56 protein-coding genes are annotated in these 56,468 nt (G+C 65.0%); 37 read left to right on the plus strand and 19 right to left on the minus strand.

All coding sequences use genetic code 11. The features are described from left to right. Positions 1–153: 153 nt before the first annotated feature. The 5 genes from BI347_RS08175 to BI347_RS08195 all read right to left on the minus strand — a co-directional run bounded on the left by BI347_RS08175 (position 154) and on the right by BI347_RS08195 (position 6,065). Complete coding sequence (locus BI347_RS08175; RefSeq protein WP_071115694.1) at positions 154–453, minus strand: GIY-YIG nuclease family protein; 300 nt, start codon at positions 451–453, stop codon at positions 154–156. Beyond that, positions 440–2,020: a TerC family protein gene (locus tag BI347_RS08180; RefSeq protein WP_071111897.1), complete on the minus strand. Its 1,581-nt coding sequence runs from the start codon at positions 2,018–2,020 to the stop codon at positions 440–442. Before BI347_RS08180 ends, BI347_RS08175 begins: the two co-directional genes overlap by 14 nt. Positions 2,021–2,153: 133 nt before the next feature. Then, positions 2,154–3,299 (minus strand): c-type cytochrome biogenesis protein CcsB, encoded by a 1,146-nt coding sequence (gene ccsB / locus BI347_RS08185; RefSeq protein WP_071116374.1) that lies wholly within the window; start codon positions 3,297–3,299, stop codon positions 2,154–2,156. Continuing rightward, complete coding sequence (locus BI347_RS08190) at positions 3,299–5,317, minus strand: cytochrome c biogenesis protein ResB (protein WP_071115695.1); 2,019 nt, start codon at positions 5,315–5,317, stop codon at positions 3,299–3,301. The genes ccsB and BI347_RS08190 overlap by 1 nt, the downstream gene beginning before the upstream one ends. 133 nt (positions 5,318–5,450) lie before the next feature. Next, on the minus strand, positions 5,451–6,065 hold the full coding sequence (locus BI347_RS08195; RefSeq protein ID WP_071111900.1) for a c-type cytochrome: 615 nt from the start codon (positions 6,063–6,065) through the stop codon (positions 5,451–5,453). A gap of 92 nt (positions 6,066–6,157) precedes the next feature. Here BI347_RS08195 and yihA point away from each other — a divergent pair, with 92 nt between their 5' ends. Continuing rightward, positions 6,158–6,790 (plus strand): ribosome biogenesis GTP-binding protein YihA/YsxC, encoded by a 633-nt coding sequence (gene yihA, locus BI347_RS08200; protein ID WP_071111901.1) that lies wholly within the window; start codon positions 6,158–6,160, stop codon positions 6,788–6,790. A gap of 194 nt (positions 6,791–6,984) precedes the next feature. Here the strand turns inward: yihA and BI347_RS08205 are convergent, their stop codons facing one another. The 3 genes from BI347_RS08205 to BI347_RS08215 form a co-directional block, all read right to left on the minus strand. Then, positions 6,985–7,797 carry a septal ring lytic transglycosylase RlpA family protein gene (locus tag BI347_RS08205; protein WP_239690845.1) on the minus strand — a complete coding sequence of 271 codons (813 nt, stop codon included), beginning with the start codon at positions 7,795–7,797 and terminating at the stop codon, positions 6,985–6,987. Positions 7,798–7,901: 104 nt separating this feature from the next. Continuing rightward, positions 7,902–8,366 (minus strand): tRNA (uridine(34)/cytosine(34)/5-carboxymethylaminomethyluridine(34)-2'-O)-methyltransferase TrmL, encoded by a 465-nt coding sequence (gene trmL, locus BI347_RS08210; RefSeq protein ID WP_071115696.1) that lies wholly within the window; start codon positions 8,364–8,366, stop codon positions 7,902–7,904. A 40-nt stretch (positions 8,367–8,406) separates the two neighbouring features. Next, positions 8,407–9,213, minus strand: coding sequence for a ComF family protein (locus tag BI347_RS08215; RefSeq protein ID WP_239690846.1), 807 nt, complete (start codon positions 9,211–9,213; stop codon positions 8,407–8,409). Between the two features lie 3 nt (positions 9,214–9,216). Between BI347_RS08215 and bioB the strand changes: the two genes are divergently transcribed. The 10 genes from bioB (at position 9,217) to BI347_RS08265 (ending at position 20,037) form a co-directional block, all read left to right on the plus strand. Then, complete coding sequence (bioB, locus tag BI347_RS08220; protein ID WP_083338767.1) at positions 9,217–10,200, plus strand: biotin synthase BioB; 984 nt, start codon at positions 9,217–9,219, stop codon at positions 10,198–10,200. Positions 10,201–10,315: 115 nt separating this feature from the next. Then, a complete protein-coding gene (gene bioF / locus BI347_RS08225; protein WP_071111905.1) occupies positions 10,316–11,470 on the plus strand; it encodes an 8-amino-7-oxononanoate synthase in 1,155 nt (384 codons plus the stop codon). Between the two features lie 183 nt (positions 11,471–11,653). Continuing rightward, a complete protein-coding gene (locus BI347_RS08230; protein WP_071115697.1) occupies positions 11,654–14,497 on the plus strand; it encodes a bifunctional diguanylate cyclase/phosphodiesterase in 2,844 nt (947 codons plus the stop codon). Further along, the gene (locus BI347_RS08235; RefSeq protein ID WP_071111907.1) at positions 14,487–15,104 is read left to right on the plus strand and encodes a class I SAM-dependent methyltransferase; all 618 of its coding nucleotides are present in this window, start codon (positions 14,487–14,489) and stop codon (positions 15,102–15,104) included. Before BI347_RS08230 ends, BI347_RS08235 begins: the two co-directional genes overlap by 11 nt. A 24-nt stretch (positions 15,105–15,128) precedes the next feature. Further along, positions 15,129–15,893, plus strand: a complete 765-nt coding sequence (bioH, locus tag BI347_RS08240) for a pimeloyl-ACP methyl ester esterase BioH (protein ID WP_071115698.1) — start codon at positions 15,129–15,131, stop codon at positions 15,891–15,893. Then, the gene (bioC, locus tag BI347_RS08245) at positions 15,890–16,798 is read left to right on the plus strand and encodes a malonyl-ACP O-methyltransferase BioC (protein ID WP_071115699.1); all 909 of its coding nucleotides are present in this window, start codon (positions 15,890–15,892) and stop codon (positions 16,796–16,798) included. The genes bioH and bioC overlap by 4 nt, the downstream gene beginning before the upstream one ends. Before the next feature lie 34 nt (positions 16,799–16,832). Then, complete coding sequence (locus BI347_RS08250; protein WP_071111910.1) at positions 16,833–17,381, plus strand: GNAT family N-acetyltransferase; 549 nt, start codon at positions 16,833–16,835, stop codon at positions 17,379–17,381. A gap of 15 nt (positions 17,382–17,396) precedes the next feature. Beyond that, positions 17,397–18,290 (plus strand): patatin-like phospholipase family protein, encoded by an 894-nt coding sequence (locus BI347_RS08255; RefSeq protein WP_095210779.1) that lies wholly within the window; start codon positions 17,397–17,399, stop codon positions 18,288–18,290. Between the two features lie 83 nt (positions 18,291–18,373). Further along, complete coding sequence (locus tag BI347_RS08260) at positions 18,374–19,024, plus strand: glutathione S-transferase family protein (protein ID WP_071111912.1); 651 nt, start codon at positions 18,374–18,376, stop codon at positions 19,022–19,024. 131 nt (positions 19,025–19,155) lie between these two features. After that, on the plus strand, positions 19,156–20,037 hold the full coding sequence (locus BI347_RS08265) for a sterol desaturase family protein (protein ID WP_071111913.1): 882 nt from the start codon (positions 19,156–19,158) through the stop codon (positions 20,035–20,037). Positions 20,038–20,140: 103 nt separating this feature from the next. On the opposite strand, the gene BI347_RS08270 is transcribed toward BI347_RS08265, so the two are convergent. Next, positions 20,141–20,845, minus strand: coding sequence for a glycine zipper 2TM domain-containing protein (locus BI347_RS08270; RefSeq protein ID WP_071111914.1), 705 nt, complete (start codon positions 20,843–20,845; stop codon positions 20,141–20,143). Between the two features lie 350 nt (positions 20,846–21,195). Between BI347_RS08270 and BI347_RS08275 the strand changes: the two genes are divergently transcribed. Then, positions 21,196–22,566 (plus strand): amino acid permease, encoded by a 1,371-nt coding sequence (locus BI347_RS08275; protein ID WP_204378020.1) that lies wholly within the window; start codon positions 21,196–21,198, stop codon positions 22,564–22,566. Positions 22,567–22,638: 72 nt separating this feature from the next. On the opposite strand, the gene BI347_RS08280 is transcribed toward BI347_RS08275, so the two are convergent. The 3 genes from BI347_RS08280 to BI347_RS08290 all read right to left on the minus strand — a co-directional run bounded on the left by BI347_RS08280 (position 22,639) and on the right by BI347_RS08290 (position 24,383). Beyond that, a complete protein-coding gene (locus BI347_RS08280; protein ID WP_071115700.1) occupies positions 22,639–22,959 on the minus strand; it encodes an AzlD domain-containing protein in 321 nt (106 codons plus the stop codon). After that, on the minus strand, positions 22,956–23,660 hold the full coding sequence (locus tag BI347_RS08285; protein WP_071115701.1) for an AzlC family ABC transporter permease: 705 nt from the start codon (positions 23,658–23,660) through the stop codon (positions 22,956–22,958). Before BI347_RS08285 ends, BI347_RS08280 begins: the two co-directional genes overlap by 4 nt. 75 nt (positions 23,661–23,735) lie before the next feature. Further along, the gene (locus BI347_RS08290) at positions 23,736–24,383 is read right to left on the minus strand and encodes a MarC family NAAT transporter (protein ID WP_071111918.1); all 648 of its coding nucleotides are present in this window, start codon (positions 24,381–24,383) and stop codon (positions 23,736–23,738) included. A 194-nt stretch (positions 24,384–24,577) separates the two neighbouring features. On the opposite strand from BI347_RS08290, the gene BI347_RS08295 reads away from it, so the two are divergent. The 3 genes from BI347_RS08295 (at position 24,578) to dinB (ending at position 26,845) form a co-directional block, all read left to right on the plus strand. Beyond that, positions 24,578–25,039 carry a copper chaperone PCu(A)C gene (locus BI347_RS08295; RefSeq protein WP_071111919.1) on the plus strand — a complete coding sequence of 154 codons (462 nt, stop codon included), beginning with the start codon at positions 24,578–24,580 and terminating at the stop codon, positions 25,037–25,039. 352 nt (positions 25,040–25,391) lie between these two features. Then, a complete protein-coding gene (locus BI347_RS08300) occupies positions 25,392–25,694 on the plus strand; it encodes an Rdx family protein (protein WP_071111920.1) in 303 nt (100 codons plus the stop codon). A gap of 8 nt (positions 25,695–25,702) precedes the next feature. Further along, positions 25,703–26,845 (plus strand): DNA polymerase IV, encoded by a 1,143-nt coding sequence (gene dinB / locus BI347_RS08305; RefSeq protein ID WP_071111921.1) that lies wholly within the window; start codon positions 25,703–25,705, stop codon positions 26,843–26,845. Here the strand turns inward: dinB and rodA are convergent. The 5 genes from rodA to BI347_RS08330 form a co-directional block, all read right to left on the minus strand. After that, complete coding sequence (gene rodA, locus BI347_RS08310; protein WP_071111922.1) at positions 26,823–27,920, minus strand: rod shape-determining protein RodA; 1,098 nt, start codon at positions 27,918–27,920, stop codon at positions 26,823–26,825. The two genes, dinB and rodA, sit on opposite strands and share 23 nt — an antisense overlap. Continuing rightward, a complete protein-coding gene (gene mrdA / locus BI347_RS08315) occupies positions 27,901–29,841 on the minus strand; it encodes a penicillin-binding protein 2 (RefSeq protein WP_071111923.1) in 1,941 nt (646 codons plus the stop codon). Before mrdA ends, rodA begins: the two co-directional genes overlap by 20 nt. Before the next feature lie 14 nt (positions 29,842–29,855). Further along, entirely contained in the window at positions 29,856–30,359 is a 504-nt protein-coding gene (mreD, locus tag BI347_RS08320) for a rod shape-determining protein MreD (protein WP_071111924.1), read from the minus strand. A gap of 6 nt (positions 30,360–30,365) precedes the next feature. Further along, complete coding sequence (gene mreC / locus BI347_RS08325; protein ID WP_071111925.1) at positions 30,366–31,274, minus strand: rod shape-determining protein MreC; 909 nt, start codon at positions 31,272–31,274, stop codon at positions 30,366–30,368. Between the two features lie 65 nt (positions 31,275–31,339). Beyond that, positions 31,340–32,383 (minus strand): rod shape-determining protein, encoded by a 1,044-nt coding sequence (locus BI347_RS08330; protein ID WP_071111926.1) that lies wholly within the window; start codon positions 32,381–32,383, stop codon positions 31,340–31,342. Positions 32,384–32,726: 343 nt separating this feature from the next. Between BI347_RS08330 and gatC the strand changes: the two genes are divergently transcribed. The 21 genes from gatC (at position 32,727) to moaC (ending at position 54,750) form a co-directional block, all read left to right on the plus strand. After that, positions 32,727–33,014 (plus strand): Asp-tRNA(Asn)/Glu-tRNA(Gln) amidotransferase subunit GatC, encoded by a 288-nt coding sequence (gene gatC, locus BI347_RS08335; RefSeq protein WP_071111927.1) that lies wholly within the window; start codon positions 32,727–32,729, stop codon positions 33,012–33,014. A gap of 81 nt (positions 33,015–33,095) precedes the next feature. Then, entirely contained in the window at positions 33,096–34,547 is a 1,452-nt protein-coding gene (gene gatA / locus BI347_RS08340) for an Asp-tRNA(Asn)/Glu-tRNA(Gln) amidotransferase subunit GatA (protein WP_071111928.1), read from the plus strand. A gap of 21 nt (positions 34,548–34,568) precedes the next feature. Continuing rightward, positions 34,569–35,996 (plus strand): Asp-tRNA(Asn)/Glu-tRNA(Gln) amidotransferase subunit GatB, encoded by a 1,428-nt coding sequence (gene gatB, locus BI347_RS08345; protein ID WP_071111929.1) that lies wholly within the window; start codon positions 34,569–34,571, stop codon positions 35,994–35,996. Between the two features lie 393 nt (positions 35,997–36,389). Then, on the plus strand, positions 36,390–36,836 hold the full coding sequence (gene mraZ, locus BI347_RS08350) for a division/cell wall cluster transcriptional repressor MraZ (protein ID WP_071111930.1): 447 nt from the start codon (positions 36,390–36,392) through the stop codon (positions 36,834–36,836). Next, on the plus strand, positions 36,833–37,795 hold the full coding sequence (rsmH, locus tag BI347_RS08355) for a 16S rRNA (cytosine(1402)-N(4))-methyltransferase RsmH (RefSeq protein ID WP_071115702.1): 963 nt from the start codon (positions 36,833–36,835) through the stop codon (positions 37,793–37,795). Before mraZ ends, rsmH begins: the two co-directional genes overlap by 4 nt. Then, positions 37,792–38,064: a cell division protein FtsL gene (gene ftsL / locus BI347_RS08360; protein ID WP_071111932.1), complete on the plus strand. Its 273-nt coding sequence runs from the start codon at positions 37,792–37,794 to the stop codon at positions 38,062–38,064. The genes rsmH and ftsL overlap by 4 nt, the downstream gene beginning before the upstream one ends. Further along, complete coding sequence (locus tag BI347_RS08365) at positions 38,064–39,815, plus strand: peptidoglycan D,D-transpeptidase FtsI family protein (RefSeq protein WP_071111933.1); 1,752 nt, start codon at positions 38,064–38,066, stop codon at positions 39,813–39,815. Before ftsL ends, BI347_RS08365 begins: the two co-directional genes overlap by 1 nt. Positions 39,816–39,819: 4 nt before the next feature. Then, a complete protein-coding gene (locus BI347_RS08370) occupies positions 39,820–41,298 on the plus strand; it encodes a UDP-N-acetylmuramoyl-L-alanyl-D-glutamate--2,6-diaminopimelate ligase (protein ID WP_071115703.1) in 1,479 nt (492 codons plus the stop codon). Beyond that, entirely contained in the window at positions 41,295–42,656 is a 1,362-nt protein-coding gene (locus tag BI347_RS08375; protein ID WP_071111935.1) for a UDP-N-acetylmuramoyl-tripeptide--D-alanyl-D-alanine ligase, read from the plus strand. Before BI347_RS08370 ends, BI347_RS08375 begins: the two co-directional genes overlap by 4 nt. Position 42,657: 1 nt before the next feature. Next, the gene (gene mraY / locus BI347_RS08380; RefSeq protein WP_071111936.1) at positions 42,658–43,743 is read left to right on the plus strand and encodes a phospho-N-acetylmuramoyl-pentapeptide-transferase; all 1,086 of its coding nucleotides are present in this window, start codon (positions 42,658–42,660) and stop codon (positions 43,741–43,743) included. An 11-nt stretch (positions 43,744–43,754) separates the two neighbouring features. After that, positions 43,755–45,116, plus strand: a complete 1,362-nt coding sequence (gene murD, locus BI347_RS08385) for a UDP-N-acetylmuramoyl-L-alanine--D-glutamate ligase (RefSeq protein WP_071111937.1) — start codon at positions 43,755–43,757, stop codon at positions 45,114–45,116. Continuing rightward, entirely contained in the window at positions 45,113–46,270 is a 1,158-nt protein-coding gene (gene ftsW / locus BI347_RS08390; protein WP_071111938.1) for a putative lipid II flippase FtsW, read from the plus strand. Before murD ends, ftsW begins: the two co-directional genes overlap by 4 nt. A gap of 5 nt (positions 46,271–46,275) precedes the next feature. Next, on the plus strand, positions 46,276–47,358 hold the full coding sequence (gene murG, locus BI347_RS08395; protein ID WP_071116376.1) for an undecaprenyldiphospho-muramoylpentapeptide beta-N-acetylglucosaminyltransferase: 1,083 nt from the start codon (positions 46,276–46,278) through the stop codon (positions 47,356–47,358). Positions 47,359–47,398: 40 nt separating this feature from the next. Next, positions 47,399–48,790, plus strand: a complete 1,392-nt coding sequence (murC, locus tag BI347_RS08400) for a UDP-N-acetylmuramate--L-alanine ligase (protein ID WP_071115704.1) — start codon at positions 47,399–47,401, stop codon at positions 48,788–48,790. A gap of 51 nt (positions 48,791–48,841) precedes the next feature. After that, a complete protein-coding gene (locus tag BI347_RS08405; protein ID WP_071115705.1) occupies positions 48,842–49,753 on the plus strand; it encodes a D-alanine--D-alanine ligase in 912 nt (303 codons plus the stop codon). Beyond that, positions 49,743–50,468 carry a cell division protein FtsQ/DivIB gene (locus tag BI347_RS08410; protein WP_071111941.1) on the plus strand — a complete coding sequence of 242 codons (726 nt, stop codon included), beginning with the start codon at positions 49,743–49,745 and terminating at the stop codon, positions 50,466–50,468. Before BI347_RS08405 ends, BI347_RS08410 begins: the two co-directional genes overlap by 11 nt. A gap of 19 nt (positions 50,469–50,487) precedes the next feature. Continuing rightward, complete coding sequence (gene ftsA, locus BI347_RS08415) at positions 50,488–51,732, plus strand: cell division protein FtsA (RefSeq protein ID WP_071111942.1); 1,245 nt, start codon at positions 50,488–50,490, stop codon at positions 51,730–51,732. Positions 51,733–51,826: 94 nt separating this feature from the next. Further along, positions 51,827–53,017, plus strand: a complete 1,191-nt coding sequence (gene ftsZ / locus BI347_RS08420; protein ID WP_071111943.1) for a cell division protein FtsZ — start codon at positions 51,827–51,829, stop codon at positions 53,015–53,017. Between the two features lie 109 nt (positions 53,018–53,126). Then, a complete protein-coding gene (lpxC, locus tag BI347_RS08425; protein WP_071112087.1) occupies positions 53,127–54,041 on the plus strand; it encodes a UDP-3-O-acyl-N-acetylglucosamine deacetylase in 915 nt (304 codons plus the stop codon). A gap of 4 nt (positions 54,042–54,045) precedes the next feature. Next, the gene (locus tag BI347_RS08430) at positions 54,046–54,228 is read left to right on the plus strand and encodes a hypothetical protein (protein ID WP_071111944.1); all 183 of its coding nucleotides are present in this window, start codon (positions 54,046–54,048) and stop codon (positions 54,226–54,228) included. A gap of 48 nt (positions 54,229–54,276) precedes the next feature. Further along, on the plus strand, positions 54,277–54,750 hold the full coding sequence (gene moaC, locus BI347_RS08435; protein WP_071111945.1) for a cyclic pyranopterin monophosphate synthase MoaC: 474 nt from the start codon (positions 54,277–54,279) through the stop codon (positions 54,748–54,750). Positions 54,751–54,789: 39 nt separating this feature from the next. On the opposite strand, the gene BI347_RS08440 is transcribed toward moaC, so the two are convergent. Both BI347_RS08440 and BI347_RS08445 read right to left on the minus strand, forming a co-directional pair. Beyond that, a complete protein-coding gene (locus BI347_RS08440) occupies positions 54,790–55,302 on the minus strand; it encodes a CNP1-like family protein (RefSeq protein WP_071111946.1) in 513 nt (170 codons plus the stop codon). A gap of 15 nt (positions 55,303–55,317) precedes the next feature. After that, on the minus strand, positions 55,318–56,082 hold the full coding sequence (locus BI347_RS08445; protein WP_071111947.1) for an NRDE family protein: 765 nt from the start codon (positions 56,080–56,082) through the stop codon (positions 55,318–55,320). A 123-nt stretch (positions 56,083–56,205) separates the two neighbouring features. On the opposite strand from BI347_RS08445, the gene BI347_RS08450 reads away from it, so the two are divergent. After that, positions 56,206–56,436, plus strand: a complete 231-nt coding sequence (locus BI347_RS08450; protein WP_071111948.1) for a sulfurtransferase TusA family protein — start codon at positions 56,206–56,208, stop codon at positions 56,434–56,436. Positions 56,437–56,468: the final 32 nt, after the last annotated feature.

The raw sequence follows: 56,468 nt of genomic DNA on the forward strand, positions 1-56,468 counted from the left end.
GTGCGGAGGGGAAATAATGCAATCGATGGAAGCCGCTGTTCAGGCTTGAACAGTGTTTCGCAGTGCGTATCCGGCGCGGATTTGAGAGTGGCGGCGATTGCCGGTTGGCATCGAGTGGGAGGGCCGTCGATTACAGCCCTTCACCAAGCGGGTTCAGCCAAAACCGGCGGCATCGCCATGGCGGCGGAGAAAATCCCGTTTGGCTGCGGCGGAGAGCTTCTTGAACGCGTATTCCGCCTGCAGCGCGGCGGAGCGGTCCGGGTATTCGATCACCAGCGCGATGGCGGCGGGGGGATTGAGCCGGGTGTAGCGCGCGCCCTTGCCTGTCTGGTGCTGCGCGTAGCGGCGCGCCACATCGGTGCTGACGCCGGTGTAGAGCGCGCCGTTCCCACAGCGCAGCACATAGAGGAACCAGGGCCGGGACCGGCCCTGGGGAACATCAGATGCTGGCATCGAAGCCTTCGGCCAGCGGGCTGATCAGCACCCGCTCGGTGCGGTTGCCCTTCTGCGCGGTGACGCGCAGCTTCCAGTCGCCGACGGTCACCTCGTCGCCCTCGCGCGGGATGCGTTCCAGGCAGTCCATCAACAGGCCGGCCACGGTGTGGAAGTCTTCGTCCTCGAAGTCGCCCAGCGTCAGGTACTGCTCCAGCGTCATCAACTCCAGGCTGCCTTCCACGTCGTAGCTGCCGTCGGTGTTGACCACGATGGCCGGCAGCTCGTGTTTTTCATGCTCTTCCGGGAATTCGCCGGCGATCGCCTCCATCAGATCCTTCTGGGTGACGATGCCTTCCAGGCTGCCGAATTCGTTGACCACGAAGGCCATGTCGGCGGCGTTCTGGCGGAAGCTCTCCAGCGCCTTCAGCACGGTCACGGTTTCCGGCAGCACCAGCGGTTGGCGCAGCGCGGCGTCGATGTCGAGCTGGCCGCCGTCCAAGAGCTGGGCCAGCAGGTCCTTGCGGGCGACGATGCCCAGCGGCTCGTCTATGCTGCCGTCGCGAATCACCACCAGCCGCGAATAGGGGCTGTCGCGCAGCGCCTTGCGGCGGGCGGCTTCCGGCTGGCTCAGGTCCAGCCGGTGGATGTCGGCGCGCGGAGTGGCGATCACGCGGATCGGCCGTTCTGCCAGGGTCAGCACGCTGTGTATCATCGCGCGCTCGTTGTGGCCGAAGGCGGTGTCTTCCACCGGCTGCGGGCCGACTTCCGGCTTGGCCTCGGGCTTGGCTTCCGACAGGCGGGTGCCCATCAGGCTGAGCACCGCGTTGGCGGTGCGCTCGCGGAAGCTCTGGTTGCGGTTGAGGTAGCGGACGCGGTTGGCCTGCGACACCTGGTTGAACGATTCGATCAACACCGAGAAGCCGATGGCGGCGTACAGATAGCCCTTGGGAATGTGGAAGCCGAAGCCGTCGGCCACCAGACTGAAGCCTATCATCAGCAAAAAACCCAGGCACAGCATCACGACGGTGGGGTGGGCGTTGACGAAGGCGGTCAGCGGCTTGCTGGCGGCGATCATCAGGACCATGGCGATGACCACGGCCAGCATCATCACCGGCAGGTGCTCGGACATGCCGATGGCGGTCACCACCGAGTCTATCGAGAACACCGCGTCCAGCACCAGGATCTGCGCGACGACGGTGGCGAAGGCGGCGTAGGCGCGCTGGCCGCTGCCCTTCACCTCGTCCACGCCTTCCAGCCGCTCATGCAGCTCGGTGGTGGCCTTGAACAGCAGGAACACGCCGCCGCCCAGCATGATCAGATCGCGGCCGGCGAAGCCCTGGCCCCAGATCGAGAACAGCGGGGTGGTGAGGGTGACCAGCCAGGAGATGCTGGCCAGCAGTGCCAGGCGCATGATCAGCGCCAGCGACAGGCCGGTGATGCGGGCGCGGTCGCGTTGTTCCGGCGGGAGCTTTTCGGCCAGGATGGCCACGAAAATCAGGTTGTCGATGCCGAGCACGATCTCGAGAATGATCAGCGTCAAGAGGCCCAGCCAGGCGGCGGGGTCGGACAGCCACGATAAGTCCATGATGGTGTAGAACGTTCCTTAAGGGATAAAAAAGGGATAAAAGCGCTACAAGGATACCAAATGCCACTGCGGTAGGCGGGGAAAATGCAAAACGCCCCGCTTGCGGCGGGGCGTTGATGATGGCAGGGAAAGATTACAGCCCGCCGTAGGAGTGCAGCCCGGACAGGAACATGTTGACGCCGAGGAAGGCGAAGGTGGTGACCAGGAGGCCGCCGACCGACCACCAGGCCAGCGGCGCGCCGCGCCAGCCCTTCACCAGCCGGATGTGCAGCCAGGCGGCGTAGTTGAGCCAGACGATCAGCGCCCAGGTTTCCTTCGGGTCCCAGCTCCAGTAGCCGCCCCAGGCGTCGGCCGCCCACATCGCGCCCAGGATGGTGGCGATGGTGAAGAACAGGAAGCCGACCGAGATGGCCTTGTACATCATCTCGTCCAGTACCTCGGCCGAGGGCAGGCGGTCCTTCAGCCAGCCCTTCAGTACCAGCAGCTCGCCTACGCCCAGCATCGCCGCCAGCGCGAAGGAGCCGTAGCCGACGAAGTTGGCCGGCACGTGTATCTTCATCCACCACGACTGCAGCGCCGGGATCAGCGGCTGGATCTCATGCGCCTGGCGGTCCAGGCTGTACCACAGGATGAAGCAGACGGTGGCGCTGATCACCGGCAGCACCAGCGCGCCGGCCTGGCGGGCGGCGAACTGCGCTTCGTAGTACAGGTACATCAGCGCGGTGATCAGACAGAACAGCACCATCACTTCGTAGAGATTGGACACCGGGATATGGCCGACGTCCGGCGCGATCAGGTAGCTCTCGTACCAGCGCACGAACAGGCCGGCGAAGCCCATGACGGCGGCGGACCAGGTCAGGCCGCGGCCCATGCGCAGCAGCAGCTCGGAGCGCCGCGCCACCGCCAGCCAGTAGACGGCGGTGGCCAGGAAGAACAACGTGCACATCCACATGATGGCCGATTGACTGGACAACGCGAACTTCAGCCAGAACGCGGTCTGGCCGCGCGCCAGGTCGTGGTTGTAATCGGCGATGGCCAGCAGTGCCAAGGCGCCCGCCAGCGGGAAGAACCAGCGCCAGGATTTCCAGAACCAGCCCAGCGCGACCAGGCCCAGCGCCGCGCCGGCCAGGATGCCCTGTTCGTAGACGTCCATGCCCTGGTGGTAGAGCTGGAAGGCGCGACCGGCGGCCAGCGCGATCAACAGCGCGTAGCCCCAGTCCCAGAGGCTCAGCCGCTTCCATAGCGGCGTCCGTGCAAAAGAATTCGTAGCCAGTTCCATCATGATCCCCGTGTCAGCTGTTGGATGGCGTCGAGATGACGCTGGAAGTCGCGGTCGAGATCGCGGTTGTGCCGGTTGGATGTCATCGCCACCCGCAGCTGTTTGCCGTTGATGCGTATCCACAGACGGAATTCACGCACATAGAACATTAGCACGATGCCCAGCACCAGCAAGATCGAACCGAGATAAACCAGGTTCTTGCCCGGCGAGCGCGTCATCTGCAGGCCGGACGACTGCACCTGGTCGAAGCCGTCCAGCTGCAGGAACACCGGCGCGTTGTAGTCGTGCAGGCCGCTGCTGGCCACCAGGCCGTCCAGCAGGAAGCGGTAATGCTGAGCGTCGGCGGCCAGCGGGCTGGCATGGGCCTTTTCGTCGGCCACCGCCATCACGTCCACCACCGCGCCCTGCAGGATCTTGATATAGGTCTGCGCCACCGCCTGGCGCTTGTCGGCCGGCACCCGCTCATCGAGGAATTTCTCCAGTCCGGCGAAGCCGCCGTCGGCGAAGCGCTGCAGCACGCCCTTGACGCTGTCGCCGAAGTTCTGCGCCAACTGCTGGTCTATCACGCCGCCCGCCATCGCCTTGCGGGTGGCGCGACGCGCCACTTCGTCATACAGCGCCGGGTTGCGCAAGGCGGCGTGCAGCCGCATGAAGCGGTCTATGCCCATCTCGTCGTCCAGCGGCAGGCGCAGGTACTGGAAGGGCTCGGCCGGGGTCCGGCGCAGGCCGGCCATCAGATAACTGGCGCCGTCCTGCTGGATCGGGGCCATATAGTGCAGGTATTCCACCGCCTGGCCCAGGCTGTCGCGCAGCTTGAAGCTGATCGACGGGCCGAAGTTCTTCAGCTCCTTGGTTTGCTTCACCTCGCGCGCGTCGTGCATGCGTTGCAGCAGCGTGGGATCGGCCGCGCCGGGCTTGCCGACGTTCTCAATGTTGAACACCCTGAGTTCGCCGAACTCCAGCGCATAGTCCTTGCCGTTGGCGCGCAACGGCTGGTTGGCCATCGACACCCCTTGCAGCGGCACCGGCGCGACCGCGGTATCGGCCAGATTCCAGGCTTTGAAGCGCAGCGGCGAGCCGCCGTCGCCGAACGACGACTGATAGATGGCGATGCCGTCGACGATCAACGGGTGGTTGACCTTGACCGTGGCTTCGGTGCGCTTGCCGCTGGCCTTGTCGGTCACCACGATATCGCTGGCGAACAGCTTGGGCATGCCGCTGCTGTAGTAGTCGACGTGGAATTTCTTCAGCGTGACGATGAAGGGCAACTCCTGCACCAGATAGCCGTTGCCGGAATCGATGAAAGTGACGTCGGCACTCTTGTTTTCCACGATGCGGGTGGTGCCGCGGAACGACAGGTTCGAGGCCGACAGCCGGCTGGCCGCCGGCACTTGGCTTTGCGGGATGTCGCGGGTCTCCGGCGTCACGCGGCCTATCAGCTGCCCCAGCTTCAGCGGCAGGTTGCCGTCCATCAGGCCGCCGACGCAGATCACGATCAGCGCGATGTGGGCGAAGAAGTAGCCCAGTTTGCCGGCGGAGCCCTTCTTGGCGGCGATCAGCAGGCTGCCGTCGGGATTGTCGCGCAGGCGCAGACGGTAGCCCTGGGCCTGCAGGTAGGCGGCGAGCGGTTCCGGCGCGGCGTTTGCGACGGCGAGGGCCTGGCTGTGCGACATGGCCGCCAGCGAGCTCTCGCCGGCCTTGTCGCGGTAGGAGCGCATCTGTTTGACGAAGCCCGGCCCGTTGCGCAGCACGCACAGGGTGAGCGACAGCACCAGGAAGGCCAGGATGGTCAGGAACCAGGCCGAGTGGTAGACGTCAAACAGCCCGAGCTGTTCAAAAGCCTGGAACCAGAACTGGCCGAATTCAAACGCATAGTTTGGGTAGGGCTCGTTCTGCTTGAGCACGGTGCCGATGATCGAGGCGATCGCCAGGATGGTCAGCAGGCCGATGGCGAAACGCATTGAGCTGAACAATTCGTACAGCGCGTGGCGAGTGGTGTTGCGGCGATGGTTTGTCATGGTAGGTAACACAAAAAGGGAAGCCGGTCCGGAGCTTCCCTTTCGAACGCGCCTGGTCGGCAAAGTTGCGTCGGCATGCCGGGCCGCATGACGGGCATGCGGCCTGCGGCTTGCCGACCGCAGGCGTCACGGCTCAGCGCAGGCCGGAAATGTATTCGGACACCGCCTTCATCTCGGCATCGGTCATGCGGCTGGCGATGTCGGCCATGATGGGGTTCTTGCGGTCGGCGCCGGCCTTGAAGTCGGCCAACTGCTTGGCGACGTAGCCGGCGTGCTGGCTGCCCAGGCGCGGGAACTGGTCGGGCAGGCCCTTGCCGGCCGGACCGTGGCAAGCCATACAGGCCGGCACGTGGCTGGCGGCGTTGCCGACGCGGTAGATCTTGGCGCCCAGCGGCAGCTGCTGCTTGTCGGAGGCTTCGCGCTCTTTCGGCTTCTGCTCGCTGAAGTAGGCGGCCAGGTTGTGCATGTCGCCATCGGACAGGCCGGCGGTCATGCCGAACATGGTGGGGTTCTTGCGTTCGCCGCTCTTGAACGCCTTCAACTGGCTATACAGATACTGCTGGCTCTGGCCGGCAAGAGTGGGATTGGCCGCCGCGACGCTGTTGCCGTCCGCGCCGTGACAGGCCGCGCAGACGGTATCCACGATCTGCTTGCCTTTTGCCGGGTCCCCCTTTGCCACCGGAGCGGCTGCCAGCACGGAGCCGGCCAGGGTTAGGGTTGCCATCGCCAACAGCATTTTACGTCTCATGGTCGCTCCTTTAGGGGCTTGCCCTAAAATATCTGTAAAAATAGCAATTCCAAACCTGTTATTCTATACCAACTGATTTCAACCTTACTACCATGTCGATTTTTCAGAACGCCAGATTTTATACCACCGTCAACCACATGAAGGACCTGCCGGCCACCCGCGCCGAGGTCGCTTTCGTCGGTCGCTCCAACGCGGGCAAGTCCAGCGCCATCAACACGCTGGCCAATCGCACCCGTTTGGCTTATGTGTCCAAGACGCCGGGCCGAACCCAGCATATCAACTTCTTCGAGCTGGGAGACGAGTGTTTTCTGGTGGATTTGCCCGGCTACGGCTACGCCGAAGTGCCGGAAGCGGTGCGCGCCCACTGGGTGGAACTGCTGGGCCGCTACCTGCAGACGCGCCAGAGCCTGATCGGCCTTCTGTTGATTATGGACGCTCGCCACCCATTGAAAGACCTGGATCGCAGAATGCTGGAATTTTTCCGTGTCGCCGGCCGTCCGGTGCACATTCTGTTGTCCAAGGCCGACAAGATGTCGCGCCAGGAACAGAGCAAGGTGTTGACGCTGGTCAAGCGCGAGTTGGCCGATTATCCGTCGGTCAGCGTGCAGATGTTCTCCAGCCTGAAGAAGACCGGAGTGGACGAGGTGGAGCAGGTGGTCAAGGGCTGGTTCGACGCGCTGCCGCAGCAGGAGCCGCCGCTGCTGCCTCCGGCGGAGGAACTTTAACAGCGGCCCATCGCCTAAACAGCAGGTGTTCACACCTCCCGCTTGGCTCCCTGAGCGGGGCCTGAGTCGTTGATGTCCAGGCATTGCCCCGGCCCGAGAAGGTCGGGGCTTTTTATTGCCCGGCGGGCATGAAAAAAGGCGAAGGATGCATCCTTCGCCTTTCGCCCTATGCCATACGGTTCAGCTGACAGCCGTTACAGGCTGGTGATCACGGTTTCCACGTGCAGGTTCTCGGCCGCGCTGCGCACGGCGTCGTCAGACGGGAACGGTCCCAGGCGTACCTTGTACACCCCCTGCTGATTGACGATGCCGAGCTTGGAGTCGTAATGATCGTCCAGCTCGCCCAGTGTCTTCTGCAACAGCGCTTCGGCGTTGGCCAGCGTGGCGAACGAGCCCAGTTGCAGGTACTTCGGATTGTCGCCTGCGCGCAACTCGCGGCTGACCGGCTGGGTGGCCGGTTGCGCGGACGCGGAGAAGGTGTTGTCGGCTGCGGGCCAGACGCGGTCTATCGCGATCTTGGCGCTGCCCTGCTGGATAAAGCCCAGCTTGTACGCCGCGGCGTACGACAGGTCCATCAGACGGCTCTTGTGGAACGGTCCGCGGTCATTGACGCGAACCACCACCGACTTGCCGTTGGTCAAGTTGGTCACCCGGGCATAGCTCGGGATCGGCAGCGTTGGATGCGCTGCGGTCATGGCGAACATGTCGTAACGTTCGCCCGAGGACGTCTTGCGTCCATGGAACTGCTTGCCGTACCAAGAGGCACGGCCTGTGGCGTGGTAAGGCTTTTCTCGCACATCGGGACGGAAGCTCATGCCCAGCGCCGAGTAGGGCAGATTGGCCGACTTGATCAGCGGCTCATCCTGCGGCACGGCGTCGGGCACCAGGTTCAGGTTGACCGGGATATGATCGGCCGGACCGTCGTTCTGGAAATAAGCTCCGTTCTTGGCGACGGTCTTCTTGTTTGTCGGCGAAGCCGACTGGTTTGTGGCACTGGCCGTCTTCACAGTGGAACAGGCCACAAGCACGAGACTGACGAATACAAGCCACAGCCATCGGAGTACAGGTTGCATAAACCTCCCTATGCTGTTGGGCCAACCTTGCGAACCGCTTACCCTCCCCCTGTGAAATCGAGCTGGCGCCATGCCTCGTACACTGTCACCGCGACAGCGTTGGAGAGGTTGAGGCTTCTCGACTCGGGACGCATCGGCAAACGAATCCTTTGTTGCGCCGGCAGGGCAGCCAGCACATCTTGCGGCAAGCCGCGGGATTCGGGACCGAACAGAAAAACGTCCCCGGGTTGGTAGGAAATCCGGTCATGGCGCGTAGCGCCCTTGGTCGTCGCGGCGAAAATCCGTCGTCCTTGAAGCGCCTGCAAACAGGCAGGCCAGTCTTCGTGGACCACAACGCGGGCATACTCGTGATAGTCGAGTCCTGCGCGCCGCAACTTGGCATCCTCGAGCGGAAAGCCCAGGGGTTTGACCAGATGCAGTTCACAGCCGGTGTTGGCACATAAACGAATCACATTGCCCGTGTTGGGCGGGATTTCCGGCTGAAATAGAACAACAGTGAACATCGTTGGCAGGCTGGATTGTTCCAAGGAATCAAAATCTTGGTCAAGTATTTGGGGAAAACGCCCGGGCAAGCACCCATGCATCGACCCGTTCCGCACCCTGTTTTTTGAGCACTTTGGCTAGGGCGGAGAGGGTGGCGCCGCTAGTGGCGACGTCGTCGATGATGGCAATGGAAAGCCCGTCGCAGCGGCGTTTTACGCCGAATGCATGACGCACGTTTTGCAGTCTTGCGGCGCGACCGAGCGAGGCTTGCGGCAATGTGTTGCATTTTCGCCAACACAGGTCGTCCGAAAAACGGCTGTTTATTGTAACAGCGAACGCTTTGGCAAGCTCGGAACTCTGATTGAAGCCTCTTTCCGCAAGTCGTTCATTTGCCAATGGAACGGGGATGACAAGGTCGTATTCGTGGGCTTGACAACCGGCGAAATCGGTGAGCAAGTCCGCCAGCGCCCCGGCCAATTGTAAGCGTTTTCCGTATTTGAACGCATGGATCAGGCCATTCAGGGGGTAGCCAAACAGATAAGGAACGTGTAGCGCGTCGAAGGCCGGCGGATGGCGCTGGCAATGGCCACACAGCATGCTGTCCGGCGTCGGTTCCGCGCAGCGCGGACAGCGGGACGCAGGCAGGGGCGGCAGCATTGCGCGGCAGCCGGGGCAGAGCGCGCCCTGGCTGTCGGCGCGGCCGCAGAGCGCGCATTTTTGCCTAATAAATGAGCAGTTGTTAATTAATTCTATTATGTGGTTTGACAGCATCGCATCCACGCTCCAAGATTTTGCAGCTCTGCCCATGCGGGCAGGGTGACGAACGGCCTGATTTTTCGTCAAAATGACAAACACATGTTGGAGCATACGATGCATTCAGTAACGATGGAGTTCAAGCGCCCGGCTGCGCCGCATCCGGAAAAGGCTAATTGGAGCGTCGACGAGGTAGAGGCGCTGCTGGGGCTGCCTTTCATGGAGCTGGTGTTCCGCGCGGCGGAAATCCATCGGCAGTTTTTCGACCCTACCCGCGTGCAGCTGTCCACGCTGGTTTCGATCAAGACCGGCGGCTGTCCGGAGGATTGCGGCTATTGTCCGCAGTCGGTGCATCATGACACACCGGTGGCCAATGAGCCGATGATGACGGTGGACGAGGTGGTGGCGGCGGCGCGGCAGGCCAAGGCCAACGGCGCCGGCCGCTTCTGCATGGGCGCCGCCTGGCGCGGTCCCAAGGATGCCGATCTGGCCAAGACGCTGGACATGGTGAGCCGGGTGAAGGCGCTGGGATTGGAAACCTGCGCCACCTTCGGCTTGCTGCGCGATGGCCAGGCCGAGCAACTGAAACAGGCGGGGCTGGATTACTACAATCACAATCTGGATACCGCGCCGGACAAGTACGCCGACATCATCCAGACCCGCGAGTATGAGGACCGGCTGGACACGCTGGGCAAGGTGCGCTCGGCGGGGCTGTCGGTATGCTGCGGCGGCATCGTCGGCATGAATGAAACCCGGCGCGACCGCGCCGGCCTGATCACCCAGCTGGCCAATCTCGATCCGCAGCCCGAGTCGGTGCCGGTCAACAATCTGGTGAAAGTGGTGGGCACTCCGCTGGAGGGGGCGGAAAAGCTGGACTGGACCGAATTCGTCCGCACCATCGCGGTGGCGCGCATCGCCATGCCCCGTAGTTATGTGCGCCTGTCGGCTGGCCGGCGCGAGATGGACGAAGCCACCCAGGCGCTGTGTTTCCTGGCAGGGGCCAATTCCATCTTTTATGGCGACAAGCTGCTTACAACGGGCAATCCCGACGTCCTGGCCGATCAGGCGCTGATGCGCAAGCTGGATCTGCAGGCGCTATAAATAAATCTTCGCAATTTCCCGCTGTCGGCTTAAATGCAAACATATATATAGTGTGTCGTGCCGGGGTGGCTTGGCTGCCGCGGTTTGGTCAACAACGTAAAAGAGTGCAAGCCATATGCGCCTACAAGACCTGTCCGCAGCCTTGCTGGAGCTGGACGCCAGCCACCGCCGCCGTCAGCGGGTGAGCCTCGAGTCGCCGCAAGGCGTCGAGATCATCATCGACGGCAACGAATACCTGTCTTTCGCCAGCAACGATTACCTTGGCCTGGCCGATCACCCCTCGCTGGTGCGCGCGGTGCAGCAGGGCGTGGAGCGCTGGGGCGTCGGCAGCGGCGCCGCGCATCTGCTCACCGGCCACAGCCAGGCCCACCAGCAGGCCGAGGAGGCGCTGGCGCGCTTTGTCGGCCGCGAGGCGGCGCTGCTGTTCGGCTCCGGTTACGCCGCCAATCTGGCGGTGATCACCAGCTTGGTCGGCCGCGGCGACGCGGTGTTCGCCGACAGGCTTAACCACGCTTCGCTCAACGACGGCTGTCTATTGTCGCGCGCCGATTTCCAGCGCTTCCGCCATAACGACCTCGACCATCTGGAGCAGTTGCTGGCGGGGAGCAGCGCCCGCACCAGGCTGATCGCGGTGGACGCGGTATACAGCATGGATGGTGACGAAGCGCCGCTGCCGGAATTGCTGGCGCTGGCCGAGCGCTACGATGCCTGGTTGTACATCGACGACGCTCACGGCTTCGGTGTGCTGGGGCAGGGACGCGGTTCTCAGGCTGAGCGCGACCTCTCCAGCGAGCGGCTGATCTATATGGCCACGCTGGGCAAGGCCGCAGGCCTGGCCGGCGCTTTCGTCGCCGGCAGCAGCCTGCTGGTCGATTGGCTGGTCAATCGCGGCCGCACCTATATTTTCAGCACCGCCCAGCCGCCGGCCCTGGCAGCCGCGGTGAGCACCAGCCTGAGGCTGATCGCCGAGGCCGACGACCGGCGCGAACGCCTGGCGCAGCTGGTGGCGTGCTGCCGCCGGCGCCTGGCCGGCACGGCTTATTCGACGGGGACTTCCCGCACACCGATCCAACCATTTATCATAGGCGGCGATGCGCATGCCATGAAACTAGCCCAAGGCTTGCAGCAGCAGGGTTACTGGGTGCCCGCCATCCGCCCGCCGACGGTGCCCGACAATGGCGCCAGGCTGCGGATTTCCTTGTCGGCGCTGCATGATGTGCAGCAGCTGGACACCTTGCTTGACCGCATGCTGTTGCTGGCCGAAAGCTGACTTCCCGCTAAGGCGGGAACCGCCGCGGCATGTCGTCGCCGCTCTGACGACGCAAGCCCGGAGCCTTGGCTCCGGGCTTGCGCTTATCCGGTCTTCGGGGAGGAGGCCGGCGGTGCCGGCCCTGGGGAAGGGGCTTGGGCGTCGCATGCGGACTTTCCAGCTAACTCATACTACGATAACGACATGAAGAGCACGGCTGAATACCTGGAAACTCCCGAACAGGCTGCCGAGCAGGCCTTGGCGCTGCTGCGGCAGGCTGGTGGTTTGACTGCGGCCGCGGTGTGGGGGCGGATTGGCATGGCGTGGCAACGCCTCGCCTGCCTGGGCGCGGCGGATACGCTGCCGGAGGCCGACGCGCTCGGCAATGGCCGCCTGCCCGGACCGGATGGCGGCGCGCTCGCCTTGCGCGCGGCCGACAAGACGCTGGGCTGGCTGGTCTGGCGCGGCCAAGCCCCGGCCTGGACGGCCGGCGTCGCGTCCCTGCTTGCCGGCCACCTGCACTGCGCGATGCTGCGCGCCGAACAGGCGGCCGCCCGCGTCGCCAATGAAACCATGCTGGAGATCAGCTTGCTGGCCGGAGAAAGCGCCACGCCGGAACGGATGCTGCCGCGGCTGCACCGGCTGATGTCGCGGCTGATGGACGCCAGCAATTTCTACATCGCGTTGTACGACGAGGACAGCGCCACCCTGCGGTTTCCTTTCTATCTCGACACCCGTGATCCGGCGCCGCCGGACGCCGACAGCGTGTTTCCGCTCAACGGCGCCAACGCCTCCCTGGCCGCCTGGTTGATCCGCGGCGGCAAGCCTATGGTGCTGAGCGCCGAGCGCATTCTGGAAGTGTGCCGGCAGCAGGGGTTGGCGCATCCGGCGCAGCTGCCGGCGTTCTGGATGGGCGCGCCGATGGTCAATGTCGGCGGCGCGCTGATCGGCGCGGTGGTGTTGCAGTTGTATGAGGACCAGACGCCGTTTACTTCGGCCGAGCAGCTGCTGTTCATGTTCGCCGCGCGCCATGTCGGCTTTGCGCTGGACCGGGTGCTGTACCGCGGCCAGCTGGAGCGGCAGGTGTGGCTGCGCACCAGCGAGCTGGAAGGCGCCAACGCCCGGCTGCGGGCCGAGGTTTCCAGCCGCAAGCGGGCGGAAAAATTCCAGGACGTGTTGTTCCGCATCGCCGAACTGTCGAATACCAGCCTGTCGCTGGAGGCCTTTCTCAGCGGCCTGCACCGGCTGCTGAACGAGATGGTGGCGGCGCGCAATTGCCTGGTGGCCTTGTACGATACGGTCAACGATCGCATCAGCTTCCCCTATTGTTCCGACGAGTACTCTCCGCCGCTGCAGCCCCGCAAGCCCGGCAAGGGCTTCATCGAGCAGGTGCTGCACAGCGGGCGGCCGCTGCTGGTGGACCCCAGTAGCGCGCTGCCGGGGCAGATGGGCGACGACGGGGGCGTGAACCCGAAAAGCTGGCTGGGGGTGCCGCTGTATTGCGGCCACGAACTGCTGGGCGTGCTGGCGGTGCAAAGCTACGAGAGCGACGTGACGTACAACTTCCGCGATCAGGAGGTGCTGGAGTTCGTCGCCAACAATATTGGCGCCGCGCTGGCGCGGGTGCGCGCGCTGGAGGGGCTGCAGCAGGCTTATGCCGAACTGGAACAGAGGGTGCGCGAGCGCACCGGCGAGCTGGACGCGGTCAACGCCCAGCTGGAGTTCGACAGTCTGCACGATCCTCTGACCAAGTTGCCGAACCGCACCTATTTCGCCAAGGCGCTGCGCCGGGCCTGGGATGAGTATACCGATGGCGGCGACCGCTTCGCGGTGGTATTCATCGACCTGGACCGCTTCAAGCTGGTCAACGACACCCTGGGCCATCTGGCCGGCGACCACCTGCTGTTCGAGGCCGGTGCCCGCATCCGCTCCTGCCTGCGCCATTACGATTTCCTGGCGCGGCTGGGCGGCGACGAGTTCGCGGTGCTGATGTTCGGCATGGATTCGGTGGACGAGTGCGAGGTCATCGCCCGCCGCATCGTCAGCGAGTTCGAGCGGCCGGTGATCCTGGCCGGGCGCGAAGTGTTTTCCACCTCCAGTGTCGGAGTGGTGCTGGCCGACCGCGAGCATTACCACAAGGCCGACGATCTGCTGCGCGACGCCGACCACGCGATGTACTGCACCAAGCAGCAGGGCCGCCAGGGCTACACCCTGTTCAGCCACCAGCTGCGCATCGACCAGGCCGACCAGCTGGCGCTGGAGTCCGAGCTGCGGCGCGCGCTGGAGGAGGAAGGCCAGCTGGTTCCCTACTACCAGCCCTTCATCGAGGCCAAGACCGGCAAGCTGGTGGGCTTCGAGACCCTGGTGCGCTGGCTGCATCCGCAGCGCGGCCTGATCTCGCCCGGCATCTTCCTGCCGATGGCGGAGGAAAGCGGGCTGATCACCCGGCTGGACCGCTACATGATCAATGCCGCTTGCGCCCAGTTGCAGGCCTGGCGCAGCCAGGGCCAGGTGGGCGAGGAGATCGCGCTGCACATCAACCTGTCGTCGGCCAATTTCCACGATCCCGACCTGGTGCGCTGGATAGGCGAGCGCATCGCCCACTACCAGCTGCCGCCGGCCATGCTGCATCTGGAAATCACCGAGAGCGCGCTGATAGACCAGCCGGAAACCGCCGCCACCGTGATGCAGGCTCTGCACGGCCTGGGGGTGAAGCTGGCGCTGGACGACTTCGGCACCGGCTATTCCGCGCTGTCCTACCTGCACCGCTACCGTTTCGACGTGCTGAAGATAGACCAGTCCTTCGTGTTCGACCTGGACCACAAAGAGGAGTCGGCCGCCATCGTCCGCGCCATCCTGGCGCTGGCGCGCGCGCTGGATCTGGATGTGGTGGCCGAGGGGGTCGAAACGGCTTCCCAGCTGGCGATGCTGCAGGAGATGGGTTGCGGCAAGCTGCAGGGTTTCTACTTCGCCGCGCCCGCGCCGGAATGGGGCATAGACTGGGCGCGGCTGGCGCGCTTCGAACAGGAAATCCGCTGTGCGGCGTGAATGGTCCACCCGCTTCAACCGCTGGCGCTACGATCTGTACGCGCCGCTGTACGACACGCTGGCGCAGGGTTTCGCCGCCAGCCGCCGCCGTTCGCTGGGCCTGCTCAATCCGCAGCCGGGCGAGCAGCTGCTGCTGGTGGGCGCCGGCACCGGGCTGGATCTGGACTTCCTGGTGCGCTGCCGCCATCTCACCGCGATAGACATCGCGCCAGCGATGCTGGAACAGCTGCGCGCGCGTGCCGCCGCGCTGGGGTTGGAGGTGCGCGCGGAGCAGATGGACGCCCAGCGGCTGGCTTTCGCCGACGCCAGCTTCGACGCGGTGGTATTGCACCTGGTGCTGGCGGTGGTGCCCGATCCACAGGCCTGCCTGCGCGAAGTGGAGCGGGTGCTGAAGCCCGGCGGCCGGGCGGTGGTGTTCGACAAGTTCTTGGCCGACGGCGCGCGCGCGTCCTTGTGGCGCCGCGCCGGCAATCTGCTGGCCCGGATGCTGGCCAGCGATGTCAACCGGCGGCTGGGGGATATCGTCGCTGTTACCAAACTGCAACCGATTCACGACGAAGAAGCCGGCTTTGGAGGTTTCTTTCGCATCGTACTCTTGCGAAAATAGCGTCTTTCCCCCATTTGTGTGTCCATGAATCTGTTTGTTGAAACGCTGGGCCAGGGGCCGGACGTGGTCATGCTGCATGGCTGGGGTTTGCACGGCGGCGTGTTTGCCCGTGTGGCCGAGCAACTGGCGACGGGTTTCTGCGTCCACCTGGTGGATCTGCCCGGCCATGGCGCCTCGCCGGCGCTGGAGATGTTTGACGCCGACGCGGTGGCCGACCTGATCGCATCCCATTTCCCCTTGCCCGTCCACGTGGTCGGCTGGTCGCTGGGCGGTCTGATCGCCCAGCATTGGGCCGCGCGCCATCCCGCGCGGGTGAAGAGCCTGGCATTGGTGGCCACCAGCCCGCGCTTCGTGCGCGACGACAGCTGGCCGCACGCGCAGGAGCGCAAGTCCATCGAAGCGGTGGCGGCCAGCTTGGACGGCGCGTTCGAACAGACGCTGGAGCGCTTCCTTGCGCTGCAGATGATGGGGGCGCCCGCTGCCCGCGACACTTTGAAGGCGCTGCGCGGCGAACTGTTTTCGCACGGCCGGCCGCAAGGCCTGCTGCCGGCGCTGCAATTGCTGCTGGAGGCCGACGCGCGCGCGCTGGCCGGCGGCATCCGTTGCCCGGCGGCGCTGTTCTACGGCGCGCGCGACGCCATCACCCCGCTAGGCGCCGGCCGCTGGCTGGCCGACGCGCTGGCCGACGCCATCCTTTACGAATTCCCGCAAGCCTCGCACGCGCCCTTCCTGTCGCATGAACAGGATTTCGTGCGCGCGCTTGCCCAGCATCTGGAAGCCCAGGCATGAGTGAAGCGTTTTATACCGACAAGGCGCGGGTGCGCGCCTCGTTCGAAAAGGCCGCGGCCAGCTATGATTCCGCAGCGGTGTTGCAGCGCGAAGTGTCCGACCGTATGGCGGAACGGCTGGAGTACATCAAGCACCAGCCGGCGGTGATTCTGGATGCCGGCGCCGGCACCGGCTACGGCGCGGCCCAGCTGCGCGGCCAGTATCCGCAGGCGCGGGTGCTGGAGCTGGACTTGGCGCATGCGATGCTGATGGCTTCGCGCCAGCGTCAGCGCGAAGGCGACGGCCTGCTGAAGAAGCTGTTCAAGCCCAGCCTGCCGTGGCAGGTGGTGGCGGACGTCGAGCGTCTGCCGCTGGCCGACGACAGCGTGGACATGATCTGGTCCAACCTCACCATCCAGTGGATAAACGAGCCGGACCGGATGTTCGCCGAGCTGCGCCGGGTGCTGAAGCCGGACGGCCTGCTGATGTTCTCCACGCTGGGGCCGGATACGCTGTTCGAATTGCGCGGCGCCTTCGCCGGCGTCGACGCCGCCACCCATGTCAACCAGTTCATCGACATGCACGACATCGGCGACGCGCTGATGCGCGCCGGTTTCGCCGAGCCGGTGATGGACATGGAAAAGATCGTTCTCACCTACGACGACGCGCGCGGCGTGATGCGCGACCTGAAGGCGATAGGCGCGCACAACGCTACCGCCGGCCGCGGCCGCGGCCTGATGGGCAAACAGGCCTGGCGCAAGGTGGAGGCGGCCTACGAGCGCTACCGCCACGACGGTAAGCTGCCGGCCAGCTACGAGGTGGTGTACGGCCATGCTTGGAAAGGCAGCGGCAAGAAGGTGGCCAAGATGAGCGACGACGGCCGCCAGGTGATCGAATTCGTCAAGAAAGCGCCGCGGGCCGACTGAGCGGGAACCGGCGGAGCCAACAGGAATCTGCTTAATGAGTGTGGAAATCCGCAAAGCGCGCCGCGATGACGCGGCTTGTCTGGCTGCGCTGTCGATTCAGGTGTGGTTGAGCACCTATCTCACCGATGGCATCCGCCCGAGCTTGGCCGACTATGTGCTGACAGAATTCACCCCTGCGAATTTCGAGGCGTTGATCGCCGATCGTTCGCACCACTTGCTGGTGTTGGAGCGCAGCGGCCATCTGTTGGGCTATGCGCAGCTGAGCCTGGATAGCGCTTGCGAGGGGTGCGATGGCCCGGCGCTGGAGCTGGAGCGGCTTTATCTGGTGGAGAACCATACCGGACAAGGCCTGGGCCGGCGGCTGATGATGGCTGCGCGGCAATGGGCGCAGGTTCAGTCTGGCCAGCCGCGGCTGTGGCTGAGGGTGTGGCACGGCAATGAGCGCGCGATCGCCTTTTACCGTCGGCTGGGCATGGCGCTGCACGGCGAAACCCATTTCGAATTGGAGGGCGCGCGGCATCTCAATTATGTGATGCTCGATCCCGCGCCCGTTGGGGCGGCCGTTGCGGTCGCCAATGTCTGAAAGACTGATGAAATCATGTTGAGCAAAACCACTTTTCGTTGCTGGCTGCTGGCCGGCGTCGCCGCCATGGTGGCCGCTTGCGGCACCACCACGCCGCCGGTTCAAGCCCCCAAGCCGCAATCCAAGGCTAAGATCGGCCTGGCGCTGGGCGGCGGCGCGGTCAAGGGCTTTGCCCATATCGGCGTGATCAAGGTGCTGGAGGCCGCCGGCATCGTGCCGGATGTCATCACCGGCACCAGCGCCGGCAGCGTGGTGGGCAGCCTGTACGCGTCCGGCTTGAACGGCATGCAGCTGCAGCAACGCGCGATCGCGCTGGACCAGGCCGACCTGACCGACTGGACGCTGTCCAGCAAGGGTGTGATCAAGGGCGAGAAACTGCAAGACTGGATCAACACCCAGGTGGGCAATCGCCCGCTGGAGAAGCTGGCCCGTCCGTTTGGCGCGGTGGCCACCGAACTGGACTCCGGACGTCGGGTGGTGTTCCGCACCGGCAATACCGGCCAGGCGGTGCGCGCCTCCGCCAGCATCCCCAATGTGTTCTTGCCGGTGAAGATCGGCGGCAAGAGTTATGTCGACGGCGGCCTGGTCAGTCCGGTGCCGGTCAGCGCGGCGCGCGAGATGGGCGCGCAGTTCGTGATCGCGGTGGACATCACCGCGCGGCCTAAGGTCGGCAAGGCCACCGGTTTCCTGTCGATGCTTGACCAGAGCCTCAACATCATGAACGGACCGGTGCTGGCGCAGGAACTGAAGCAGGCCGACGTGGTGATCCACCCCAATGTGCTGAACATCGGCTCGGCTGATTTCGACGCCCGCAACCAGGCCATTCTGGAGGGCGAGAAGGCCGCGCAGCAGATGTTGCCGCAAATCCGCAAATTGTTGCAGCAGAAAAGCCAGATGATGGCTAAATAACTGAATATGCGGCAAGCTGCCACTGCGGGCCGGCCGATGCGAGTATTCCCCGGGCTGTTTTCGCAACCTATTTTGGAGATGGAATGATCAAACTTCATGGTACTCCGTTATCGCCCTACTACAACAAGGTGAAAGTCGGCCTGCTGGAAAAGGGAGTGAACTTCCAGGAGGTGTTGACCTCGCCATCGCAGGAAGACTGGTTGCTGGAAAAAAGCCCGATGGGTAAGGTGCCCTTCGTTGAGATCAACGGCCATCCGGTGGCGGAGTCGACGGTGATCCTGGAATGGTTGGAAGATGCCTATCCTACCGCCTCGCTATTGCCGCCCACGCCCAACGGCCGCGCGCTGGCGCGCGAACTGATGACCATGCTGGAGTTGTACGTGATGGCGCCCAGCGGGCCGTTGGTGCGGCATATGGTCAAGGGCAGCAGGCCGGAGCCGGCGCAGTGCGACGAGATTCGCCAGGGCATCGCCCGCGGCATCAGCGCGGTGGCGCAGCTGGCGCAGCAAAGGCCATGGCTGGCGGGCGAGGATTTCAGCTTCGCCGACATCAGCGCCGCCAGCATCCTGCCGCTGGTGGCCAAGTTGAGCCAAGGCTTTCTGGGCGAGGACATGACGCTGCGGCTGTCCGGTTGCGGCGAGTATCTGCAGCGCCTGGGCGGTCGGCACAGCGTAGCCCGCGTCTGGGCCGACCGCGACGCCTCCCTGGCGGCGCTGATGGCGCGGCGCGACTAGCGGCTATGGCTTTCTCGCCACATGGCGGCGACGAAGCCGTGGTGGGCGTAGAGGCGCAGTTGACAGCCATGGCGTGGTAGAGTCTAAACTCCAATCGAGTGTTTGCTCGTTGCCCGTCGAGGTGCTTGTCGATGAAGTTTCCGGTTGAATTGATCCTGCTGGCGCTGGTGCCGGTATTCCTGCTGTTCGTCGCCGGAGAGCTGTGGTTTCTGCGGCGGCGCGGCAATCTGTATGATCTGCGCGATTCCTTGTGTAGCGCGGGTCTGGGGCTGCTACATCAGGGCGCCGACAAGCTGGCCTGGCTGCTGGTGTTGCCGCTGTACGGCTGGATCTACCAGCAGCACCGGCTGTTCAGTTTTCCCGACAGCGCGCTGAGCTTCTTCCTGCTGTTTCTGGGGCAGGACTTCCTTTACTACTGGTTCCACCGCGTCAGTCACCGCGTGCGCTGGCTGTGGGCGGCGCACAGCGTCCACCACAGCTCCACCCGGATGAATTTCACCACCGCCTTCCGCCAGAGCCTGATGTATCCGCTGGCCGGCATGTGGGCGTTCTGGCTGCCGCTGGCCTGGCTGGGCTTTCCGCCGCAGCAGGTGGTGGCGGTGGTGCTGCTCAACCTGGCTTTCCAGTTTTTCGTCCATACTCAGGCGGTGCCCAAGCTGGGCTGGCTGGAGTATGTGTTCAACACCCCGTCGATACACCGCAGCCACCACGCCAGGAATCCGCGTTACATAGACCACAATTACGCCGGCGTGCTGGTGGTTTGGGACCGGCTGTTCGGCACCTTCGTTGAAGAGCTGGACAGCGAGCCCTGCGACTATGGCACGGTGAAGCCGGTGAACAGCTTCAATCCGCTGTGGGTCAGCGTGGTGGAGTGGCGCGACATGTTGCTGGAGGCATGGCGGGCGGAGAACTGGCGCGACCGCCTGATCGCGTTGTTTGGTGCGCCGGAGGCGGCGGAACGGGTGGCAAGCAAGCAGCGGCGGGTGCCACCCGCCAAGGGCGTGTCGGCCTGATCCGCCGGGGCCGCGCTGGGCGGAATGCGAAAATGCCGTTCCCCGCGTTGGCGGAACGGCATTTTCATGCGCATGGGGCGTCTGGAGGCCCGGCGCGCCGCGCTTACATCAGCAGCTTGCCGTCGCGGGCCGGCAACGTCTTGCCTTGCGGCCTTTCGTCCATGCGCACGGTGGCGGTCTTGCCGTCCAGCGAGTAGCGGACGTTGTAGCCCACCACCTTTTCGCTGTCGACGTTCTCGGTGTTGCAAATGGTCTGGGTGCTGGTGACCTGGTCGCGCTGCTGGATGCCTTCCTGCACCTTGTTGCCTGCGAAACCGCCGGCCAGCGCTCCGAGCACGGTGGCGGCCTTCTTGCCGTTGCCGCCGCCCACCTGATTGCCCAGCAGGCCGCCGACCACGCCGCCCAGCACCGAGCCGGCGATGCGGTTGTTGTCCTGCACCGGCGCCTGGTGGGTCACCTGTTCCTGATGGCACACCTGCTTGGGTTCGCTGACGGTCTGCTTGATCGGCGACACGCCCAGGATCTTGGCGTAGCTTGAATGCACGGGTTTGGGCTTGACTGTGGGGGCCGGCGCAGGCGCCACAACAACGGGCGCAACCGGCTGCGGCGTGGCTTGCGCCACGACAGTGGAGGCGGCGGCGGGCGCCAGAATTTGCGCCGCCGGGGCCGAGGCAAGCGCTTGCGGCGCGCTGGCTGTGGCCACCACGGCCGGAGTCGCCGGTTTCAAAGCCTGGATGCCCGCCACGCCGATGGCGCCCAGTGCGATGCCGCCACCCAATACGCTGGCGATCAATACCGATTGTTTCATTGTTATCTCCCTGATGCGACGCGCTATCCGTCGCTTGCTGCTCTGACACTGCATATTGGCAGACAGTTGCAAACGCTTTGTTCGGCATTTGTCACCGCAGGTAACCGAACGTTCGCGCCGCCGGCTATGGAACTAGGGTGGAAATTCGCAGTTTGATGGGCATTGATGAGCAATTTATGGTTTGAAATTGCAAACATAAGGAAATTATATTTTTAAAACGCAGTCATAAGGCATATTTTGGGCATTTATATTGTGCCCAGTAGTTTGACGGCGAGGCGCGCGGGTGGTTAGATGGCTGGGCACCTGTCAGGGCGGCTAGCTTGCCGCCCGCCCAATAAGGAGAATTGACCGTGAGCGAGACCCATACCGGTTTGAAGCGCGAGCTGAAAAACCGACACATACAGTTGATCGCGCTGGGCGGCGCAGTCGGCACCGGCCTGTTCCTCGGCTCGGCCAGCGTACTGAAGGCTGCCGGCCCCTCGATGATACTTGGCTACGCCATCGCCGGTTTCATCGCCTTCCTGATCATGCGCCAGCTGGGTGAAATGGTGGCCGAGGAGCCGGTGGCGGGTTCGTTCAGCCATTTCGCCTATCGCTACTGGGGCAGGTTCGCCGGCTTCCTGTCCGGCTGGAACTACTGGGTGCTGTATGTGTTGGTGGGCATGGCCGAGCTGACTGCGGTCGGCGAATACGTGCAGTACTGGTGGCCGCACGTGCCCACTTGGGCGACCGCGCTGGTCTGTTTCGTCGCCATCAACGGCATCAATCTCGCCAACGTCAAATCCTACGGCGAGTCGGAATTCTGGTTCGCGCTGATCAAGGTGGCGGCGGTGATCGCGATGATCGTGTTCGGGGCCTACCTGCTGCTGTCCGGCCATGGCGGCCCGCAAGCTTCGGTCAGCAATCTGTGGAACGACGGCGGCTTCTTCCCGCACGGCGCCGGCGGCTTGTTCATGATGATGGCGGTGATCATGTTCTCCTTCGGCGGCCTGGAGCTGATCGGCATGACGGCGGCCGAGGCGGCCGATCCGCAGAAGACCATCCCCAAAGCGGTGAACCAGGTGATCTACCGCATCCTGATCTTCTACATCGGTTCCTTGGTGGTGCTGCTGTCGCTGTACCCGTGGAGCAAGGTGGCCGCCGGCGGCAGCCCCTTCGTGATGATCTTCCAGCAGATCGGCGCCGGCTTCACCGCGCACGCGCTGAACTTCGTGGTGCTGACCGCCGCGCTGTCGGTGTACAACAGCGGGGTCTACGCCACCAGCCGCATGCTGTACGGCCTGGCCGAACAAGGCAACGCGCCGCAGGCGCTGAAGCAGCTGGACAAGCGCGGCGTGCCGGTCAACGCCACGCTGCTGTCGGCGGCTGCCACTTTCGCCTGCGTGATCCTCAACTACCTGTTGCCGGGCCAGGCTTTCGGCATCCTGATGTCGCTGGTGGTGGCGGCGCTGGTGACCAACTGGGCGATGATCAGCCTGACCCACCTGAAGTTCCGCCAGGCCAAGGCCGGCCAGAAGCTGGTGTTTCCGTCGATCTGGTTCCCGCTGGCCAACTGGGTGTGCCTGGCTTTCATGCTGATGATCCTGGGCATCCTGCTGTTCACGCCGGGCATGGCGGTGTCGGTGTACGTGCTGCCGGCGTGGCTGGCGCTGCTGTGGGTGGGGTTCCGCTTAAAAAAGCCGCAGCCGGCGAAAGCCGGGCTGGCGGGTGAGAACGCCTGACCCGCAGTGTGAGCGTTGTTGAGTGACGAGGCCGCCTTCCGGGCGGCCTTGTTCATTTGGCGGTAGCCGGCGCTACAGCAGCCAGCGCATCAGGCCGTAGACGGCGAAGCTGACCAGTATCGCCAGCAGCGTCTTGCCGCTTTTCCAGGCGACGATGATGGCGACGATGGTGCCGGCCAGATAGGGGTTGGTCGGCGAGGCGTCGATATGGCCGGCCGGCGCCAGCGCCAGCGGCACCACCAGCGCGCTCAGCACCGCCGCCGGCACGTAATGCAGCGCGCGGTTCAGCCAGGCGGGGAAGGCCAGCTTGTGGCCGAACACCAGGAAGCTGGCGCGGATGGCCAGGGTGGCGGCCAGCATGCCGGCGATGATCAGCCCGTGTTGCGCGTTCATGGCCGGATCCTGTGCTGGCGGTATTCCAATGTCAGGCCAGCCGCCACGCCCAGCAGCGCCGCCAGCATCAGGTCCAGCTTGTAGGGCAGGCCGCGCGCCAGCAGCGCGGTGAGGCCGGCGACGGCGGCGGCTACCAGCGTGGGCCGTTTCTTCAACTGCGGCGCGACGATGGCGGCGAAGGTGGCCACCATGGCGAAGTCCAGCCCCAGCTTGGCCAGCCCGGGCACCGAGCGCCCCAGCCAGACGCCGGCCAGCGTCCAGGCCAGCCAGTTGCCGTACATCGCCAGCGACGAGCCCAGCCAGTACCACTGCCCGCCGGCGGCGCCCTGGCTGCGGAAGCGGTGCTCCACCACCGCGAAGGTTTCGTCGGTGAGCCAGAACGCCAACGGCCAGCGCCAGGCCAGCGGCCATTGCCGGGCGTAAGGCAGCAGGGTGGCGCTGTACAGCGCATGGCGTAGATTGACGACGAAGGTGGTCAGCCAGATCACCGGCAGCGCGGCGCCGGCCGAAATCAGGCTGACCGCGATGAATTGCGAGGAGCCGGCGAAGACCAGCAGCGACATGGCGAAGGCTGTGGCGGGCGACAGGCCGGCGGCGACGGCCAGCGTGCCGAAGATCACGCCGAACGGGGCGGCGCCGACCACCATTGGAATGGTGTCGCGCGCGCCGTCCAGCGCCAGTTGCGGAGGGGTGCGGCTCATGCCTGCGGATCCTGCCTGAGAGGGAGAATCAATATAGCATGCTGCCGTGCGGCTACGGATGGTCGCGGTACGGACTCAGGAGCCGGCCATGAAGGTGCGGATGCCGGAGCCGACGAACTGCACGCCGATGCAGATCAGCAGGAAGCCCATCAGCCGGGTCATCACTTCGCGGCCGCCGCGTCCCAGCCGTTCCGAGATCAGCAGCGACGACTTCAGCGTCAGCCACATGCCGACGCAGGTCAGGCCGATCGCGGAGAAGGTCATGGCGAAGGCCAGCGCCTTGGCCGGCAGCGTGGCCAGTTCGGCGATTTCGGTGGAGATGCCTATCACCACCGCGATGGTTCCTGGGCCGCTGATGCCGGGCATGGCCAACGGGAAGAACGCGTAGTCCTCGCGTTCGCCCGACTGCTTGGGCGTCTGGCCCGGGTCTTGCGACAGGAACAGCATGCGATAGCCCAGCACCGCCACCACGAAGCCGCCGGCGATGCGCAGCGCGCCGTAGGAGATGCCGAAGGCCGCCATGATCAGGTTGCCGGCCAGCAGGCTCACCACCATGATGGCGGCGGCGAACACGCAGGCGCGGCGCGCCTGGCTGTCGCGGCCGCTGACGCTCATTTCGCGCGTCAGCGTGATGAACAGCGGAATCTTCGACAGCGGGTTGGTGATGGTGATCAGGCTAAGCAGACCGCCAAACAGGAATTGCAGCGACAACGTTTTGAACATGATGCAGGGCCGATTGAATAGCCTTGCGATTGTAGAGGGTTCCGCCTGGGCCGGATAGCAGGCGCTTGCGCTTTAAACCAGCGGCATGCGGAGGTGTTGTGCCGGACCGACGGCTGCGACATTTTGCCGCGGCGCGCGCGCATTCCGCCATGTTAAAGTTGCGCCATTTCCCTTTGCAATCGATGGAGTCCGCGATGAAACGTCTTGCCGCCGCCCTGCTCGGCCTGTGCCTGTCCGGCCTGGTTGCCGCCCATTCTTTCCAGCTGGGCGCCATCCATATCGGCCACCCGTGGAGCCGCGCGATGCCGGCCGCCAGCCCCACCGGCGGCGTTTACCTGTCGCTGCAGAACCAGGGCAAGACCGAAGACCGCCTGTTGTCGGCCAGCACCCCGCGCGCCGAAAGCGCCGAGCTGCACACCCATATCAACGACAACGGCGTGATGCGCATGCGCAAGGTGGAGGGCGGCGTGGCGCTGGCGCCGGGCCAGACCGTCAAGTTTGCGCCGGGCAGCTATCATGTGATGTTGATGGGCTTGAAGCAGCCGTTGAACAAGGGCGATCATTTTCCGCTGACGCTTAAGTTCGACAAGGCCGGCAGCGTCACGGTGGACGTGGTGGTGCAGGACGGCGGCGAGGCCGACAGCCACAGCCACTGAGCGTTTTCGCCTGCAACAACAGCAGCCGGCCCCGCAGGGCAAGCTGCTGTTTTTATTTGCGTTGGTCCGACGTTGCGCCGAAGTTACATGGTGCTTTGCAGCAACTGCCGGCGCGGCGGCCATTCGCTTTACAGCCGGATGGCGGCTGGGCACACTGGGCCCGGGTAATGAGTTTTGAACAAGACGTCATCACTGGCCGCCGGCTCCCGAAACTGGTTTTGCGCCAAGTCTGCCTATAAAAGAGAAATGATGGAGGAGCGGGTGTTCCACACCCGACAACAAGCTACAAGACAGGGAGCCGGCGACGTTTTTTGCGGTATGCTGTGCTTTTGTTCCGCCATCGCCTTTTGTCATGACTTCCCCTGATTCCCCCACTGCCCTTCCCAAAGTCGCCATCCACTACTGTACCGGTTGCCGCTGGCTGCTGCGCGCCGGCTGGCTGGCGCAGGAACTGCTCACCACTTTTGAGAAAGAGCTGTCCGAAGTGGCGCTGCGGCCCGGGAGCGGCGGCGTGTTCCGCATCGAGGTGGACGGCGAGTTGCTGTGGGACCGCAGCCGCGACGGCGGCTTCCCCGAGTTGAAGATTCTCAAGCAGCTTGTGCGCGACCGCATCGCGCCGGACAAGCCGCTGGGCCATAGCGACCGCCCCGGCTGAGACCGCTGATGTCCGCCCCGCTGCGCAAGATCATCCATGTCGACTGCGACTGCTTCTATGCGGCCATCGAGATGCGCGATGACCCCAGCCTGCGCCCGTTGCCGCTGGCGGTGGGTGGACGGCCGGAAACGCGCGGGGTGATCGCCACCTGCAACTACATCGCCCGCCGCTACGGCGTGCATTCGGCGATGTCGTCGGCGCGCGCGCTCAGGCTGTGTCCGGAGCTGGTGATCCTGCCGCCCGACATGGCGCGTTATCGGCTGGCGAGCCAGCAGATCATGGCCATCTATCAGCGCTACACCGAGGTGATCGAACCCTTGTCGCTGGACGAGGCGTATCTGGACGTCACCGGCCAGCCGCACGAGCAGGGCAGCGCTACGCTGATGGCGGAGGCGATCCGCCGCCAGATTCGCGACGAGGTGGGCATCACCGCCTCGGCCGGCATCGCGCCCAACAAGTTCCTGGCCAAGGTGGCCAGCGACTGGAATAAGCCGGACGGCCAGTTTCTGGTGCGCCCGCGCGACATCGACGCCTTCGTCGTCACCTTGCCGGTGGAGAAGATACACGGCGTCGGCCGCGTCACCGCCGAGAGGCTGCACCGCTTGGGCATACGCAACTGCGGCGATCTCAGGCGCTGGTCGCCATCCGACCTGTTCCGCCATTTCGGCAGCTTCGGCGAGCGGCTGCTGGCGCTGGCGCAGGGCCGCGACGAGCGGCCGGTGTCCACCGATCGCAGCCGCAAGACGATCAGCGTCGAAGAGACCTACGCCCAGGACCTGCCCGACCTCGCCAGCTGCCTGTCCAAGCTGCCGGAACTGGTGGACCGCCTGCAGGCGCGGCTGGCGCGCAGCGGCAGCCCGGAATTCAAGGGCCTGTCGGTGAAGCTGAAATTCGACGACTTTACCCAGACCACGGTGGAGCAAGCCGGCCACGCCCTATCCATGGCGGCCTTCGGCCAGTTGCTGCGCACCGGCTTCGCCCGCGGGGCGCGGCCGGTGCGCTTGCTGGGCGTGGGGGTGAAGCTGGCGGATGAGCACGATCTGCCGCGCCAGCTGAGACTGTTCGGCCGCGACGGCCGGCCGCTGCCGGACAGCCAGCCCGGTGACCCGGCCGTCGGCGGCGCGGAGCCTACAGCCGGCGCAGATTGCTGATGCCCATCAGCATGCCCATGCCGATGAACAGGGTGACGGTGGCGGTGCCGCCGTAGGACATGAAGGGCAGCGGCACGCCGACCACCGGCAGGATGCCGGACACCATGCCCATGTTGACGAAGGCGTAGACGAAGAAGGACATGGTGATGGAGGCGGCCATCAGCCGGCCGTACAGGGTCTGGGCGCTAGCGGTGATCATTATCGCCCGGCTGAGGATCAGCAGGTACAGCGCCAGCAGCAGCACGTTGCCGGCCAGGCCGAACTCCTCGGAATACACCGCGAAGATGAAGTCGGTAGTACGTTCTGGAATATAGTCGAGGTGGGTCTGGGTGCCGTTGAGCCAGCCCTTGCCCCAGGGGCCGCCGGAGCCGATGGCTATCATCGATTGGATGATGTGGTAGCCGGTGCCCAGCGGGTCGGTGGTGGGGTCGATCAGCGTCAGCACCCGCTTGCGCTGGTAGTCGTGCAGGTGGTTCCATACCAGCGGCAGGCTGGCGGCGAACAGCACCACGCCGGCCAGGATCACCTTCCACGGCAGGCCGGCGAAGAACAGCACGAACAGGCCGGCGGCGGCGATCAGCAAGGTGGTCCCCAGGTCCGGCTGCTTGAGCACCAGCGCGCTGGGAATGGCGATCAGCAGCGCGGCGATCAGATAGTGCCACCAGCGCAATGACAACTCGTATTTCTGGAAGAACCAGGCCAGCATCATCGGCAGCGCGATCTTGAGGATCTCCGACGGCTGGATGCGGGTGATGCCCAGGTTCAGCCAGCGGGTGGAGCCATTGACGGTGATGCCCTTGAAATGCACCGCCACCAACAGCAGCACGCCCAGCACGTAGATGGGCGGCGCGAAATTCATCACGCTCTGCGGCCGCATGCGCGCGATCAGCCACATCACCAGCAGCGACAGCACGGTGTAGGCCAGCTTGTTGTCTATCTTGTCGAAGGACTGGTTGTTGGCGGAGTAGAGCAGCACCATGCTGACCAGGAAGATCAGCCCCAGGAACAGCATCATCCAGCCGTCCAGCGGTTCCTTGATCTGTTGCCAGACGCGGTTAATCAGGGGTGTCTTCATGCGTGTCCCCATTTTCCATCGGTACGGTCTTGAGCAGGCCGGCCAAATCGTTCGGCACCTTGCCCAGCAGGTAGAAATCGAATAGGCCGCGCGCCACCGGAGCGGCGGCGGCGGCGCCGAAGCCGGCGTTCTCGACGATGATGGCCACTGCGATCTTCGGTTTTTCCACCGGAGCGAAAGCGATGAACCAGCTGTGGTCGCGGTACTGCTCGGCCAGCGCGGCGGCGTTGTACTTGGCGCCCTGTTTGATCGCCACCACCTGGGCGGTGCCGGTCTTGCCGGCCATCGAGTATTTCAGGCCTACGCCGACGCGGGCGCCGGTGCCGGAGATCATCACATTGTGCATGCCCTCCTTGATGTAGTCGAAATACTCCTGCGGATAGGGCAGTTGCTTGATCGGTGCCGGTTCTATCAGGCGGGTCTGGCCGGTTTTCGAGTCCACCACCTGCTGCACCAGGTGCGGTTTGAACACCTGGCCGCTGTTGGCCATGATGGCGGTGGCGTTGGCCATTTGCAGCGGGGTATAGGCGTTGAAGCCTTGGCCGATGCCGATGCTGACCGCGTCGGCCGGGTACCAGCGCCGCACTTCCGGCTTGTAGCGGGCGAAGCGCTTGGCTTTCCACTCCTTGGACGGCAGCACGCCGCTGGCTTCGCCGTCGAGGTCGATGCCGGTCTTGCTGCCCAGGCCGAAGGAGCCGACCACCGGGTGGATCTTGTCTATCCCCATGTCCCAGGCCAGCTTGTAGAAGAAGGTATCGCTGGAGACGGTGATGGCGCGCTGCAGGTTGACCATGCCGTTGCCGCCCTTCTTGCTGTCGCGGAACTGGTGGCTGGAGCCGGGCAGGGTGAAGTAGCCGGGCGCCGGGCGGATGTCGTGTTCGCCTATGCTGTGGGTGACCAGCGCCGCCATCGACATGAAGGGTTTGAAGGTGGAGCCGGGCGGATAGGTGCCGCGCAGCGCGCGGTTGACCAGCGGTTTCTGCCAGTCGGTGTTGAGCGCGGCCCAGGTCTGGCTGTCGATGCCGTCGATGAACAGGCTGGGGTCGAAGCCGGGCTTGGACAGGAAGGCCAACACGCCGCCGGTGGCCGGGTCGATTGCCACCAGCGCGCCGCGGCGGTCGCCGAACAGCTTGTCGGCCATCTCCTGCAGCCGGATGTCCAGCGCCAGCTTCAGCGTGTTGCCGTTGACCGGCGGCGTGCGGCGCAAGGAGCGGACCGCGCGGCCGCCGGAGTCGGTTTCCATTTCCTCGAAGCCGACCTGGCCGTGCAGGTCTTCCTCGTACACCGCTTCCAGGCCGGTCTTGCCGATGTAGTTGGTGCCCTTGTAATTGGTGGTCTTGTCCTCGTCGGCGAGACGCTCCTGGTCTTTCTGGTTGATGCGGCCGATGTAGCCCAGCACGTGGCTGGTCATTTCCTTGTACGGGTAGTCGCGGAACAGCCTGGCCTTCACCTCCACGCCGGGGAACTGCCAGGCGTTGGCGGCCACGCGCGCGGCTTCCGTGTCGGTGAGCTTCACTTTCAGCGGGATGGCTTCGAAATTCTTGCTCTCCGCCAGCAGTTTCTTGAATAGCTTCTCGTCGCGCTGGCTGACGTCGGCCAGCTTCTTCAGCTTGTCGATGGTGGCGTTCAGGTCGGGAATCTTGCTGGGGGTCAGCTCCAGCGTGTAGGCGGAGTAGTTCTGCGCCAGCACCACGCCGTTGCGGTCCAGGATCAGGCCGCGGTTGGGCAGGATGGGCACCAGCGAGATGCGGTTGTTCTGCGCCAGCGTGGAGAAGTGGTCGTGTTGCAGCACCTGCAGCCAGACGAAGCGGGCCAGCAGGATCAGGAACATCAGGATGATCAATGCGTAGGCGATGATCAGCCGCAGCTGGAACTCTTCTTCCTCGGTCTGCGGATTCTTGAAGCGGGCGGGGCGGCGCATGGATCAGTCAGGTCTCATACCGAATTGTGGCGGTAGGGAATCAGCATCAGCTTGGTCAACAGCGGCCACAGCAGCGCGCCGATCAGCGGCGGCAGGAAATAGCTCCAGCCGACGAAGGCCGAGCCTGTCAGCATCCGCACCACCACCATGATGATCTGGTTGGTGAGCATCAGCCCCAGCACCACCAGCGCCTGCTGTCCCAGGTTGAACATCACCAGCTGGCGCTGGCGGCTCAGCGCCAGGAAGGCGGTGAACGAGTAGGCCAGCGCGTGCTGGCCGAACAGGCCGGCGGTGGAAACGTCGGCGACGATGCCCATCATGAAGGCGATGCCGATGTTGACCCGGCGCGGCTGGTTGATCACCCAGTACAGGATCAGGAGGCCGATGAAGTCCGGCAGCCAGCGCGTGCTGCCGTGCGGCAGCGGCACCAGCTCGACCAGCACGGCGGTGACGAATGTGAGCAGGATGAAGCGGCGCTTGACCGGCTTGAGCAGCTCCTTGGGGCGGTCCAACGACATCGGGTTTTACTCCTCGGCGGCGGCCTTTCTGCCGCCCCTGGTCTTTTTCTCGACGACAACCGGCGCCTCGGCCGGGCGCGCCTTCGCTTCGCGGGCCTGCAGCACCAGCACGTAGCGGGTCTGCTGCACGCCGGACAGCGGCGTGGTGCCGACGCGGGTAAAGGCGGCGCCGGGATTGCGCTCCACCTTGCTCACCACCGCCACCGGAATGCCCTCGGGGAACATGCCGTCCAGGCCGGAAGTCACCACCTGGTCGTTTTCTTTCACATCCGAGCTTTGCGGCAGATAGCGCAATTCCACCCCGCCACCATAACCATAGAGGATGGCGCGTTCGCCGGTGCGGGCTATCATCACCGGCACCATCTGGTTCTTGTCTATGATCAGCGTCACCTCGGCGGTCAGCGGCTGCACCCGCGTCACTTGGCCCAGCAGGCCGCGCGCGTCCACCACCGGCTGGCCGGCCTGCAGTTTGGCGTCGTCGCCCTTGTCGATGATGATCTTGTACGAGAACGGATCGCGTCCGGTATACAGCGTCTCGGCGATCTGCGCGGAGTCGTCGCGCTGGGCGCGGATGCGGTTCAACGCGCGCAGTTCGTTCAGTTCGCGCTCCAGCGTCTGCAGGCGGGACAACTGCGCCGACATCTGCAGCTGGCGGGTGCGCAGTTCGGTGTTTTCCTGCTTCAGCTCGGTTTGCGAGGTCAGGTAGTCGCCGGCGTGGCGCACCGCCTGCGCCGGCAGGTTCACCGCGCGCTGCACCGGGTACAGCGCCAGCGACAGGGCTTCCCGCGTCTGTTCCATCAGGCCGTAATGGCTGTCGCCTATCAGGAGCGCGATCGAGGCGACCGCGCTCATCGCCAGGCGAGCAGCCGGAGGCGGCCCGGAGCGGAAGAAGCTGGGGGTGTTGGCGAAATCCATGGCCACAGCCGCCGCGCCTTGACGGCGCGGCGTTCGCTCGGTTGGTTAAGGTCCGTTGCTGAAGTTTAAGGCACGTTGGTGAAGATGGTGCCGATCTTGTCCATCTTTTCCAGCGCCTTGCCGGAACCGCGCACCACGCAGGTCAGCGGCTCCTCGGCCACGAACACCGGCAGGCCGGTTTCTTCGGCCAGTAGACGGTCGATATCCTTCAGCAGCGCGCCGCCGCCGGTCAGCACCATGCCTTTTTCGGCGATGTCGGCGCCCAGTTCCGGCGGAGTCTGCTCCAGCGCGATCTTCACCGCGGAGACGATCTGGTTCAACGGCTCGGTCAGCGCCTCCAGGATTTCATTGGAGGACACGGTGAAGGCGCGCGGGATGCCTTCGGCCAGATTGCGGCCCTTGACTTCCATCTCGCGCACTTCGGCGCCGGGGAAGGCGGAGCCTATGGTCTTCTTGATTTCCTCGGCCGTGGTCTCGCCGATCAGCATGCCGTAGTTGCGGCGGATGTAGTTGATGATCGCCTCGTCGAACTTGTCGCCGCCGACGCGCACCGAGTTGGAGTAAACCACGCCGCCCAGCGAGATCACGCCGACCTCGGTGGTGCCGCCGCCGATATCCACCACCATCGAGCCGGTCGGCTCTTCCACCGGCAGGCCGGCGCCGATCGCGGCGGCCATCGGCTCTTCGATCAGCTCGACGCGGCGCGCGCCGGCGGCCAGGGCCGAGTCGCGGATCGCCTTGCGCTCCACCTGGGTGGAGCCGCAGGGCACGCAGATCACGATGCGCGGGCTGGCGGCGAAGAAGCGGTTGGGGTTCACCTTCTTGATGAACTGCTTGAGCATCTGTTCGGTGACGGTGAAGTCGGCGATCACGCCGTCCTTCATCGGGCGGATGGCCTGAATGCTGCCCGGGGTGCGGCCCAGCATGCGCTTGGCTTCCAGGCCCACGGCCAGGATGGACTTCTTGTTGGTGGGCACGTCATTGTGGATGGCCACAACGGAAGGCTCGTCAAGCACGATGCCCTTGCTGCGCATGTAGATCAGGGTGTTGGCGGTGCCAAGGTCGATGGCGAGGTCGTTGGAGAAGTATCCGGTCAGCGAACGAAACATTGGGCGATCCTGGTCAGTTTTCGTCAGGGGCGGACGCCAGCGGCGTCCGTAAAATCCAGTTTATCTGTCGTAGACCCAAACTCCCAGCCGCGGATGCGGCAAGAAGCGCTGCTGTCGACGTCGCTTGTGGGCGAAATGTGCGCCCAACCGGCTGGCTTTGAGCAGTTCTTGCCCGGTGACCCGGACGGTGGAGCTGGCCTGCGCTATTTGGCCCCGGCGCACGATCCGGAGGCGGTGAAAATGCCGTCAGGATGCGTCGTGGCGCAATCTCAATCTTGGGAGAATCAAACGGGGTATGATACCCTATAAAGCTTGAAATATTAAAGGTTTTAACGAGGACGCCATGTCGCTTACGCACCAGGATGTCGCACGGATCGCCAAGCTTGCCCGCATCAATGTGAGCGAGGCGGAAATCGCCGCCACGGCAGACAAGCTCAACAATATTTTCAGCCTGATCGAGAAGATGCAGGCGGTGGATACCGCAGGCATCGAGCCGATGGCCCATCCGCAGGACGTGTCCTTGCGTTTGCGTGATGACGTCGTCACTGAAGCCAACCAGCGCGAGGCCTTCCAGGCGGTGGCGCCGCAGGTGGAAAAGGGTCTGTTCCTCGTTCCCAAAGTGATCGAGTAAGCCCTCTGATCGGCCCCGCGCGGCTTGGTTCCCTGAATGGGGCCCGGGCCAGACTATCCGGATAGCAAGACCAAAATCGAAATGACACAAGCCACCCTCAAGCAATTGTCGCAACAGCTGGCGGCCAAGGAAGTTTCCAGCGTGGAACTGGCCGGCCAGTATCTGGACCGCATCGAGGCGCTGAACCCGGCGCTGAATGCCTTGATCACCGTCGACCGCGAAAAGACCCTGGCCGAGGCGGCCGCCGCCGACGCGCGCATCGCCGCCGGCAACGCCCACCCGCTGGCCGGCGTGCCGCTGATCCACAAGGACCTGTTCTGCCAGCAAGGCTGGAAGACCAGCTGCGGCTCGAAGATGCTGGACAATTTCGTCTCGCCCTACGACGCCCATGTGGTGCAGCAATGCGCCGCCGCCGGCCTGGTGACGCTGGGCCGCGCCAATATGGACGAGTTCGCGATGGGCTCGTCCAATGAAAACTCGTTTTACGGCGCGGTGAAGAATCCGTGGGACCTGAGCGCCATTCCTGGCGGCTCGTCCGGCGGCTCCGCGGCCGCGGTGGCCGCGCGCCTGGCGCCGGTCGCCACCGCCACCGATACCGGCGGCTCCATCCGCCAGCCGGCTTCGCACTGCGGCGTCACCGGCATCAAGCCGACCTACGGCGTGGTGTCGCGCTACGGCATGGTGGCCTTCGCCTCCTCGCTGGACCAGGGCGGCCCGATCGCCCAGACCGCCGAGGACTGCGCGCTGATGCTGAACGTGATGGCCGGCTTCGACGAGCGCGACTCCACCAGCCTGGAGCGCGCGAAGGAAGACTACACCCGCGATCTGAACCAGTCGCTGTCCGGCCTCAAGGTGGGCCTGCCGCGCGAGTACTTCGCCGCCGGCCTGGATGCCGACGTCGCCCGCGCGGTGGACAACGCGGTGGCGGAATTGAAGAAGCTGGGCGCCGAGGCGGTGGACGTGAGCCTGCCCAACACCGAGCTATCCATCCCCGCTTACTACGTGATCGCCCCGGCCGAAGCCTCCACCAACCTGTCGCGCTACGACGGCGTCCGCTACGGCCACCGCGCCAAGGACTACAAGGACCTGGTGGACATGTACGAGAAGACCCGCGCCGAAGGCTTCGGCGACGAGGTCAAGCGCCGCATCCTGGTGGGCAGCTATGTGCTGTCCCACGGCTATTACGACGCCTACTACCTGCAGGCGCAGAAGATCCGCCGCCTGATCGCCAACGATTTCAAGGCCGCGTTCCAGCAATGCGACGTGATCCTGGGGCCGGTGGCGCCGACCGCTGCTTTCGATCTGGGCCAGCTGTCGGCCGATCCGGTAGAGATGTATCTGTCCGACATCTATACGCTGTCGGTCAACCTGGCCGGACTGCCCGGCATGAGCGTGCCGGCCGGCTTTTCCGCGGGTGGCCGTCCGATCGGCCTGCAGATCATCGGCAACTACTTCGCCGAGGCCAAGATGCTGAACGTCGCGCACCAGTTCCAGCAGGCCACTGACTGGCACACCCGCGCGCCGGCACTGTAAAAGATTGAGGACCAGATAAAGATGAAATGGGAAGTCGTAATCGGCATTGAGGTGCACGTGCAGCTCAACACCGTCTCCAAGATTTTCTCCGGCGCCAGCACCGCCTTCGGCGCCGAGCCCAACACCCAGGCTTCCGCGGTGGAGCTGGCCTTTCCGGGCGTGCTGCCGGTGCTGAACCGCGCGGTGGTGGACAAGGCCATCCGCCTGGGCCTCGCGCTGGACGCCACCATCAACCAGAAGAACGTGTTCGCCCGCAAGAACTACTTCTACCCCGATCTTCCCAAGGGCTACCAGATCAGCCAGATGGAGCTGCCTATCGTCGAGCGCGGCAAGCTGAAGATTCTGGTCGGCGATCAGGAAAAGATCATCGGCGTGACCCGCGCCCACATGGAAGAGGACGCCGGCAAGAGCTTGCACGAAGACTTCCAGGGCCTGTCCGGCATCGACCTCAACCGCGCCGGCACGCCGCTGCTGGAGGTGGTGTCCGAGCCCGACATGCGCTCGGTGGACGAGGCGCTGGCCTATGTGAAGGCGCTGTACGCGTTGGTGACCTGGCTGGGAATCTGCGACGGCAATATGCAGGAAGGCAGCTTCCGCATGGACGTCAACGTGTCGGTGCGCCCGGAAGGCCAGAAGGAGTTCGGCACCCGCCGCGAGATCAAGAACCTCAACTCCTTCCGCTTCCTGGAGCAGGCCGCCAAATACGAGATCCAGTGGCAGATCGACACGCTGGAAGACGGCGGCAAGGTGCAGCAGGCGACGGTGCTGTTCGATCCGGACAGCGGCGAGACCCGCATGATGCGCAGCAAGGAAGACGCGCACGACTACCGCTACTTCCCCGATCCGGACCTGTTGCCGGTGCGCATCGCGACCGAGCAGATCGAGCGCATCCGCGCCGAGATGCCCGAACTGCCGGGCGCGATGCAGGGCCGCTTCGTCGAGGAATTCGGCGTGTCGGCCTACGACGCCGCGCTGCTGACCGCGAGCCTGCCGCTGGCGCAGTACTTTGAAGCCGCCGCCCGCGCCTCCGGCCAGGGCAAGTTGGCCGCCAACTGGGTCAACGGCGAGATCGCCGCGCGGCTGAACCGCGACGGCAAGAGCATCGCCGACTGCCCGATTGCGGTCGAGCGCCTGGTGGGCCTGCTGGCGCGCATCGCCGACAACACCCTGTCCAGCAAACTGGCCAAGCAGGTGTTCGAAGCGTTGTGGGATAGCGAGTTGTCGGTCGATGACATCATCGAACGCGACGGCCTGAAGCAGGTGTCCGACGTCGGCGCCATCGAGAAAATGGTGGAAGAAGCGATCGCCGCCAACCCGAAGGCGGTGGAGGAATTCCGCGCCGGCAAGGAAAAGGCGCTCAACGCCTTGGCCGGCCAGGTGATGAAGGCATCCAAGGGCAAGGCCAACCCGACCCAGGTGCAAGATATCCTGAGGCAGAAGCTGGGCTGAGTTTGATACCCGAACAACATGCGGCTTGTTTAAGCCGCATGTTGTTTTTTAAATACAGGCCTGAAATTGGCCGCGGGTAAAGTGTTTCTTTTATTGAAGATACTTGTGCTTCAGACAGTTCCATCGGCAATTATTGCCGTCCTGTTGCATCCCCTGCGATCCGCAATGTTCACATCCCACTTTTACTGATGATTTTAAGTCACTGATTTCTCACAGATTCCATTTTTATACCCTCCCGTAAGTCATTGTCGCAAAAGGCGAATTAGAGAATTCCTATGTTGACCGTGGGGCGGTTATTTCTTATAGTGGCGAAAAGTGGGATAAAGTGGGTGAAAGTGGGGCAAATGCCCCTCGGAGCGACGGCTCCGTTTTCTCGGTCAGCGGGTTCAAATCATGATTGGTGGCGTCAGTATCCTGTCTCTCGATAGCAAGGGGCGTTTGGCTATTCCGGCCAAACACCGTGAGACACTGCTGTCCGCGTTTGGCCACAAGCTGATCGTCACCCTCGAGTCCCAGGACCACTTGCTGTTGTACCCCGAACCCAACTGGCGCCCGGTCGAGGCCCGTCTGCTTGCCCTTCCCACCGGCAATCCCACGCTGAAACGCTATCAACGGCTGGTGCTTGGCCATGCCGAAACCCTGGAAATGGATTCCGCCGGCCGCATCCTGCTGCCGGCCCGGCTGCGCGAGTTGACCGCGCTGGACAAGGATGTCGCCCTGGTAGGCATGGGCAACCGCTTTGAGTTGTGGAACGCCGAGGAATGGGACAGCCAGACCGCCGACGCGCTGGCTATCGATCAGGCCGATTTGGCCCAACACCTTGGAGATTTCACGCTGTGAGCACCCCCACTTACGTGCACCGCACGGTATTGCTGGCCGAAGCGGTCGACGCGCTGGCCATCCGCGAGGATGGCGTCTACGTCGATTGCACCTTCGGCCGCGGAGGCCACAGCCGTTTGATCCTGTCGAAGCTCGGCCCGAATGGCCGGCTGATCGCCTTCGACAAGGACCTGGAAGCCATCGCCGTCGCCGAACGGCTGGCGGCGGAGGATTCCCGCTTCAACATCGTGCACAACGGTTTCGAGACACTGTCGTCCGAGCTGGCCCGCCTGGGCGTGGCCAGCGTGGATGGCGTGCTGATGGACCTGGGCGTGTCGTCGCCGCAGATCGACGATGGCAGCCGCGGTTTCAGCTTCCGTTTCGACGCGCCGCTGGACATGCGTATGGATACCACTCGCGGCGTCACCGCCGCCGAGTGGTTGGCAACGGCCGACGAGGCCGATATCAGAGAGGTCATCAAGACTTATGGTGAAGAGCGGTTTGCTCGCAAGATCGCAGCAGCCATTGTTGCGCAACGGGGGGAACACCCCATCACGACCACGCGTGAGCTCGCTTTGCTCGTTGGGCAAAACGTCCGTACTCGGGAACCGGGTCAAGACCCCGCGACGCGTACCTTCCAGGCGATCCGGATCTTTGTGAACCGGGAGCTGGACGAACTGAAGGCGGCGCTGCCGCAGGCCGCGCGTCTGCTGGGCGAGCATGGCCGGCTGGCCGTCATCAGCTTCCATTCGCTGGAGGACCGCATCGTCAAGCAATACCTGCGCGACGTCAGCAGCGAGGAAAAGCTGCCGATGTGGGCGATGGTGCGCGCCGAGGACATGGCCAAGCCGCCGATCGCCCTGGTGGGCAAGGCGGTCCGCGCCGGCGACGAGGAGGTGCGCGAGAACCCGCGCTCCCGCAGCGCCATCATGCGGGTGGCCGAGCGCACCGCCGCGCCGTGGCGGGAGGTGGATGCATGAACAAGCTCAACGCGATGCTGCTGGCGATGACCGTCTTCTCCGCCTGGTCGGTGGTGACGTCTACCCACGTGTCGCGCAAGCTCTACAGCGACTTGCAGAAGGAGACCAAGTCGGGGCAGCAGCTGGAGGTGGAGTTCGGCCAGCTGCAGCTGGAGCAGAGCACCTGGGGCGCGCACGCGGTGATTGAAAAGGCGGCGTCCACCCGTCTGGACATGCACACCCCCGATCCGCGCCAGATCCAGGTGATTTCGCCCGGAGGGAGGATCTGATGCGCGCCGGCAGCAGCTATAGCGTTCGCCAGCGGCCGGTGTCGGCCAGCCCGGCCCTGCGCATGACCAGAACCCGGGTGCGCTGCGTGCTGCTGGTACTGGCGCTGCTGTTTCTGGCGTTGATCTGCCGCGCGATGTATCTGCAGGTGGTGCAGCAGGATTTCCTGCAGAATCAGGGCGAGGCGCGTTTCCGCCGCGCGATGACGCTGGAGGCCAACCGCGGTGTGATCACCGACCGCAACGGCGAGCCGCTGGCGATCAGCACCCCGGTGCAGACCATCTGGGCCAGCCCGGCCGACATGGAGCCAGTGCCGCCGGCCAAGCTGCGCGAGCTGGCCGCCCTGCTGGACCTGGCGCCGGAGGAACTGGCCGCCAAGCTGTCCGACCGCAAGAAGGAATTCGTCTACATCAAGCGCCAGATCAGTCCGGAGCAGGCCGACAAGGTGATGGCGCTGGGCATTCCCGGCATCGCCAAGCAGCAGGAATTCCGCCGCTTCTACCCGGCCGGCGAGATCGTGTCGCACATCATCGGTTTCACCGGGGTCGACGGCAAGGGCCAGGAGGGCGTGGAGCTGGCGCGCGAGAAGATGCTGGCGGGCCGCGATGGCCGCCGCGTGGTGCTGAAGGACCGCCGCGGCCACATCATCGAGGACATCGCCGCCATCGAGCCGCCGCGCGACGGCCAGAAGCTGGCGCTGGCGGTGGACCACCGCATCCAGTATCTGGCCTATCGCGAGATCAAGGCGGCGGTGGAGCAGAACAAGGCCAAGGCCGGCAGCGTGGTGGTGCTGGACGCCCACTCCGGCGAATTGCTGGCATTGGCCAACTACCCGTCGTTCAACCCCAACAACCGCGTCGGGGTGACGCCGGAAATGATGCGCAACCGCGGCGTGATCGACCTGTTCGAGCCGGGCTCGACGATGAAGCCCTTGTCGATTTCGCTGGCGCTGGAGCATGGCAAGGCCAGCCTCAACAGCGTGCTGGACACCCACAGCTATATGATAGGGCCGGCCACCATCCGCGACGTGTCGCCGCAGGCCAGCCTGAACATTCTCGGCATTATCCAGAAGTCGTCCAACGTCGGCACCAGCAAACTGGCGCTGATGAGCAGCCCGGAGGACTTCTGGAAGCACTACGACGCGCTGGGCTTCGGCCGCGCGCCCAATACCGGTTTCCCCGGCGAGGCCGGCGGCCGGCTGCGCGATTGGCACCGCTGGCGGCCGATCGAGCAGGCGACGATGTCCTTCGGCTACGGCGTATCGGTCAGCCTGATCCAGATGGCGCGCGCCTATACCATCTTCGCCAACGATGGCGTGATGCTGCCGATCGCGCTGTACAAGACCAGCAACCCAATGCCGGGCAAGCGGGTGATAGACATCAAGACCGCGCACGAAATGCGCGACCTGTTGATCGCCAACAGCCAGCCCGGCGGCGGCGCGGTCGGCGGCCGCATCATCGGTTACAGCATAGGCGCCAAGAGCGGCACCGCGCGCAAGCTGGAGGGCCGCACCTACGTGGCCAACAAGCACCGCGCGCTGTTCATGGGCTTCGCGCCCGGCCATGCGCCCAAGGTGATCGTGGCGGTGATGATAGACGAGCCTTCCGCCGGCAAATATTACGGCGGCGCGGTGGCGGCCCCGGTGTTCTCGCAAGTGGCCGGCGGCGCGCTGCGAGTGCTGAACGTGCCGCCCGACGAGCCTTCCAACAACACTTTATTGCCGGAATCGACCCCTGTTCCGGCGGACTTCTGACACCATGAAGAGTCGTCTGATCGCCTTGCCGGACTGGGATCCGGCTGCGCTGAACCAGCTGGGCCTGACCATCAAGAGAGTGGAGGCCGACAGCCGCCGCGTGCTGCCCGGCGATGTATTCCTCGCCTGTCGCGGCGAGTTCGTTGACGGCCGCGATTTCATCCCCGCCGCGCTGGAGAAGGGCGCGGCCGCGGTGCTGTGGGACGACGCCGACGGCTTCGCCTGGAATCCGGCCTGGCAGGTGCCCAATCTGGCGGTGCCGAATCTGCGCGAGCGCGCCGGCATCGTCGCCGCCCATGTGCTGGGCGAGCCCGCGCGCGATCTGACCGTGGTCGGCATCACCGGCACCAACGGCAAGACCTCGATTTCGCACTGGCTGGCGCAGGCTTTCTCCTTGCTGGGCCGGAAGGCCGCGTTGATCGGCACCGTCGGCAACGGCTTCTACGGCGCGCTGACCGAAACCACCCACACCACGCCCGACCCGGTGACGGTGCAGCAGAAGCTGGCCGAATATCGCCGCCAGGGCGCGCACGTGGTGACGATGGAAGTTTCCAGCCACGGCCTGGACCAGTCCCGAGTCAACGGCGTGGCCTTCGCCACCGCGGTGTTCACCAACCTGACGCGCGACCATCTGGATTACCATGGTTCGATGCAGGCTTACGGCGAATCCAAGAAGAAGCTGTTCTTCTGGGAGGGCCTGCAGCACGCGGTGATCAACGCCGACGACGAATTCGGCCGCCAGCTGGCCGGGGAGATCGACCGCGCGCAGACCCAGGTGGTGACGTATGGCCTCACGCAGGGCGATGTGCGCCCGCTGGCGCTGGCCGCCACATTGGAGGGCCTGCAACTGACCGTCGCCACGCCGTGGGGCGTGGTGGATGTGCGCACCGGCCTGGTTGGCCGCTTCAACGCCGCCAATCTGCTGGCCTGCCTCGCCACCTTGTGCGTCAACGGCGTCAGCCTGGCCGACGCCGCCGCGGTGATGGCGCGTATCCAGCCGGCGCGCGGCCGCATGCAGAGCATAGGCGGCACGCATGAGCCGCTGGTGGTGATCGACTACGCCCACACCCCGGACGCGCTGGAGAAGGCGTTGGCCACGTTGGGTGAAATCCGCCCCGCCGGCGGCCGGCTGTTTTGCGTGTTCGGCTGCGGCGGCGACCGCGATCCGGGCAAGCGCCCGATGATGGGCGCCATTGCCGAGAAGCATGCCGACGTGACGGTGCTGACCAGCGACAATCCGCGCAGCGAGGACCCGCTGGCCATCCTGGCCGACGTGCAGGCCGGCATGAAGCAGACCGGCCATGTCGATGCCGACCGCGAGGCTGCCATCCACTGGGCGGTGGGCCAGGCGCGCGTCGGCGACGTGGTGCTGATCGCCGGCAAGGGCCATGAGGAATATCAGGACATCGCCGGCGTCAAGCGGCCGTTCTCCGACTTCCGCGTGGCGGAAGAGGCGCTCACCGCCTGGGGGCACCAAGCATGATGAGCCTGCAGCAAGCCGCCCGCCACGCCCAAGGCAGCCTCGTCGGCGTCGATGGCGCGGTGTCGCGGGTGATCACCGACAGCCGTCTGGCGCAGCCCGGCGATTTGTTTGTCGCGTTGAAGGGCGAGCGTTTCGATGCCCATGATTTCGTCGCCGAGGTGACGGCCAAGGGCGCCGCCGCGCTGGTGCGCGCCGATTTCCAGCTTGCCGGCGCCAGTTTGATCCGAGTGGACGATACCCGTCTGGCGCTGGGGCGTCTGGCCGCTGGCTGGCGCGCGGGGCAGCCGGCCGTGGTCGTCGGTGTCACTGGCTCCAACGGCAAGACCACGGTCAAGGAAATGCTGGCCGCCATCCTGAGCGCCCATGCCGGAGATCAGGCGGTGCTAGCCACCGCCGGCAATTTCAACAACGACATCGGCCTGCCGCTGACCCTGCTGCGACTGAAGCCGCAACACCGCTACGCGGTGATCGAGATGGGCATGAACCATCACGGCGAGTTGAGCTACCTCGCCGGCCTGGCCCGGCCGCAGGTGGCGCTGGTCAACAATGCGATGCGCGCCCACTTCGGCCATTTCGGCACCACCGAAGAAGTGGCCAGGGCCAAGGCGGAAATTTTTGAAGGACTGGTCGACGGCGGCGTGGCGGTGCTCAACGCCGACGACGCCAATCTGGCATTGTTCCGCCAGCGTGCCGGTCGGCATCGTCAGTTGAGTTTCGGCCTGGGTCCAGACGCCGAGGTCGGCGCACGCGATTTGCAAATGGACGCGCTGGCAAGCCGCTTCATCCTGACCTCGTCTGTCGGCGAGCAAACAGTGTCGTTGCCGGCGCCGGGCGAGCACAACGTCCGCAACGCGCTGGCCGCCGCCGCGGTGGCGCTGGCGCTGGAAGTGCCGCAGGCCGCCATCGCCACCGGCCTGGCCGCCTTTGCCGGCGCCAAGGGGCGCTTGCAGCTGAAAACCGCGCCGAGCGGCTTGACCGTGCTGGACGACAGCTACAACGCCAATCCGGATTCGATGAAGGCCGGCCTGGACGTGCTGTCGCGCCTGCCGGCCCCGCGCTGCTTCGTGATGGGCGATATCGGCGAATTGGGCGACGCCGCGCCGGCGTTGCACGCCGAGGTCGGGGAACATGCGCGCGCGCGCGGCATCGAACAGCTCTTCGCGCTGGGCGAGCTGTCGCGCGCGGCTGTCGCCGCCTTCGGCGCCGGCGCGCAGCATTTTGATTCGATTGACGAGTTGTTGGAGTGCCTGGATAGCCGGCTGGCATCGGGTACCGCCGTTCTGGTCAAGGGGTCGCGCTTCATGCGCATGGAACGGGTGGTGGAACACCTGATGCACGCAAACACAGAGGGAGTATAAGGTGCTGCTTTGGTTGGCTGATCTGTTGGGCTCGCACATCCGGGCCTTCAATGTTTTCAATTACATCACGCTGCGCGCGGTGATGGCGGCCCTGACTTCGCTGGCGATTTCGCTGCTGCTGGGGCCGTGGGTGATCCGCAAGCTGACCGAGCTCAAGGTGGGCCAGGCGGTGCGCAACGACGGCCCGCAGACCCACCTGGTCAAGGCCGGCACTCCCACCATGGGCGGCTCGCTGATCCTGCTGGCCATCACCATCACCACGCTGCTGTGGGCCGACCTGTCCAATAAATATGTGTGGCTGCTGCTGGCGGTGATGCTGGGCACTGGCGCACTGGGTTTCTACGACGACTGGCGCAAGGTGGTATACAAGGACCCGAAAGGGGTATCGGCCAAGTTCAAGATGGGCTGGCAGTCGGCCATCGCCATCGGCGCCGGGGTGTTCCTGATCGCCACCGCCAAGCTGCCGGCCTCCACCGAATTCATCGTTCCCTTCTTCAAGACCGTGTCCTACCCGCTGGGCGCGGTGGGCTTCTGCGTGTTGACCTATCTGGTGATCGTCGGCACTTCCAATTCGGTCAACCTCACCGACGGCTTGGACGGCCTGGCGGCGCTGCCCACCGTGATGGTGTCGGCCGGCCTGTCGATTTTCGCCTACGCCGCCGGCCACGCGGTGTTCTCCAAGTACCTGGGCGTGCCCTTCATTCCCGGCGCGCACGAGGTGGTGGTGTTCTGCGCGGCGATGTGCGGCGCCTGCCTGGGGTTTTTGTGGTTCAACGCCTATCCGGCCCAGGTGTTCATGGGCGACGTCGGCGCCTTGGCGCTGGGCGCCGCGCTGGGCACCGTCGCGGTGATCGTGCGCCAGGAAGTGGTGCTGTTCATCATGGGCGGCCTGTTTGTGGTGGAGGCGCTGTCGGTGATGATACAGGTCGGCTCGTTCAAGCTCACCGGCAAGCGGGTGTTCCGCATGGCGCCGCTGCATCACCATTTTGAATTGAAGGGCTGGAAGGAGACGCAGGTGGTGGTGCGTTTCTGGATCATCACCATGATGCTGGTGCTGGCCGGCCTGTCCACGCTGAAGCTGCGCTGAGGATCGCGACGATGGATTACGCCAATCGACAAGTGATGGTGGTGGGGCTGGGAGGCTCGGGGCTTGCCGCCGCGCGCTACCTGGCCGCCCACGGCGCGCGCGTCGGCGTGGCCGACGCCAATCCGTCCGACGAGCGGCTGGCCGAACTGGAACGCCTGCTGCCGGGCACGGCGGTGAAGCGCGGCGAGTTCACCGCCGACACCTTCGCCGGCATCGACTTGCTGGTGGTCAGCCCCGGCGTGCCGCTGGCCAATCCGGCCATCGCCGCCTACCGCCGCGCCGGCGGCGAGGTGGTGGGCGACATCGAGATCCTGGCGCGCGCGATCCGCGGCGACGGCAGCAAGGTGATCGCCATTTCCGGCTCCAACGGCAAAAGCACCGTCACCAGCCTGGTGGGCCACCTGTGCGAGGCAGCCGGCCTGGATGCCATCGTCGCCGGCAATATCGGCCTGGCGGTGCTGGAGGCGCAGCTGGCGCGGGAACAGAGCGGCAAGCGTCCGGACGTATGGGTGCTGGAGCTGTCCAGCTTCCAGTTGGAGTCCACCTTCAGCTTGCAGGCGGACGCCGCCACCGTGCTGAATATTTCCGAGGACCATCTCGACCGCTACGCCGACCTGCTGGATTACGCCCACGCCAAAACCGCCGTGTTCAACGGCCAGGGCGTGCAGGTGCTGAACCGCGACGACGCGCTGGTGCGGGCGATGGTGCGCCCCGGGCATCAGGTGAAGTGGTTCTCGCTGAATGGCGCGGCCGACTACGCGCTGGCGCGCAACGGCGGCTACCACTTGAGCGTGGCCGGCGAGAAGGTGTTCGACTGCGCCGACATGCCGCTGCAGGGCCTGCACAACGCCGCCAACGCGCTGGCCGCGCTGGCCTTGTGCCAGGGCATAGGCCTGGCGCTGCCGGCCCTGCTGGAGGGGCTGAAAAGCTTCCGTGGCCTGGCGCACCGGGTGGAGCTGGTAGACGAATTCGACGGCGTTGCGTTTATCGATGATTCCAAGGGAACCAATGTGGGCGCCACCGAGGCGGCGCTCAACGGCATGATCCGCCAGGTGGTGTTGATCGCCGGCGGCGACGGCAAGGGCCAGGACTTCGCGCCGCTCAAGCCGGCCTGCCAGCGCATCGCGCGCGCGGTGGTGCTGATCGGCCGCGACGCGCAGCGGATCGAGTCGGCGCTGGCCGGCTGCGGCCTGCCGCTGGAGCGCTACGCCACGCTGGAAGAGGCGACGCGGCGCGCGGCGGCGCTGGCGCATCCGGGCGATGTGGTGCTGCTGTCGCCCGCCTGCGCCAGCCTGGACATGTTCCGCAATTACGCCCATCGCGCCGAGGTGTTCATCGCCACGGTGGCGGAGTTGAAGGCGGCGCGGCGATGAACCGCAACCCGGCGCGCCATTATGTGGCGATCACTCCGCTGGACGAGGCGCTGGCCTGGGCGCTGGCCTTGCTGCTGTCGATCAGCCTGGTGATGGTGTATTCGGCTTCCATCGCTTACGCCGAGGCTGACGCGGCGACGCAGAACCGCTACTTCTACCTGATCCGCCACGTGGTGTTCATGGTGATCGGACTGGCGGCGGCATACGCGGCCTTCCAGATTCCCACCGGCTTCTGGCAGAAGTATTCCGGGAAGATTTTCCTGATCGGGCTGGTGATGCTGGTGCTGGTGCTGATTCCCGGCATCGGCAAGGTGGTCAACGGTTCGCGGCGCTGGATCAATCTGCTGGTGCTCAATCTGCAGCCGTCGGAGGTGATGAAGTTCGCCACCGTGCTGTACGCGGCGGACTACACGGTGCGCAAGAGCCACCTGTTGCACAGCATCAAGGAAGGCTTCCTGCCGATGTTCGCGGCGATGGTGGTGGTGGCCTTTCTGCTGCTGCGCGAGCCGGACTTCGGCGCGCTGATGGTGGTGATGAGCATCGCGATGGGCCTGCTGTTCCTCGGCGGCATCAATATGCGCATCTTTTCGGGACTCGCGGCGATGGCGGTGGTGGCGATCGTGTTGCTGATCGTTTCCTCGCCGTACCGTCTGAAGCGGGTGCTGGGTTTCATGGACCCGTGGGACGACCCGTACGGCAAGGGTTATCAGCTGAGTCACTCTCTGATCGCCATCGGTCGTGGAGAATGGTTTGGCGTGGGGCTGGGCGGCAGCATCGAGAAATTGTTCTACCTGCCGGAGGCGCACACCGACTTCATCATGGCGGTGATCGCCGAGGAATTCGGCTTCGCCGGCATCTGCGTGGTGATCGGCCTGTACGCCTGGATCGTCCGCCGCGCCTTCCACATCGGCGTGGAGTCGAAAAAGCTGGAGCGCTACTACCAGGCGCTGGTGGCGCAGGGCATAGGCATCTGGCTGGGCATCCAGGTGTTCTTCAACATCGGCGTCAACATGGGCCTGTTGCCCACCAAGGGCCTGACGCTGCCGCTGATGTCGTTTGGCGGCTCGGCGATGCTGATGAATCTGATAGCCGTGGCGGTGCTGCTGCGGGTGGATTATGAAAACCGCCGCATCATGCGCGGCTACAAGGTTTGATAGAGATGACGAATCGAACGGTCATGGTGATGGCGGCAGGCACGGGTGGACACATCGTCCCCGGCCTCGCCGTGGCCAAAGAGCTGCAGCATCGCGGCTGGAAAGTGGTGTGGCTGGGCACTCAGCGCGGCATGGAGAACAAGCTGGTGCCGCCGTCAGGCATCGTACTGGAGCGGCTGAATTTTCACGGCGTGCGCGGCAAGGGCCTGTTCGGTTCGCTCAAGGGCGCGCTGCAGCTGGCGGGCGCGTTCTGCAAGAGCGTGGCGCTGATGTTGCGCCATCGTCCCGACGTGGTGCTGGGCATGGGCGGCTATGTCTGCCTGCCCGGCGGCCTGGCGGCGGCGCTGTTGTGGAAACCGCTGGTGCTGGTCAACGCCGACGCCAGCCTGCTGCTGAGCAACAAGGCGCTGCTGCCGTTCGCCAAAAAGCTGGTGTGCGGCTTCGACGGCAGCGCGGCGAAACAGGCGAAGGCGCTGGTCACCGGCAATCCGGTGCGAAGGGAAATCGAGCGGATCGCGGATCCGGCCGGGCGTTACGCCGGCCGCGGCGGTCCGCTGAAGGTCTTGGTGGTGGGCGGCAGCCTGGGCGCCAGGGTGTTGAACGAGACGCTGCCGCAGGTGCTGGCGGCGCTGCCGGCCGACAAGCGTCCGCAGCTGGCGCACCAGACCGGCGAGGCCAACTACGTCGCCGTCAGCGCCGCCTACGCCGCCGCTGGCCAGCAGGGCCAGGTGGAGCTGCTGCCGTTTATCGACGACATGCCGAAGCGGCTGGCCGAGTGCGATCTGGTGATCTGCCGCGCCGGCGCCATCACGGTCAGCGAATTGTGCGCCGCCGGGGTGCCCAGCATCCTGGTGCCGCTGGTGGTGTCCACTACCGGCCACCAGCGCGACAACGCCGAGTGGATGGCGCAGGCCGGCGCGGCCTGGCATCTGCCGCAACAGGAATTGACCGCGGACAGGCTTGCCAGCCTGTTGGCGGCGCTGGACAGGGACCAACTGGCGGCCAGGGCGGCGCGCGCGCGCGCGCTGGCTCGGCCGGGCGCGGCCGGCCGGGTGGCCGATCTGTGCCAGCAATTGGCCGGGGAATGAATAGGCGCCGGATAGAAGCGCCTGATTACGAGATACAGACATGAAACACAGGGTCAAACACATACATTTCGTCGGCATCGGCGGCGTCGGCATGTGCGGCATCGCCGAGGTGCTGCACGGGCTGGGCTACACCGTGTCCGGTTCCGACATGGCCGACGGCGCCACCACCAAGCGGCTGGCGGCTGAGGGCCTGCGCGTGTTCTTCGGCCACGACGCCACCTATATCGAAGGCGCCGACGTGGTGGTGACTTCCACCGCGGTGAAGGCGGATAACCCGGAAGTGCTGGCGGCGCGCGACAAGCGCATCCCGGTGATTCCGCGCGCGATGATGCTGGCCGAGCTGATGCGCTTCAAGCAGGGCATCGCCATCGCCGGCACCCACGGCAAGACCACCACCACCAGCCTGACCGCGTCGGTGCTGGGCGCGGCAGGGCTGGACCCCACCTTCGTCATCGGCGGCAAGCTGACCGCCGCCGGCGCCAACGCCAAGCTGGGCTCGGGCGAGTTCCTGGTGGCCGAGGCCGACGAGTCCGACGCGTCCTTTCTGCATTTGAGCCCGGTGATGGCGGTGGTGACCAATATCGACGCCGACCACATGGACACCTACGACCACAGTTTCGACAAGCTCAAGCAGGCCTTCGTCGATTTCCTGCAGCGCATGCCGTTCTACGGCCGCGCGGTGCTGTGCGTTGACGACCCCAATGTGCGCGAGATCCGCGGCCGCATCAGCAAGCCGGTCACCACCTACGGGCTGGACGACAGCGCCGACATCTATGCCGAGAACGTACAGGCGGCGGCGGGCCAGATGCATTTCGACGTGGTGGTGAAGAACGGTGCCACCACCCGCTTCCCGGTGGTGCTGAACCTGCCGGGCCGCCACAATGTGCTCAACGCGTTGTCGGCGATCGCCATTGGCCTGGAGTGCGGCGCGGACATCGCTGCCATCCAGAAGGGCCTGGCGGAGTTCGCCGGCGTCGGCCGCCGCTTCCAGCGCTACGGCGAAGTGAAGGCCAAAGACGGCGGCAGCTTCACCTTGGTAGACGATTACGGCCACCACCCGGTGGAGATGGCGGCCACCTTGTCCGCCGTGCGCGGCGCGTTTCCGGGGCGCAGGCTGCTGCTGGCGTTCCAGCCGCACCGCTACACCCGCACCCGCGACCTGTTCGAGGACTTCGTCAAGGTGCTGTCGGGCGTGGACGCGCTGCTGCTCTCCGAAGTGTACGCCGCTGGCGAAGCGCCCATCGTCGCCGCCGACGGCCGCGCGCTGGCGCGGGCGGTGCGGGTGGGCGGCAAGGTGGAGCCGCTGTTCGTCGAGAGCATCGCCGAGTTGCCGCAGGCCATCGTCGATGCCGCCCGCGACGGCGACGTGGTGGTGACCATGGGCGCCGGCTCGGTGGGCGCGGTGCCGGGCAAGGTGCTGGCGCTGGTTTGACCAGGAATTTTCCGTCCGCGCGGTTGGCGCGGGCTTGCTGAGGACAGATAGATGAAGCAGTACGGCAAGGTGGCGGTGTTGATGGGCGGAGGCTCGTCCGAGCGCGAAGTGTCGCTGATGAGCGGCGCTGGCGTGCTCTCGGCATTGCTGGCCAAGGGCGTGGACGCCCACAAGTTCGACCCGGCGGAAAAGCCGCTGGCGGCGTTGAAGGAAGAGGGTTTCAGCAGCGTGTTCAACATCCTGCACGGCCCGTTCGGCGAGGACGGCACGCTGCAGGGCGCGCTGGAGGCATTGGGCGTGCCGTACACCGGCAGCGGCGTGATGGCCTCGGCCATCTGCATGGACAAGTGGCGCACCAAGCTGCTGTGGAAGGGCGCCGGCTTGCCGATCCCGGCGTTCGAGCTGCTGAACGACGACAGCGATTTCGCCGCGGTCGAGGCGAAGCTGGGTTTGCCGATTTTCGTCAAACCGTCCACCGAGGGTTCCAGCATAGGCGTGACCAAGGTCAAGCAGGCGGGCGAGCTGAGGGCGGCTTATGACGAGGCGCGCAAGTACGACCGCATCGTCATCGCCGAGCAGTTCATCGGCGGCGGCGAGTACACCTGCGCGGTGATAGACGACGTGGCCTATCCGACCATCAAGATCGAGCCGGCCACCGAGTACTACGACTACCAGGCCAAATATTTCCGCGACGACACGGTCTACCGCTGCCCGTCCGGTCTGGCGCCGGAAGTGGAAGCCAGGGCGCGCGATCTGGCGTTGCAGGCGTTCAGGGTATTGGGTTGCCGCGGCTGGAGCCGGGTGGATTTCCTGATGGACGAGGCCGGCGGCATCTACCTGCTGGAAGTGAACACCAACCCGGGCATGACTAGTCACAGCTTGGTACCGATGGCGGCGCGGGCGGAGGGCGTCAGCTACGAGGACCTGTGTCTGAAGGTATTGGATACGGTGCATGTGGGATAACCATCGGCTGCTCAGAAGCCTGGCCAATATGATGCTGGGCGCTGCAGCTCTGATGTTGCTGTATGCGGGGGGATTCTGGCTGACGCACGCGCCGGTGTTCCCGGTGAAGAAGATACGGATTCAGGGCGACATGAACCGGGTGACGGCGGAACAGCTGAAATTCATCGCGGAGCATGAGCTGGCCGGCACCTTCTTCACGCTGGACATCGACAAGACGCGGTCCGCCTTCGGCAAGTTGCCGTGGGTGCGAGACGCGCAGGTGAGGCGGCGCTGGCCGGACGCGCTGGACATCACGGTGGAGGAGCATGTGGCGCTGGCGCGCTGGGGAGAAAACGGTTTGGTCAACACCCGCGGCGAGCGTTTCGACGCCGCCAGCGACGCCAAGCTGCCGGTGTTTTACGGGCCGGCCGGCGCCGAGAAGGACATGACGGCGATGCTGACCGATCTGCGGCAGGCGCTGCAGCCGTCGGGCCTGGCCCCGCGCGAGTTGTGGCTGTCGTCGCGGCGGGCGTGGAAAGTGGTGCTGGATAACCAGCTGCAGCTGGAATTGGGACGTAACGACGCGGCGGCGCGCGCAGAGCGCTTCGCCACGTACTGGAAAAGCCGGTTGGCGTTGTTGCCGTATCACATCGAATACGTAGACATGCGCTACCCGAACGGATTCGCTGTGCGGATGCCTGATTACAAGGCGCCGCCGGTCAAGGGAAACAAGTGATTAGGCGTTGGAGCGACAGGTGAGCAAACCAAAGGAAAGCAAGAACATGCTGGTTGGCCTGGACATCGGCACCTCGAAGATCGTGGCGATCGTCGCGGAGGTGCTGGAGGACGGCCAGCTGAATATCGTCGGCATGGGACACACGCCGTCGCGCGGCTTGAAGCGCGGCATGGTGGTGAACATCGAGTCGACGGTGCAGGCGATCCAGCGCGCGCTGGAAGAGGCCGAGCTGATGGCCGACTGCAAGATTCACGAGGTGTTCGTCGGCATCGCCGGCAGCCACATCAAGAGCGTGAATTCGCACGGCATGGTGGCGATCAAGGATCGCGAAGTCACCAAGATGGACATCGACCGCGTGATCGAAACTGCGCGCGCCGTGACCATTCCGCCCGACCACCAGGTGCTGCACATCCTGACCCAGGAATACAGCATCGACGGCCAGGAGGGCGTGCGCGAGCCGCTGGGCATGAGCGGCGTGCGGCTGGAAGCCAAGGTGCACATCGTCACCGGCGCGGTGTCCGCCGCGCAGAACGTCACCAAGTGCGTGCGCCGCTGCGGTCTGGAAGTGTCCGACCTGGTGCTGCAGCCGATGGCCTCGGCCATCGCGGTGCTGTCGGAGGACGAGAAGGATCTGGGTGTGTGCCTGATCGACATCGGCGGCGGCACCACCGACATCGCCGTGTACGTGGGCGGCGCGATCCGCCACACCGCGGTGATCCCGATCGCCGGCGACCAGATCACCAACGATATCGCGATGGCGTTGCGCACGCCCACCAAGGAAGCCGAGGACATCAAGATCCAGCACGGCGTGTCGCTGGTGGCGATGGCCGATCCGGCGCAGATGATTGAAGTGCCGGGCGTCGGCGAGCGCGGTCCGCGCCAGATGTCGCGCGCCACGCTGGCCGAAGTGATAGAGCCGCGGGTGGAGGAGCTGTTCCAGCTGGTGCAGCAGGAGCTGCGCCGCAGCGGCTTCGAGGAATTGCTGTCGTCGGGGATGGTGCTGACCGGCGGCGCCAGCCTGATGCCGGGGATGGTGGAACTGGCCGAGGAGGTGTTCCACCTGCCGGTGCGCGTCGGCGTGCCCAAGTACGTCGGCGGCCTGGCCGAGGTGGTCAAGACCCCACGCTTCTCCACCGGCGTCGGTCTGCTGTTGTATGGCAAGGACCAGATCCAGGGTTATGCGGGTCCGCACAGCAAGACGGAATCGGCTGGCGTGGGACAGTTGTTCGGCAAGATGAAGGCCTGGTTCGCCGGGAACTTCTAAGCGGCAAGGAAGCGCCGGCACGCAGGTGCGGCGGCGCGGTAATTCGGGCGCAGTAAACACGGTTAGTGGCTCATCTTATGTTGAGGAGAGGAAAATGAGCGGAATGGTATTCGAAGTGATGCAGGAAACGGCCAGCTCGGCCGTGATCAAGGTGATCGGCGTCGGCGGCGGCGGTTGCAACGCCATCGACAACATGATCGTGGGCAATGTGCACGGCGTGGAATTCATCTGCGCCAACACCGACGCGCAGTCGCTGCAGCGCAACCGTGCGCCGCAGAAGCTGCAGCTGGGCACCAATCTGACGCGCGGGCTGGGCGCCGGCGCCAATCCGGAAGTGGGCCGCAGCGCGGCGCTGGAAGACCGCGAACGCATCGCCGAGACCCTGCGCGGCGCCAATATGGTGTTCGTCACCGCGGGCATGGGCGGCGGGACAGGTACAGGGGCTGCGCCCGTTGTTGCCGAAGTGGCTAAGGAAATGGGCATCCTGACCGTAGGCGTGGTCACCCGTCCGTTCGACCACGAAGGCAAGCGCATGAAAGTCGCGCAGAACGGCATCGAAGACCTGAAGAAGCACGTCGATTCGCTGATCGTGATCCCCAACGAGAAGCTGATGGAAGTGCTGGGCGACGACGTCACCATGCGCGAAGCGTTCCGCGCCGCCGACGACGTGCTCAAGGGCGCGGTGGCCGGCATCGCCGAAGTGATTACCTGCCCGGGCCTGATCAACGTCGACTTCGCCGACGTGCGCACCGTGATGTGCGAAATGGGCCTGGCGATGATGGGCTCCGCCTACGCTTCCGGCATCGACCGCGCCCGCGTGGCGGCGGAACAGGCGGTGGCCAGCCCGTTGCTCGACAACATCACGCTGGAAGGCGCGCGCGGCGTGCTGGTGAACATCTCCACCGCGCCGGGTTGCCTGAAGATGAGCGAGTACCGCGAGATCATGGGCATCGTCCGCCAGTACGCCGACGAAGAGGCGCAGATCAAATTCGGCACCGCCGAAGTGGAAGACATGCCGGAGGACACCATCCGCGTGACGCTGATCGCCACCGGTCTGGGACAGAAGAAGTCCTCTTCCCGCAACGAAGACCGCCCGGAATACATCAAGATCGTCAAGACCGGCACCGATGACCGCGCGGTGGAAATGGTCAACTACGAAGACCTGGACGCGCCGGCCATCATGCGCACCGGCCGTCGCCGCTCGTCGCCGTCGCTGGACTTTTCCAATCCGGAAGTGAGCGAGAGCTACGACATCCCGGCCTTTCTGCGCAAGCAGGCCGACTGAGAGGGAACGGATAGAGAAACGCTATTCATCCTAGCGAATCAATCAATAAAGCATAGGCAGTCGCTATGCTAGAATCGGGTTTTCCCGTCTGGTTGAGTAGCCTGAAATGATACTGCAGCGCACGCTGAAACAAGCGATCCGCGCCACGGGCGTCGGTCTGCATTCCGGCGAGCGGGTGAAGCTCACCCTGCTGCCGGCGCCGCCCGATACCGGCATCGTTTTCCGTCGTACCGACTTGCCCGAGCCGGTCGATGTGAAAGCGCAACCCTCGCTCGTGAACGACACGCGCCTCTCCTCCACGCTGGTGACGGACACCGGCGTGCGTGTCGGCACGATCGAGCATTTGATGTCGGCGTTGGCCGGCTTCGGCATCGACAACCTGATCGTCGAGGTGACGGCGGCGGAGATCCCCATCATGGATGGCTCCGCCGCGCCCTTCGTCTACCTGTTGCAGTCGGTCGGAGTGGTCGAGCAGCACAAGAAGAAGCGCTTCATCCGCGTCAAGGAGGCCGTGTCGGTCGCCGACGACCGCGGCGTGTGGGTCCGGCTGGACCCGCACGACGGTTTCAAGGTCACGCTGTCCATCGATTTCAACCATCCGGCGTTCAATCTGGCGCCGCAGACGGTGGAGGTGGACTTCGCCCATCATTCCTATATCGACGAGATCAGCCGCGCCCGCACCTTCGGCTTCATGCACGAGGTGGAGTACATGCGCAGCCACGGCCTGGGCCGCGGCGGCAGCTTGGACAACGCCATCGTCATCGACGACGAGTACGTGCTCAATCCGGAGGGCCTGCGCTTTCCGGACGAGTTCGTCCGCCACAAGATCCTGGACGCCATCGGCGACCTGTACATCGTCGGCCATCCGTTGATCGCGGCCTTCTCCGGCCACAAATCCGGCCACGCGATGAACAACAAGCTGCTGCGCAAGCTGCTGGAAACGCCGGACGCCTGGGAGTTCGCCAGCTTCGACGACCCGCTGGACGCGCCGTCCAGCTTCCACCAGCTGCCGCGCGTAGAGTAGCGCCATGTTCGGTTTCTGGCGCTTGTGGCTGCTGGCGACCATTCTGGCGCTGGGTTGGGCTCTGGTCTGCTTCGCGCTGACCGGCGACCGCGGCTACCTGCGCCGCATGCGCGGCATTGCCCGCTGGAGCGGCGGCCTGCTGGCGATCGTGGCCTGCTTCTGGCTGATTTTCCGCCTGCTGCGCTAACGCAGCGGGCTTTTTCACGTCCATTTTCTGATTATTGAGGAGCCGCGGATGGCGGAGCTTACCCATTTCGACGCTTCCGGCCAGGCGCATATGGTCGATGTCGGCGCCAAGGGCGTCAGTCGGCGCCGCGCGGTGGCTGAGGGTTTCATCCGCATGTTGCCGGCTACTTTCCAGTTGGTGCGGGGCGGCGGACACAAGAAAGGCGATGTGCTGGCCATCGCCCGCGTCGCCGCCATCATGGCGGCCAAGAAGACCTGGGACCTGATCCCGCTATGCCATCCCATCGGGTTGACGCGGCTGGCTGTCGAGTTCGAACTGCTGGACGCGGAGTCGGCGGTGCGGATCGTGGTGACGGCCGAATGCAACGGCCAGACCGGGGTGGAGATGGAGGCGCTGACTGCGGTCAACATCGGCCTGCTGACCATCTACGACATGTGCAAGGCGGCGGACCGCGGCATGGTCATCGACGGCGTCCGCTTGCTGGAGAAGGCGGGCGGCAACAGCGGCGAGTGGAAGGCCTAGGGCGGAAGCCTGCGCGGCAGGCGTTCCGCCGTCAGGCTGTCAGGATCCCTTGCGCAGCGATTTCAGCGCCTCGGCGGCGTCGCGCGGAGCGCTGTGCGATGGGCACAGCAGCTCGCGCAGTTCGCGCCTGAGCTTGTCGCCGTAGCCGATGTCCTGCCACAAGGGCCGCATCGGCTCGATCCAGCGCTGGTTGACGCTGTCGCCGAAGCCGTAGGCGCGGTACTTGTTGTCCTTGCATTGGATGCCCTCGACGCTGAGGTTCTCCACCGCGTTGGAGCTGAGCACCTTGCCGATGTAGCGCACCACGCCGTCCTTGCCCACGCTCAGCGACTTGCCGTCGACGAAGAAGCGGTTGCTCTGCAGCCAGTCCGGCTTCACTTCCACCCAATCCGCGCTCTGCGGATAGCCGGGCAGCGCGTAGGCTTCCTCCTGCCACGGCTTGTCGTCGTCGCCGAAGGCGTAGTTGTCGTTCTTGATGACCCGGCCTTCGGCGTGCGCGGCCAGGCTCAGGCATAGCGCCAGCAGGGCCGGCAGGGTATGGATGACTTTCAATTCGGGTGCTCCGGATCAGCGCGCCTGGCCGGCGCGCAGGTTGTAGTTGCGGCGGTCGGTTTCTCGGCCCGCCAGGCCCCAGCTCAGTTCGGAAAACTGGATGTCGCCGCGGCTGGACACCGTCAGCAGCATCGAGGCGCGGGTGCCGTAGTCGCGGCCCTGGATGAAGATGGGCGACAGCGTCTTCTCCAGCGCCAGGCCGATGCGGGTATTCGGCAACTGGCCGGGACCGGCGGGGGTGGGGTCGGATAATGCGGCATAGGCCTGGTCTTCCGTCGGCAGCCGCCGGAATTCGCGCAGGTACTCCGCCAGCCGCTGGCTCTTGAACCACGGCGTGTCCAGTGTGGCGTTGGACAGCGTGTGGACGCCCGGGGTGACGCGCGCGATCTGCGCGGTGCGGCTGTGGAAGAAGAACAGGTCCGAGGTATGGCCGAACAGCAGGTTGAACGGCGCGTAGCGGTGATGTTCGGCGCGCAGCCAGTCGGCGAAGGTGAACGGGTCGTCGTCGCCGACGACGAAGCGCTCCACCAGCTCGCCGCGCGAGCGCTCGGCCTTGGCCGGGAAGCCATCGCGGAAATTGGTGACGGCGGCGAAGCGGTTGCGCCCGTCCACCATCATCCAGCTGCCGCCGGATTGCAGGTCGCGCCCGCCCAGCGTGTGCGGGTATTCCGGCCACCAGTCCAGCGGCGCGGCGGGGCGGGCGTAGTATTCGTCCCGGTTGGCCAGCAGTACCAGCTGGCCCATGCCCGGCGTCTTGTAGGCAAAAGCGATGATGCACATGTTGAAGACCGATTTGGGTGAGGCTTGACGACTGGCGTAAACTATACGGCTACCACCGGTCCGCACTGCGTGCAGGGCCCGTATTCATTCATTGTAACGCGATATGGCTCAGGACACCGGCCCATGACTCCCGACAAGCACATTGATCTTTCCGGCCTCAACTGCCCGCTACCCATCCTGCGCGCCAAGAAGGCGCTGGCCGACATGGCGAGCGGCAGCGTGCTGGAGGTGATCGCCACCGACCCGGGCGCGCCCAAGGACTTCGAGGCCTTCTGCCGCCAGACCGGCAACGGCCTGCTCGAATCGACCACTACCGGCGAGGGCAAGTTCCGGATGGTGCTCAAGCGCAAATAAGCAGACAGGCGACGGCTTTTCCGTCGCCATTC

Source organism: Chromobacterium sphagni (assembly GCF_001855575.1).
GTDB lineage: Bacteria > Pseudomonadota > Gammaproteobacteria > Burkholderiales > Chromobacteriaceae > Chromobacterium > Chromobacterium sphagni.

Coding starts and splice junctions, on each gene's coding strand:
- BI347_RS08195 (WP_071111900.1), bottom strand. CDS start 6,065: ATGAGACGTAAAATGCTGTTGGCGATGGCAACCCTAACCCTGGCCGGC.
- ftsL (WP_071111932.1), top strand. CDS start 37,792: ATGAACAAGCTCAACGCGATGCTGCTGGCGATGACCGTCTTCTCCGCC.
- bioB (WP_083338767.1), top strand. CDS start 9,217: ATGCATTCAGTAACGATGGAGTTCAAGCGCCCGGCTGCGCCGCATCCG.
- mreC (WP_071111925.1), bottom strand. CDS start 31,274: ATGGATTTCGCCAACACCCCCAGCTTCTTCCGCTCCGGGCCGCCTCCG.
- murC (WP_071115704.1), top strand. CDS start 47,399: ATGAAACACAGGGTCAAACACATACATTTCGTCGGCATCGGCGGCGTC.
- BI347_RS08300 (WP_071111920.1), top strand. CDS start 25,392: ATGACTTCCCCTGATTCCCCCACTGCCCTTCCCAAAGTCGCCATCCAC.
- ccsB (WP_071116374.1), bottom strand. CDS start 3,299: ATGGAACTGGCTACGAATTCTTTTGCACGGACGCCGCTATGGAAGCGG.
- BI347_RS08260 (WP_071111912.1), top strand. CDS start 18,374: ATGATCAAACTTCATGGTACTCCGTTATCGCCCTACTACAACAAGGTG.
- mraZ (WP_071111930.1), top strand. CDS start 36,390: ATGATTGGTGGCGTCAGTATCCTGTCTCTCGATAGCAAGGGGCGTTTG.
- bioH (WP_071115698.1), top strand. CDS start 15,129: ATGAATCTGTTTGTTGAAACGCTGGGCCAGGGGCCGGACGTGGTCATG.
- BI347_RS08180 (WP_071111897.1), bottom strand. CDS start 2,020: ATGGACTTATCGTGGCTGTCCGACCCCGCCGCCTGGCTGGGCCTCTTG.
- rodA (WP_071111922.1), bottom strand. CDS start 27,920: ATGAAGACACCCCTGATTAACCGCGTCTGGCAACAGATCAAGGAACCG.
- BI347_RS08405 (WP_071115705.1), top strand. CDS start 48,842: ATGAAGCAGTACGGCAAGGTGGCGGTGTTGATGGGCGGAGGCTCGTCC.
- BI347_RS08330 (WP_071111926.1), bottom strand. CDS start 32,383: ATGTTTCGTTCGCTGACCGGATACTTCTCCAACGACCTCGCCATCGAC.
- BI347_RS08285 (WP_071115701.1), bottom strand. CDS start 23,660: ATGAGCCGCACCCCTCCGCAACTGGCGCTGGACGGCGCGCGCGACACC.
- BI347_RS08410 (WP_071111941.1), top strand. CDS start 49,743: ATGTGGGATAACCATCGGCTGCTCAGAAGCCTGGCCAATATGATGCTG.
- BI347_RS08175 (WP_071115694.1), bottom strand. CDS start 453: ATGCCAGCATCTGATGTTCCCCAGGGCCGGTCCCGGCCCTGGTTCCTC.
- BI347_RS08450 (WP_071111948.1), top strand. CDS start 56,206: ATGACTCCCGACAAGCACATTGATCTTTCCGGCCTCAACTGCCCGCTA.
- dinB (WP_071111921.1), top strand. CDS start 25,703: ATGTCCGCCCCGCTGCGCAAGATCATCCATGTCGACTGCGACTGCTTC.
- murD (WP_071111937.1), top strand. CDS start 43,755: ATGGATTACGCCAATCGACAAGTGATGGTGGTGGGGCTGGGAGGCTCG.
- bioC (WP_071115699.1), top strand. CDS start 15,890: ATGAGTGAAGCGTTTTATACCGACAAGGCGCGGGTGCGCGCCTCGTTC.
- BI347_RS08190 (WP_071115695.1), bottom strand. CDS start 5,317: ATGACAAACCATCGCCGCAACACCACTCGCCACGCGCTGTACGAATTG.
- BI347_RS08295 (WP_071111919.1), top strand. CDS start 24,578: ATGAAACGTCTTGCCGCCGCCCTGCTCGGCCTGTGCCTGTCCGGCCTG.
- BI347_RS08265 (WP_071111913.1), top strand. CDS start 19,156: ATGAAGTTTCCGGTTGAATTGATCCTGCTGGCGCTGGTGCCGGTATTC.
- moaC (WP_071111945.1), top strand. CDS start 54,277: ATGGCGGAGCTTACCCATTTCGACGCTTCCGGCCAGGCGCATATGGTC.
- BI347_RS08250 (WP_071111910.1), top strand. CDS start 16,833: ATGAGTGTGGAAATCCGCAAAGCGCGCCGCGATGACGCGGCTTGTCTG.
- BI347_RS08230 (WP_071115697.1), top strand. CDS start 11,654: ATGAAGAGCACGGCTGAATACCTGGAAACTCCCGAACAGGCTGCCGAG.
- trmL (WP_071115696.1), bottom strand. CDS start 8,366: ATGTTCACTGTTGTTCTATTTCAGCCGGAAATCCCGCCCAACACGGGC.
- BI347_RS08290 (WP_071111918.1), bottom strand. CDS start 24,383: ATGTTCAAAACGTTGTCGCTGCAATTCCTGTTTGGCGGTCTGCTTAGC.
- BI347_RS08255 (WP_095210779.1), top strand. CDS start 17,397: ATGTTGAGCAAAACCACTTTTCGTTGCTGGCTGCTGGCCGGCGTCGCC.
- BI347_RS08430 (WP_071111944.1), top strand. CDS start 54,046: ATGTTCGGTTTCTGGCGCTTGTGGCTGCTGGCGACCATTCTGGCGCTG.
- BI347_RS08215 (WP_239690846.1), bottom strand. CDS start 9,213: ATGCTCCAACATGTGTTTGTCATTTTGACGAAAAATCAGGCCGTTCGT.
- BI347_RS08370 (WP_071115703.1), top strand. CDS start 39,820: ATGAAGAGTCGTCTGATCGCCTTGCCGGACTGGGATCCGGCTGCGCTG.
- BI347_RS08375 (WP_071111935.1), top strand. CDS start 41,295: ATGATGAGCCTGCAGCAAGCCGCCCGCCACGCCCAAGGCAGCCTCGTC.
- gatA (WP_071111928.1), top strand. CDS start 33,096: ATGACACAAGCCACCCTCAAGCAATTGTCGCAACAGCTGGCGGCCAAG.
- mrdA (WP_071111923.1), bottom strand. CDS start 29,841: ATGCGCCGCCCCGCCCGCTTCAAGAATCCGCAGACCGAGGAAGAAGAG.
- gatC (WP_071111927.1), top strand. CDS start 32,727: ATGTCGCTTACGCACCAGGATGTCGCACGGATCGCCAAGCTTGCCCGC.
- bioF (WP_071111905.1), top strand. CDS start 10,316: ATGCGCCTACAAGACCTGTCCGCAGCCTTGCTGGAGCTGGACGCCAGC.
- ftsZ (WP_071111943.1), top strand. CDS start 51,827: ATGAGCGGAATGGTATTCGAAGTGATGCAGGAAACGGCCAGCTCGGCC.
- mreD (WP_071111924.1), bottom strand. CDS start 30,359: ATGTCGTTGGACCGCCCCAAGGAGCTGCTCAAGCCGGTCAAGCGCCGC.
- murG (WP_071116376.1), top strand. CDS start 46,276: ATGACGAATCGAACGGTCATGGTGATGGCGGCAGGCACGGGTGGACAC.
- ftsW (WP_071111938.1), top strand. CDS start 45,113: ATGAACCGCAACCCGGCGCGCCATTATGTGGCGATCACTCCGCTGGAC.
- BI347_RS08280 (WP_071115700.1), bottom strand. CDS start 22,959: ATGAACGCGCAACACGGGCTGATCATCGCCGGCATGCTGGCCGCCACC.
- yihA (WP_071111901.1), top strand. CDS start 6,158: ATGTCGATTTTTCAGAACGCCAGATTTTATACCACCGTCAACCACATG.
- BI347_RS08445 (WP_071111947.1), bottom strand. CDS start 56,082: ATGTGCATCATCGCTTTTGCCTACAAGACGCCGGGCATGGGCCAGCTG.
- gatB (WP_071111929.1), top strand. CDS start 34,569: ATGAAATGGGAAGTCGTAATCGGCATTGAGGTGCACGTGCAGCTCAAC.
- BI347_RS08365 (WP_071111933.1), top strand. CDS start 38,064: ATGCGCGCCGGCAGCAGCTATAGCGTTCGCCAGCGGCCGGTGTCGGCC.
- BI347_RS08270 (WP_071111914.1), bottom strand. CDS start 20,845: ATGAAACAATCGGTATTGATCGCCAGCGTATTGGGTGGCGGCATCGCA.